This window comes from Peribacillus sp. NPDC097895, from assembly GCF_050277555.1.
Lineage (GTDB): Bacteria > Bacillota > Bacilli > Bacillales > DSM-1321 > Peribacillus.
On sequence record NZ_JBNNSH010000008.1, the window covers coordinates 1 to 57,671 of the forward strand.

Sequence of the window (57,671 nt, forward strand, 5' to 3'; positions counted from 1 at the left end):
GCTCGACTTGCATGTATTAGGCACGCCGCCAGCGTTCGTCCTGAGCCAGGATCAAACTCTCCGAAGAAATGTTTGACTTGCTCATTTGCTTTTTTGATAGTGTGTGCTCACTTAAAATTTAACGTTGGCGCTTTGTTTTGTTCAGTTTTCAAAGAGCAATTTCGTTGTCGTTTACTTCGTAAGCGACTTTTACATCTTATCATGTTATCAACTGTGTTGTCAACATGTTTTTTTTATTTTTTTTGTTTTGATGAAGCTGCGAAAGCTGATGTCCCGCAGCGACATGTATTAATATAACACCTATATTATTATTGGTCAACAATAAAAATGCTTTTTTTAAAAGTTTTTTTAAATACGATAAAACCGATGATAAACCTCGTGTCCTTTTGTCTCCACGTTGACCACATCAATTACCTTTTTCTCTATCAAATATTCCAGTAGAACACCTAGATCGACCGAATAAAACTTAAGTTCCGGATGCTCCATAAGCTCCGCGATCGTCCACGGATCTTCTTTCGTCCCCATTATTTCAACCAGATGCTGCGAACCGGCATTCGTCCTTGAATAAATAAGGAATTCACTTGCAAGGAAAAGAAGCTCCAATCTTTTTTCGAGAGTTTCCTCACTGCTGATCAACTCTTTATAAAGTTTGTAGATTTCAGGTTCCATATGCTTCACTTGGTTCCAGACCGTAACCTCCGGATAAAAACCTTGTTCTATTATTTCCAAACGGGCCAAATGATGCAGGGAATGAACGATATGGTTATATGCATCAAGATGATGCCCCTTTTCAAAAAAGCTTTTCCCATCCATGTACCTGCGAATTAACTTTGCGAACTCCATCCCCATCTTTAACTTCCTTCCATAGAAGGGGAATTCCCGGATTTCGGTTTTCAATCGGTCCAAATATTCATTTCGGTCAAAAAGGACCTTTCCATTATAAATCCAGTCGACCACTTTGCGATTGGTTCCTAATAGAAGCCATTCTTTTAACTGATCTTCCTTTACAATATGTAAGGCAGCTTTTTTATCCTGGTAAGTGTAATGTTTTAAAAACACAGCCTCTTCCGCTTCGTCTACAATCACAAAAAGGATGTAGTCAAATGTATCGGTAACTGGGCTTTTATCATCTCTTTTTTCTATTAACAAGATTCCAAGTGTAGATTTTAAACTTGCTCGCTCTTGATAAATCGGGCGAAGGATATCTTCCATCATAAATTCCTCCAAAACCTTTTTTTTTAAAACTTTCGACAAAACTCTTCAAAATCCTGCCTACTTCATTTACCCATGGCCAATTCAATTTAAAAGTAATTTGTATCCTTTATTTCTTTTTTGTTCCATCCTTAGTTTATGTTATAGTTAAAGTTAGATTTTAGGAGGGACAATCCATGGCTAAATATTCTAGCAAAATCAATAAAATACGTACATTTGCTTTGAGTTTGATATTCATTGGCTTTATCGTAATGTATCTAGGGCTTTTCTTCAAAACACATCCTATTGTCATGACGCTTTTCATGGGGCTTGGTCTCTTATTCATAATCGCCAGCACTGGGGTTTATTTTTGGATTGGGATGCTTTCTACAAAATCGATCCAGGTTGTCTGTCCTAACTGTGGCAAACCTACAAAAATATTAGGGCGTGTGGATATTTGCATGCATTGCGAAGAACCATTGACCCTTGACAAAAAGTTGGAAGGCGAAGAATTCAACGAAAAATATAACCGCAAAAGCTTGCATGACTAAAGGAATACGGAGCTAGATTACTGCCCCGCCACTTAGCTTTTAATTATATCATTTCTTCATAACATGAAAAAAAGTTCCAACCAAGTGGAGGAACTTTTTTTAATGCGTTTCTTTTTTCGCACAATCCGTGCAGTCGCCGTAGATTTCCATCCGATGGTGACTAACATTGAAACCGGTGACTTGTGCTGCGAAATGCTCGACTTCATCCAATGCAGGATAATCGAAATCCACGATCTTTCCACAGGTTTGGCAGATTACATGATAATGGTTCGTCGTCACAAAATCAAACCTTGCTGAAGAATCACCATACGTGAGTTCTTTTACCAAACCTACCTCACGAAAAACGCGCAGGTTGTTATAAACGGTCGCTACACTCATATTTGGAAACTTGCCTTCCAGCGCTTTATATATATCATCAGCGGTAGGGTGGGACATGGAACTTATCAAATATTCAAGTATCGCATGGCGTTGAGGAGTTATTCTTACACCGGTATCTTTAAGGGATTCCAACGCTTCTTTTAACTGAACTTCAGACACCGTCATCCACCTCTTTTTCTCATTAAGTATGAATTCTTACATTATAATCTTTATAAATAGTGTACCTTTTGCAAGTGGATTTTGTCAATAAATCAAGTGTTTTACCATTCTTTTTTAGTTTATTCAACAACCATTGAATCTTTCCCATTTTTGCATGGAGTTTAGTATCCCCTCGATAAGTCGATAACATTGATGAAGTCTTTTCCAGCTCCCAAGTATTCAAGCATGTTTTTTTCGAAAATAGCAAAGGTTCTCGGTAAATATTCACCGCTCTTACTCGAAAGATGCGGTGAGACTGTAACGTTCTCCATCCTCCAAAACGGATGCCCTTTTCCTAATGGTTCCGGATTAAATACATCCAAGATGGCATGAGCCAGTTCCTTTGTTTCCAAAGCTTCGATCAGGACTTCTTCGTTAACCAGATCACCCCGGCCAATATTCACGAAGACGGCGGAGTCTTTCATCGCTTTAAAGTGTTCTTTTTGCAAAAGATCCTTTGTCTCACCCGTACTAGGCAAAACGGATATGATGTAATCTGCTTCCGGCAAGGCCTCCAATAAATGGTCAAGGGTGTATAGGCGATCGACGGACTCCACTGGTTGTCCACTCCGATTCACCCCCATTGTCTTCATCCTAAATGCCTTACCCAGACGAGCCACTTCTCCGCCAATTGCACCGGCACCGAGAATGAGCATCTTTTTACCATTCAATTCCCCTACTTCAATTTTTCTATCCCACAGTTCTTCCCCTTCATTCTTCATAAGCAGTTTCATTTTCTTTTCATATTGTAAAAGCATCCCTATCGCATACTCGGCCATCGGTATTTTATGAATGCCTCTTGCGTTCGTCACCAAAATCCCGCGATCCTCTAACGCTTTGAAAGGCATTAATTCCATCCCTGCACTCATGACCATGATCCATTTCAAGTTCGTAGCTTTCCTGATGACTTCCTCCGTTAAATCCTCGCCGTATGTAATTAAAATTTCCGCTTCACTAAGTGGCTCATCTGTCCATTTTTCTTGATAAATGAAGTTCAAATCTGGAAAAGTGTCCTTCATCTTCGTTTGGATGCTTTCGTTCGGAATGATCGTTGAAAGTATTAACATATTCATCTCTCCCTATAATTAACATAAAAAAAACACGGGCTCTGTATGTCCCGCGCAACTTTCTCTGAGGAGGTATTCCCTTAATAAAGCATATTCAGGTGTCCTCTTTTTGAGTTGGACAAAAGCCTTAGCCTTATTAAAAAAGGCTTTATTTTAATAAATTTGGATTTAAGGCTTGTAGTTCCGGCAAAATGAAAATGCCATCCCTTCTGATCAGGACGTCATCAAAGTATATGTCACCGCCGCCATATTCGGGCCGCTGGATTAAGACCATGTCCCAATGTATCGATGAACGGTTTCCATTATCCGCTTCATTATAGGCAAGTCCTAGAGCCAAGTGTAGGCTTCCGCTTATTTTCTCATCGAACAATGTATCGTCCATAGGCTGCAATATGTATGGATTGATTCCAATCGCGAACTCCCCGATAAAACGGGACCCTTCATCAATATCGAGGATTTCTTGCATTTTAGAGTGTTGATCGGAAGTGGCTTTCATGATTTTTCCCTTTTGGAAGGTTAATTCTATGCCACTAAAGGTGATTCCTTCATAGGTTGTAGGTGTATTGAAAGTTATCCTTCCATTGACGCTCTCTTTTAGAGGTGCCGTAAACACTTCTCCGTCGGGTAAATTCTTCTTTCCCGCACATATGATTGCCGGTATACCTTTAATAGAAAAGGTCAAATCCGTCCCTGGTGATTTGATCCTGACTTTATCAGTGCGTTCCATCAATTGCTTTAATGGTTTCAGTGCCTCCTCCATTTTCCCGTAATCCATTGTGCATACGTTCAAAAGGAAGTCTTCGTACCTGCTAAAGCTCATTCCGGCTTTTTGCGCTGATGCGTTGGTAGGATAATTAAGTAACACCCACCGTCGGTTGTTTACATAAAAAAGAGTGGAAGAATTCATGGCCTCCCCTTGAAGACGGTGCCTCTCAACGGGGACTTCAGTCATTTCCGCATCATTTTCTTCACAGGTGATGATGATGACCGCATCGATATCGGTATACTTCTTCAAAGCCCATTCAGAAGAGGTGTCAAGTTGTTCCTTCACATTCCCTAGCAACAAATGCCGGCTTATCTCATCGTCTTCGAGTTCTATATATGGATAAGCACCGACTCTGTATGTTTCATCAATCAGCTCTTTCAACAATGGTTTCGTGTTGATATGGCCCCGTATGAGGATTCTCTCTTTTGGCTGTAATTGTATCGAATGATGAATCAGCATGGCAGCAAGCTTCGTTATTCGCTCATCCTTCATTGCCTGTCCCTTATTTTTCGAGGTCGCGAAGAGTTTCAAGAGCTTCTTCAACGTGGCCTTTGACTTTAACCTTACGCCATTCTTTGACGATCTTGCCTTCCTTATCAATCAGGAAAGTTGAACGTTCAATGCCCATATATTCCTTTCCGAAGTTCTTTTTCAATTGCCATACATCAAATGATTCAGCAGCTTCATGATTTTCATCAGCTAGCAGCAAAAAAGGCAATCCATGCTTTTCAATGAATTTTTCATGACGTGCTGCCGGGTCTGGACTGATCCCAATGATGACGGCGTTCAGTTCCTCAAACTGCTCATTATGATCCCGAAAATCACAAGCCTCCGTCGTGCAGCCTGGTGTCATATCTTTTGGGTAAAAATACAAAACTATGTTTTTGCCCTTAAAATCCGATAAGGAAACTAACTCACCATTGTTTGCAGTGAGTTGAAAATCAGGTGCTTTTTCGCCAATTTTTACAGTCATTTTGAACCCTCCATTTCTTTCATTATGGTAAGAGTACCCAATAATCGAAAGAAACACAACTTTCATTTATCCTTCCTATCTTTCTGATCCAAGTCGATCACCGTCCGAATCACGAACGCTGCCGGGAGCGTGTACCCGATGAAGGCCTGAATCGTAGCTATCATCCTTCCCATGCCTATTGGGGCTATGTCTCCATACCCCACTGAAAACATCGTCATCGCACTAAAATAAAAAGAAGTCTTCAGCTGTTCATAGAAAGTGCCGTCCAAACGATTGCCCATATCAAGAATCACCGAATGATTCTGAAGCTCGTATAATAAATAAATCAATGCAAATCCAACTAATATCGTCGCATATAAATTGCCAAGCCACAGCAGATCCTCTAAGGAAAACTTCTTTCCTCCCGACTCAACAAGAAATAACGTCCGAATGCTCATCACCATGCAAAAAATGATTCCTGCAATCAAGATGTAGAATGTCATTCCCCACGCCCCATTTCAAAACGCCACTTCCTTTATACATACTCCCTGTCCAAACAATATATTCTTTTTTAGGGACTGACTTCATAGTTAACACTCCCACATCCAATACGCTCTTGTCGGATTGAGAACTTTTTCCTTGTTGACCATCCAAGTCGGATATGTTAAGATTGTCTAAATTTTTATAATAGTTTTTATTTTATAAATTTTTAGTGCCTGCAGTCAGCTTATCGAGCAGGTTTTATGAAATTTCATATGTGGAAATAGGTTCCTAATTTTCATTAGGATTAAAAGGGAAGCCCGGTGTAATTCCGGAACGGTCCCGCCACTGTAATGGGAATGTTAGCGCCATCCATATGCCACTGATCTTAAGGATTGGGAAGGCTTGCGCTAATGATATTCCCTAAGTCAGGAGACCTGCCTGTTTCAACAACACTGTTTTAACCTACGGGAGATAGGGAGGTGTTAGGGACCTTATAATTGTAAGGGGCATTTTTCATGCCTCTTTATTTTAAGCATTTCTAACTTTCTCTTTTTGACGGTTAGGGGTGCTTTTTTTGTTGTTTTATCAAATTAAAGAATGCAGGAGGATGAGAATATTGAAAAGTAGTAGTTTAGGGTACCCGCGAATCGGTGAAGATCGTGAATGGAAACGCACATTGGAAGCTTACTGGTCCGGGAAAATCGATGAAACGGAGTTTACGGCACAACTAGAAGCCATCCGGTTGGGCAATTTGCAAAAACAGAAAGATCAAGGAATTGATATCATTCCTGTCAATGACTTCACTTTATATGATCAAATGCTAGATATGTCAGTCATGTTCGGTCTTGTTCCTGAACGTTATTCCGCTTATGAAGGCGGCGCCGTTCCCCTTTCCGTTTATTATTCCATGGCCCGCGGTAACAAGGATGAAGTCGCTTCAGAAATGACGAAATGGTTCAATACGAACTATCACTATATCGTCCCGGAATTAAAACGGTCACAGCTGAACTTAACAGAAAATAAACCACTTGCTGCATACCGGGAAGCCAAGGAAAAGCTAGGGATTGAAACGAAGCCCGTGTTAATCGGACCTTATACCTTCATCTCCCTTTCCAAAGGCTTCAACAAAGAAGATATTCCTGGCATCATCCTGAGTTTGCTTCCGCTATACACGCAAATTCTGCAAGAGTTGGAGCAAGAAGGCGTGAAATGGGTTCAAATCGATGAACCTTCCATTGTTTCATCAATTTCCAAAGATGATATGCAAACCGTTGCATACCTCTACGAAAAACTGAATGAAGCAGCACCAAGCCTGAACATCATGCTGCAAACATACTTTGATGCCGTGGAACACTACCAAGAGGTGATTGAATTACAAGTACAGGGGATCGGCCTTGATTTTGTACATGATAAAGGGAAGAATCTTAGTAATCTTGAAGAATTCGGCTTCCCGAAGAACAAAGTGCTTGGTGCAGGTGTGATTGATGGAAAGAACATTTGGCTTTCTGATTTATCCAAAAAGATCCATTTGATCGAGACGCTTAAGAAAAAAGTAGCCGAAGACCAGATCTGGCTTCAGCCCTCTTGTTCCCTGCTTCATGTCCCGGTGACCGTCCGCAATGAAACTCTGATTGCCAAAGAAGTGAAAGAGGCCCTTGCTTTTGCAGATGAGAAACTTGAAGAAATCACACTCTTGGTCAAAGGAAATAACCAAGGTTTAGATGCTATCGCCGAAAAAGTGGGCGCCAATAAATTAGCGGTTCAAACGTTAGCAAGTTCAAGTGCACGAAATCATAAAAGTGTACAATCCAATGTCGAAAAGGTTAAATCCAAGACCACAGGACGTCAGTTGCCATTTAAAGAGCGCTATCAAAAACAACAGGACTTTTTCAAATTGCCTTTTCTTCCTTCCACTACGATTGGCAGCTTTCCGCAGACATTTGAAGTTAAACAAGCACGCGGGAAATTTAAACGAGGAGAATGGACCGCTTCGCAATATGAAACATTCGTAAACGAAGAAATCGGCAGGTGGATCGATATCCAAGAAGAAATCGGTTTGGATGTTTTGGTTCACGGGGAATTCGAACGGACGGATATGGTTGAATACTTCGGCCATAAGTTAGGCGGATTCGTCTTTCTTGAAAAAGGGTGGGTACAATCTTACGGGTCTCGCTGCGTAAAGCCTCCAGTCATATACGGCGACGTCCATTTCATCGAGCCCATGACTGTCAGGGAAAGTGTATACGCACAATCACTGACGAAGAAAACGGTAAAGGGAATGCTTACAGGTCCTGTAACGATTTTGAACTGGTCATTTGTCCGTGATGATATTTCCAGGGAGAATGTTTGCTACCAGCTGGCGCTCGCTTTGGAAAAAGAAGTCATTGCATTGGAATCCGCTGGAATAAAAATGATTCAGGTTGATGAGCCTGCACTTAGAGAAGGCCTGCCATTGAAAAAAAGCGATCGCGATGAGTATTTAAACTGGGCTGTTAATTCGTTCTTGATATCCACTTCAAGCGTGGAGGATACAACCCAAATCCACACGCATATGTGCTATTGCGACTTTAACAGCTTCATGGATGTCATCTCCTCCCTCGATGCCGATGTCATTTCCATCGAAACATCCCGTAGCCATGGGGAGCTTGCTTCCGCATTCGAGGAAAAAACGTATGAAAAGGGTATTGGCCTGGGTGTGTATGATATTCACAGCCCGCGTGTGCCGGCAGTGGAAGAAATGGTCGATATGATTGAACGGGGCATCAAGGTATTGGATAAAGACCAGTTTTGGATCAATCCCGACTGCGGCCTGAAAACAAGGGGTATCCCGGAAACCGTCGCTTCCCTGACAAACATGGTCGAAGCAGCAAAAATCGTCCGTGAAAACCTTTTATCTAAAACAACAGGCAAATGATCGAGAAGAACACTGCCCACCCAACACAGCAGTCACGGACTTTTTTAACCGACCTTGTTTTTCCACCGGATACAAATCATCACAATACCATCTTTGGCGGGAAAGTAATGGCCTATGTTGATAAAATAGCCTGCATTTCAGCTATGCGCCATTGTCGAAAACCCGTTGTGACTGCTTCAAGCGACTCTTTTGATTTTTTGGCCCCCATCAAGACAGGGGATGCGATCAACCTTGAAGCATATGTCACCTGTGCTCATCGCACATCAATGGAGGTATTCGTCAAAGTGGAGCGTGAGAACCTATTAACAGGTGAAAAACAGCTTACGGCACGTGCCTTTTTAACGATGTTGGCCATCGATGAAGATGGTAAGCCGACAAACGTACCTCAGGTCATTCCCGAATCGGAAGAGGAAAAGCAGCAATTTGTTCAAGCACAAGCAAGATATATTGAAAGAAAGAAAAAACGGAACTAAACAAAAACCCCTTCAACATGAATACTGTTGAAGGGGTTTCTTTTAGTTCCCTGCCCCGCGGTATCTCTTCACTCCCTGATTCCATATGAAAACGGATATCATGAAAAAGACAACCCCGATTACAGGAGTGGCAAATGCATATGCATACCACTCTTCTTTTCTAAGGAAATAAGATGCAGGATACACACCAACAAACGCGAATGGCAGCACCCATGTAAGAACAAAACGAATGACCTTATTATAAATATCAACAGGATAGCGTCCGTAGTTCCCGATATTGTACATCATGGGCATGATGGAAGTTTTCGCATCAGACCAGAACCCAATGCTTGCTATTGCAACGAAAATGGCTGCATAAGCAAGGGCCCCTCCTATTGCAAAAATGATGAAAAGAATCGGATCATACCATGCAAGCTCCAGATCCAATTTAATCCCTGAATAGAATATTATAATCAAACCGGTCACAACACCAAATAACGCTTCAAGCTCGATTCTTTCTAATATGACTTGAAATAAGCTATGTATCGGTCTTGTTAAAATCCGGTCCATCTCCCCTTTGACGATATAGCGATCATTGAAATCCCAGATATTGAAAAAGGCTGAAAAAAGGGCGAATGGAATAAGGAAGAATCCATATATGAATATGATTTCTTCACGGCTCCAACCGCTTAAAAATTGTGTATGTCCAAAAACGACTAAGATAAATACCAGATTCACGACCTGATTCAGCAGGTCAGATAGGATTTCCATGAAGAAATCGGCTCGATACTGTAATCTTGTTTTCATATACTGACTCACATATTGAAAAAACATCGATACATAAAACATCCCATCAACCCCCTTGAACAATCAGCTGTTTTTTCGCGACTATCCATAAAAGCTGAATCGGTATAATGAGAATGATGACCCAAATTAACTGCTGTAATAGTGCCATGCCAATTTCGCCTGAACTGTACCCATTCGTAAAAATCATGCTTGGTACATAACTGATCCCCTGAAATGGCAAGTATTTCATCACTTCCTGCGCCCATATCGGGTAGAAACTGATGGGCAGCAACAGACCGGAAAATAAATCGATGATGACCCTTTTAGCCCGAATCAACCCAGCATTGTTATATAAGAAAAAAGTAGTGATTCCCGTCAATAAGTTAATTTGTGTATTGATGATGAAGCTGAACAGCAAGGAAATGGCGAATATCCCCCACGTTGCCGGCTCATGCGGCAATTCGATAGGAAAAATGAAAGCCACCAGCAGCATGCCTGGAATCGAGAAGAAGAAGAAACGGAATATCCCTTCCCCAAGTCCTTGCATCGTTTTCATGCCTAAATAGTTATAAGGCCTGATCATTTCAATGGCGACCTTGCCGTCCTTTATCTCAGTGGCAATTTCGCGGTCAATATTATTGAAATAAAAGGCACGTGCCATCCAAGCCACCGCGACATAGGTGGTCATCTGCATACTTGAAAGTCCTTCAATGGAGCTTTTTTCTCCATATATCGCATTCCATAAGAAATAATAAGCACCGATATTAATGCTATAAATTAAAATGCCTGTATAATAATCCGTTCGATACGCAAGCATCATCAAAAAACGCATGCGAATCATCGCTAAATACTTCCCCATGGCCCTCTCCCTTCTTGATAGACACGTTGTTTCTTAATGATAAGAGAGTCAGACAGTGCCTTCTTCGTAAATGTTTCGAACAATCTCTTCGATGGACGTTTCATGAATTTTGATGTCCTTTATTTTAAAATGAGATACGACAGCTGAAACAAGCTGTGAAATATGATCACTTTCTTCCTTCAACAGAGCAATGTACGTTTGGTTTTTCTCATCATAAACCCAGTTTGCGTCAAATGGGAGCGGTAAGGACCGCAATTCCTGTAAGGCAACTGGCTCGATAAATTGAAAATGGATCTGTTTTTCCTCAGCCCAGTTATCTTTCAAACTCTGCAATTCCCCATCATAAATGATTTGTCCTTCATCAAGCATGATTACACGCTCACACAATGCCTCGATGTCCCCTAAATCATGGGTGGTCAAAAGGATTGTCGTATTGTATTTCTCATTGATTTCTTTCAGGAACTCACGAATCTTCATCTTCACGAGTACATCAAGGCCTATTGTCGGCTCATCCAGGAACAGCAAAGGCGGATTGTGGATCAATGCTGCCGCAAGCTCGCAGCGCATTCGCTGCCCAAGCGAGAGTTTACGCACTGGCTTGTCAAGCAAAGGACCGATATCGAGCGTCTTGATGACATGTTCCATATGATCGTTATATTGTTCATCCGTTACTTTATAGACCTTTTTTAGCAATCTGAAGGATTCTTGAACGGCAATATCCCACCAAAGCTGTGACCGCTGACCAAATACGACCCCGATTGTCTGCGTGAACTTTTCCCTTTCTTTATGTGGGTTCATGCCATTTACCGTGATTTCACCTGCTGTTGGTTCCAAAATGCCCGTCAGCATTTTGATCGTGGTCGATTTTCCTGCTCCATTTTCCCCGATATAAGCTACCATCTCACCTTTTTTTACAGTAAAATTGATATCATTGACGGCAGGGACGATTTTATAATTTCTTGTTAGTAAATCCCGGAAGGCACCCTTTAACCCGGAACGGCTTGATGCCGACTTAAATTCCTTCCGCAGCTGTTTCACTTGAATTGCATCATTCATCCTGTTAAATCCTCCGTAATCTCTTGTCCTAATGCATTAGTTTATCCAACCTCAGCTTTTTAGACAATAAAAATGCCTGGATTTCATATACCATTTTCAGGGGAAATCCGGACGTGTACGAATACATATACAAAGGAGACTATTATGTTATGAATATTAAAAAATTATTACTATCCCAAATCGAAAAAGTCGTCATCAACCTTCAGTATGATTTCCTTTACGAAGATGAATATGGTGAATTATTATGCCAGGTCATCAAAAGGGATTCCACTGGATCGATAGAAAGCACCCCCATAAGTTTCCACCTTCATATTAATGAAGAAAAAGGCACCGGCCAACTTATCTATTACCAAACCGAGGGCGAAATGAACCGCCAAACCTTTGATATCGAAAACCCAGCCACCATCTTGGATATTCTAACCTTCATCACTAAAGTTTTGGGGGCGGACCCTATTTCCCAAACAAAATAAAAGATCAGGAATCCTGCGGTTTCTAAGGCCGCAACGTTTCATTAGGGACCTGATCACATTACCCAGGCTTTTGCCCCGGATTTCCGGACGAAAAAGTGCTATGATTAAGAAGAATAGGTTTGTATTTTTAGGAGGTTTTAAGATTGGATTTTAGTAATTCAGAGCTTTTACATAAAGAGGCACTGGAACATATCGTCGGTGGGGTTAACAGCCCATCCCGCTCTTACAAAGCAGTAGGCGGCGGTTCACCAGTTGCCATGGATCATGCCAAAGGCGCTTATTTCTGGGATGTTGATGGCAATAAATATATCGACTATTTAGCTGCATATGGACCGATCATAACAGGGCATGCACATCCACATATTACGGAGGCCATCGTAAAAGCGGCAGAAACGGGCGTTTTATACGGCACACCGACAAAACATGAAGTCAAATTTGCCAAAATGTTGAAAGAAGCAATACCGTCCCTGGATAAAGTTCGCTTCACCAATTCAGGAACTGAGTCTGTCATGTCCACCATCCGTGTGGCACGCGCTTACACTGGACGCGACAAGATCATCAAGTTTGCCGGCTGTTACCATGGTCACTCCGACCTTGTTCTCGTCGCTGCAGGTTCCGGCCCGTCCACACTAGGTACACCGGATTCTGCTGGCGTCCCAAAAAGTATTGCACAAGAAGTGATCACGGTACCTTTCAATGATATCGAACCGTTTAAAGAAGCATTGAATAAGTGGGGCAACGAAATTGCAGGCGTACTGGTTGAACCGATCGTCGGCAACTTTGGAATCGTCGAACCACACCCTGGCTTCTTGGAAGAAGTCATATCTTTATCTCACGAAGCCGGATCACTCGTCATTTTCGACGAAGTCATCACAGCTTTCCGCTTCATGTACGGAGGGGCACAGGACTTCTTGGGAATTCAACCCGATTTGACAGCCCTTGGAAAAATCATCGGCGGTGGACTTCCAATCGGTGCCTATGGCGGCAAAAAAGAGATCATGGAAACTGTCGCACCGCTTGGTCCAGCCTATCAAGCAGGTACGATGGCTGGAAATCCTGCTTCCATGCTTTCCGGCATAGCTTGCTTAGAGGTACTTAAAGAAGAGGGTCTGTACGATGAGCTTGATCGATTGGGAAAAATCCTTGAAAAAGGTATCCTGAAAGCGGCTAGCCAATATAATGTCCCAATCACTATCAACCGCCTTAAAGGGGCATTGACGATTTATTTCACCACAGAAACGATTGAAAACTATGAGCAGGCGGAAAATACCGATGGCGAAATGTTTGCGAAGTTCTTCAAACTCATGCTCAACCAGGGCATCAATTTGGCACCTTCGAAATACGAAGCCTGGTTCTTGACAATAGCTCACACGGATGATGATATCGCGTATACTCTAAAAGCGGTTGAACATGCATTCAAAAACCTGATATAAGAAATAAAAACAGAATAATTATGCAATATTTATACACCCCCCAGGATATACATCATTCTTGGGGGGTTCTTGATTGCCATGTAATATATCGTTATAATTAGACTTTGAAGCCTTTTCCCTCGAAAATCCCATCCACGCCAGCATCCAAACCATTGTATAAAAAATTGATTTCTGAATATTTAAATGATATGATATGGATACATTTATATACATTTAATCAATTTCTTTCAATCTATCAAAGAACTTGGACTTATTGTTCGGGTTTACTAATATTTCCGTCATTAAAATCAAATGCTACAGGAGGTGAAAGGCAGAAAATAAGGGTAACCTTATTCAAGCCACTCATATGACCCAACAATGGACACCTGCTACATTCAAAGAATTTTACAAGGAAGAACATGATGCCTGCGGAATCGTTTCCTGCATCGAGAAAAAGAAAATCCCTACAAACGAAAACATCTTTGCCTGTATCGACGCCCTGGTTAAAATGAACCATCGCTGTGGCTTCATCAACGGCGAGGGTGACGGCGCGGGCATCCACATTGATATTCCCCGGGCTCTTTGGAAAAAGAAGCTTGAAGCGGTAAATATCGATGCAAGCATCGTCGATCAGGGCTCCTTCATTGTCGGGCACTTATTTTTAAGCAAAAAAACAGACTCGAACGAGTTAAAAATCGAAGTCAAAGAAAAGTTGCTTCAACATGGGCTTTCCTTGGTTTTCGAAACGGATAAAGCTTACCGTTCTGAAGCATTGGGACCGATTGCCATTCAAGAAGACCCGGTGTTCTGGCAATTTGCCTGTTCTTCCGCCATCGAAAGCGACCAGGAGCTTTCGAACATTCTTTTTGAGCTGACTTCCGACATCGAAAAAAGTGATTTTATCCATGTTGCATCTTTAAGCCAGCATCATGCTGTCTACAAAGTGATGGGTGCGGGAGATACACTTCCTGCCTATTATCTTGATCTTGCAGACCCTTTAGCTGCATCCACCATGACACTGGGACATAATCGTTTTTCAACTAATACTCTATCAAGCTTCTTCCGGGTCCAGCCTTTCAGTGTACTTGGTCATAATGGGGAAATCAATACGATTGCCAAATTGCGTGATGAAGCGAAAATGATCGGAGTTCCCATCGCTAAAGACGGTAGCGACTCACAGGATTTAAACAAGACGATCGAAACATTCATCTGCCGTCATGGCTACTCTTTATTTGAAGCTGTCGACCTGATGTTCCCGCCAATCATTAATGAAATCAAGGAATATCCGGATCACTTACAAGACTTATATACGTATTTACGGGAAGCATGGGGGCATTTTGCACAAGGCCCAGCGGGGATCATCTCCCGTTTCGGCGATGAAGCCGTGTTCTCTGTCGACTCTTTAGGCCTGCGTCCTCTATGGAATATTGAAACGGAATCATCCTATATGTTCACTTCTGAACCAGGAATTATCCCTTCCAGTGAATATACCGGAGATCCAAAACCGATGGGCCCAGGGGAAAAAGTAGGTTTGAAATGGCACGGCGACCGTATTGAAATGTACACCTACAAGGACTACCAGGATAAAGTTTTCGAACTCTTCAATAAGCGTTTCATCCTTTCCAATGACCGCGTCCGCTTGCAGCCGCAAGTTTTTGAAAAGGTGGTCACCATGACTAACACCCAAGCCATTCATAATGGTCAGTATAAAGCCTTTGGCTGGGAAAGGGAGCACGTTCAATTGGTAGAACAGATGGCCGAAAAAGGTGCTGAGCCCATTCGTTCACTTGGTCATGATGCGCCACTGGCAGCACTTAATCCACAACGGACCAACATTGCAGATTTCATTAAGGAGAGTGTGGCCGTTGTAACGAACCCTGCAATCGACCGGGATCGGGAAACCGAGCATTTCTCAACAAGAACCATCATTGGCAGACGACCTTCCCTATTCGAAGCGAATAAGGCCGGAAAAGTTACGGAGCTGCTAACTCCCTTATTGATTGAAGGAATAACGGGCTATGAATGCTCATCCATCGTTTCGCAGCCAAGCTATGATCAATTCATTAAATATAACCAAGATCAAAAACTCGTACATTTCATTTCAAGCACCTTCAAAGAGGATGAAAGCATCACGGATGCCTTAACCAGGATTACGGATGAAGCGGTCCATGCAGTGGACGAAGGAAAAACGCTGCTCGTTCTTGATGATGCCCTTGCCCATCAAAACGGCAACCTTTGGCTTGACCCCCACCTTGTTACTTCAGCGGTCGATCAAGCATTGGTCGATACGGGCAAGCGTCGGGATTGTTCCATCCTTTTACGTTCCGCGTCGCTACGGTCACTGCATGATATCATCGTTTCTTATGGGCTTGGGGCCAACTTGATCAGCCCATATTATATGTTCCTTTCCTTATCTTCAGATGATCTTAAGGGGGTTACCAATCTATATAACTCCTTGACGAAAGGACTGGAAAAGGTTATCTCCACCATCGGCATCCATGAGCTGCGCGGTTATGGAAGACTTTTCTCAAGCATCGGGTTACATGAGGAAATCGCGAAATATTTAAATGTGGCTAACTTCTTTGGTTCAAATGATCTAGACTACAATTTTGATAGTATCAAGGCTGATGCAATTCAGCGTGCTGAGGATTATGGCAATGAAAAAGAACGGATGGGAAAAACGTTCCATTTGTTTCCAAGGATTTGGAAGTCGATCGGGGAAGTAGCTTCAACCGGTGACTACGACGCTTATCGCGAAAAGATCACCGAACAGGAAGAAACAAATCCTACGGCGATCCGCCATTTAACATCATTAAAAACTTCAGATACTTCCATCCCTTCTGAAGAAGTCAGTCTTTCAATCGGCGAACAGGAACTGCCGTTCGTCATAGCCTCCATGTCCTTTGGCTCACAAAATGAGATTGCTTTCCGGGCTTACGCAGAGGCTGCAGAGCGTCTAGGCATGATCAGCATGAATGGTGAAGGTGGAGAAATCAAGGATATGCTGGGCAAGTACCCGAAATCCCGTGGACAGCAAATCGCTTCCGGCCGTTTCGGTGTCAATGCAGAACTCTTGAACTCTTCAAATCTATTGGAAATTAAGATCGGGCAAGGGGCAAAACCTGGTGAGGGCGGTCACCTTCCCGGTTCCAAGGTCACAGCGAAAATCGCAGAAGCCCGGAATGCAACAATCGGTTCCGACTTGATCTCCCCTTCCAATAACCATGACATTTATTCAATTGAAGATTTGGCCCAAATGATTCATGAATTAAAAACGGCAAACGACAAGGCAAAAGTTGCCGTCAAAGTACCGGTCGTTCCAAATATTGGTACAATTGCGGTCGGCGTAGCCAAAGCAGGGGCAGATATCATTACGCTCTCTGGTTTTGATGGTGGAACAGGTGCGGCCAGGATTCATGCACTCGCACATGTCGGTCTTCCAGTTGAGATTGGTGTGAAAGCCGCCCATAATGCTCTGCTTGAGTCGGGTATTCGCCAAAACGTTGAAATTTGGGCTGACGGTGGGTTAAAAAGCTCAATGGATATATTGAAATTAATGCTGCTTGGGGCAAACCGTGTAGGCTTTGGAACCCTTTCGATGATTGCCGTCGGCTGTACAACGTGCCGCGGATGTCACCTTGATACCTGCCATGTCGGCATCGCCACTCAAATCGAATCGGAAGCACAAGCGAAAGAACACGGGCTGCGCCGTTTTGTTCCACGAAAATTTGATTTAGCCGTTCAAGGTTTAACGAATATGTTCAGTGCATTTGCCAAGGAACTAAAAATGCTGACAGGATCTCTTGGAGTGAAGAATCCCCAAGACATTGTCGGGCGCTCTGATTTGCTCCAGCAAGTTAAAGGTCAACAATCATTGGATTTAACCTATTTATTAAAAAATCTGGATATAACACCTTTCTCCCATAAAGAAACGGCGGCATATTTGAATGAGGGCTCCATGCAGATTGCCGTTGGCGCTGAATATCTGGATTCGCATGTAGATGAGCTGCAGCAATCCCGCAGCTATAGCTCGATCACGTCCGAGCAGCGCGTACTCGGCAGCAGGGTATCCTGTCACCGCGTCAGGGGCAGACTTGACGGGTCTTACAAAAAGCTTCCCCCCGTTCACCTCTCCTACGAGGATGGTTCTATCCCGGGTAATGGACTTGGGGCATACAATACGGAGGGTATTTCAATCAGCGTGAATGGCGGCGCCCAGGATGGAATTGGCAAAACATCGATTGGCGGTAATATCGCCATCTTTAAATCTCCCGGTAAAGACGGGAAGTTCTACAATGGATCCGTCGGTAAAGGCTTTGGATATGGTGCACAGCACGGTCTTCTCATTGCCCAAGGTGATGCCGATGCCAGGGCGGGAATCCGGCTTTCCGGAGCCGATATGATCATTGGAGGACTATTGAAACAACCCCTTCCCGAAAAGGAAACCGGGAATATAGCGGTAACTTCAAACATTAAAGGATTCGCTTTTGAATACATGACAAACGGAAGAGGTTTGGTTCTAGGAGATCCGGGTCCATGGATTTGCGCAGGGATGACCGGCGGTGTCGTTTATTTACGACAACAGCCTGAAGCTGGATTAACCAAAGAAGTTATTAAGAAACGGGTAGCGAAAGGGGCAAAGATCTCCATTGAGACCCTATCTGCAAAAGGCCTGCAGGACGTGGCCGAACTTCTTGGAAAATACACGGCCCTCTTGAAAGATCATGGCCAAATAGACGAAGCAACCTCTTTAGAGGCTCTTCTTCAAAATCCTGAAAAGCACTTCCTTCAGGTCGTTCCAGTTAAAGAGCAAGCTGATCCTGCTGTTTCCACGGAGTGATACAGAAAACATATTTCATTTAAAAACTGATGCTCTTCAATTCGAGCATCAGTTTTTTCCAATCTTATACCTCTTGGATAGTATTAGTCGAACGGAAAACCACAGCTTAAAACCATCATGAAATTGCCTATATATTCTTTATATATTAAACTTGAATGTACCTATTGTATCTCCAAGGAAAATCCTGTATATTACTTTTTGTTTACATCCTCACATTTTGGTGTAAAGTACTAACAAATAAGTTAGAATACAACTTTAAGAATAGTCTATATATAAATAGAGCCTTTTCTTATCCTGAACCATTAAATAACAAAGAAAGGATTAACCTATATATGAAGTTTGGTGCCCGCATTCTCAAAACAGGAATAGCAATTGTTTTAGCGCTTTATCTCTCGGAACTGCTTAACCTTCCTGCTCCTGTCCTTTCTGGGATTGCTGCAATTTTTGCAATACAGCCGACCATTTATCGTTCATATCAAACGGTGTTGGAGCAAATACAAGGAAATATCATTGGCGCGTTGGTTGCAGTCTCCTTCGTTTTGCTGTTCGGAAATGATATTTTTATAATCGGCCTTGCCGTAATGGTTGTCATAACCATCAATTTAAAATTAAAAATGGATAAAACGATTGTCCTTTCCATCGTGACCGTCATTGCCATCATGGAAAGCCAGGATGGAGAATTCCTTAATTTTGCCTTTGTACGTCTCTCATCCGTTTTACTTGGAATCATTTCTTCTTTTATCGTGAATCTAGTTTTCATTCCGCCTAAGTATGAAGCAAAACTCTACACACGCATTACAGATGTGACGGAAGATATCTTAAAATGGATCAGAATAAGTACAAGACATGCTACCGAACACACTTTATTGAAAAAAGACATCAGCCGTCTAAAGTCGGAGTTATACGATTTGGAGCATATCTATTCCATGTACAAAGAGGAACGGGAATATTTCAAGAAAAACAGTGGAGCTAAAGCAAGAAAGCTTGTCGTTTATCGGCAGATGATCATTACAACAAAAAAAGCGTTCGAAACCTTGAAGAGAATCCATAAATTCGAGAACGAAATTTATCAAATGCCTGAAGATTTCCAACGAAGTATCTTATATCAGCTTGATTCCTTGATCCGTAAGCATGAACAATTGATATTACTGCATATTGAAAAAATAAAATCGATCGAGGAAATTGAAGATTGGGATCAGGATTGTTTAAGTCGTAAAGAGCTGCTTGCCCTCTTTTTCGAACAGCAAAATCAAGTGGACGAAATGCATGATAATCTAGGACACCTCTCTGCCCGACTCGTACCAATGATTTCTTCGGTCATTGAGTATGACGAACAATTGGAACATCTTGAAAAGCTGATTGTCAGCTTCCAGTCCTTCCATAAGGATGACAATGAAATCTCCGTACAGTATGAAGAAGATTAAAAAAGACGGTTCCAGGGGGACCGTCTTTTTTCGTCTCTATTTAGAGGGTGCTCCTCTTTCAATCATCCAAAAGGTGTTGATCTGCTGCCTTTTCAATCATCTCCAATTTCTTCAAAAGATCCTGCAGCTCATCTTCTGAGAATGAACTGAAGCTCTGGCCCATCAATTGGTTATGCTCCGCAAGGACCCTCCCCAAAATCTCTTCCCCGGCCTCTTTCAATTCAAGGTTGATGACCCTGCGATCCTTTTCGGAGGGCTGCCGTTTCACATAATCCATTTCGACCAACTTATCTACAAATACGGTAATCGCACTTGGCTTTACGGTCAAGAAGTCAGCCAACTTGGTCGATTTAATTGAACCCTCTTTTTTTAATATCAATAAAATGAAAAACTGTGGCGACGTTAGACCATAAGGCTGAAGATTTTTCGCTACGATAGCCCTAAGTTTCTTCCTAATCCTAAAAATCTGCATTTCTATACTATTGGTTAGTTCCCATTTAAAATCCAGCCTTCTCACTCCTTATATAGGACAATCCTACCTCTTAAATTTAATTAAATGACATTCCATTGTCAAATTTACTTGCCATATATCCTTAAAACTTAAAAAAATTCAATTTTTTACTATTTATATGTATTTATTTCCCACTAATTTTCCGAATAAATTACATGACAAAAATTAATTAAACTGTTAAACTCTTTACTTATAATATTAATACTTACAAAAGTTAATATTTATTTAAATTAACAAATAAACATTGGATATAGGAGGCTGGTGTCTTTTAACAAAACAATGAAGATTTTAAAGGATTACAAGAATCAATCATCAATATTTTTTGGAGGCGAAACAAGTGAATAGAGGACGTTTAGTTTTAATTAATGTCATTGGTTTGGTTATTATATTGGCGGTAGTAGCCGGTGGGGGTTATTACTATTATGAAAGCTCGAATTTCATTAAAACGGATGAAGCAAAAGTGACAGGAGATCTATATACCATCGTTGCCCCTGCTGCCGGTAAATTATCAGATTGGGACTTACACGAAGGCGACAGTGTCAACAAGAATGATAAAGTGGCTAACGTAACTTCTTTAGATGGAAAAGAAGCTGTAAAAACAGCAGCACAAGGTACAATCGTTAAAACTCAAGTGCATGATGAACAACTTGTACAAGCGGGTCAAACTCTTGCCCAGACCATCAATATGGGTGATCTATCCATAACGGCTAATATTGAAGAAAATAAATTGAAGAATATTGAAAAAGGTGACAGCGTCGATATTATCATCGATGGAGATCCTGATACCGTTTTTGAAGGAACATTGGAACAAATCGGTTATGCTACAACGTCTGTCTTTTCAGTGATGGGCAATCAAAACAGCAGCGGAAACTATACAAAAGTCACGCAAAAAGTTCCCGTTAAAATTTCCATTAAAGCACCATCCGATAAAGTTCTGCCTGGAATGAACGCAGAAGTGAAAATTTCAACAAAATAAACCAGCTACACAGTTATACAGAAAGGAGGCTTTCCTTAAATGGCTTCTCAAACAATCTCAGTAAACGAAAACAAGGGAATGAAACAGTTTGCCCCCATGTTAATTATCTTAATGCTAGGTTTGTTCATGGTCATTTTGAATCAAACCTTGCTCAGTGTCGCCATGCCAAGGATGATGGCTGAATTTAATGTAGCTGCGACTACGATTCAATGGTTATCAACTGGTTTCATGCTCGTAAATGGAGCTTTGATTCCACTTTCCGCTTTTTTAATAGAACGGTTTGGCACGCGGATGTTATTCCTTACTGCCATGTTTCTATTCACGGTCGGGACCTTTATCTGCGGCATCTCACCAAATTTCCCGGTCATCCTTACAGGTCGATTGATTCAGGCTGCTGGCGGAGGGATTTTGCAGCCATTGGTCATGACGATCATTCTTTTTATCTTCCCACCTGAAATGCGCGGGAAAGGAATGGGGATCTTTGGGCTGGCCATCATGTTTGCTCCTGCCATCGGACCGACTTTATCAGGTTGGGTCATTCAGGAATATAGCTGGCGGGTCATGTTCTACGCAATGGTGCCATTAGGCTTGATTATCATGACACTTGCCTTTTTTAATATGCGGAATGTAGCGGAACCAAAGAAAATAAAATTGGATTTGATGGGCGCCTCTTTATCCTTGATAGGTGTTGCTTCACTACTATACGGTGTCAGTGAAGCAGGTTCCAAAGGCTGGACGGATATCATCGTTCTGGGAACCATCATCGTAGGGCTTATCCTCCTCACCCTATTTGTGGTTCAACAGCTAAAATCGGATACACCGATGCTCGACTTCCGTGTATTTAAATATGATATGTTCGTATTATCGAATATCATATCGGCCATTGTTACAGTTGCCATGTTTGCAGGGATTTTCTTATTACCTATTTATTTACAGACACTAAGAGGATTCACACCTGTTCAATCCGGTCTATTGATGTTACCTGGTGCCCTAGTGATGATGGTGATGTCACCCGTCTCTGGAGCCTTATTCGACAAAATCGGACCTCGTCCATTAGCATTGATTGGTTTAGCGATCACTGCCATTACAACCTTCGAATTCGCTAAATTGACTACAGAAACGACCTATTCTACTTTGGTCATCATCTATGCCATCCGTTCACTTGGAATGGCTTTACTGATGATGCCGATCATGACAGCTGGGATGAATCAACTTCCCAAGCATTTGAATACACATGGTACGGCGATGAGCAATACGCTTAAACAAGTAACCGGGGCAATCGGTACGAGCTTTGTGACGACCATTTATACAACCCGTGCTTCTTTCCATGGAACAGCTTTAGGAACGGAAATGAGTACGAGTGATCCCGGCTTTGTTCAGAACTTCCAATCAATCGTTCAATCCATCATGAGTTCAATGAATCAAACTAGTGAGCAGGCACAGGAAACTGCAATGTCACTGATTTCGTCCCAAATCCAGGGGCAAGCAAATGTAATGGGAATCAATGATGCATTCTTCTGGGCAACTGGTTTCGCAATTGTCGGTATCGTTCTCTCACTGTTTTTACGTGACGTTCGGAAAGACAAAGCCATCAAACAAGTTAAGCAAGAAAAGTTGGATGTACCTTTGCTCCCTTCACCTGTAAAAAAATCGGTTTAATTAAATGGGGGAATAAGAATGAAGATCTATGTTGTATACGATAGTGAAGGCAATCATACGAAGGCACTTGCCGAATCAATAGCACACGGAGCCGCTGCAGTTCCTGGCGCCGAGGTTCTCATTGACCATGTAAACGAGGCTGATGTTTATAAGCTTCAGGAAATGGATGCCATCATTTGGGGCTGTCCGGGCCATTTCGGCACGATCAGTTCGAGTTTGAAAACTTGGATAGATAAACTTGGATATCTATGGGCGGAAGGTGCACTGATCAATAAAGTGGGGGCTGTGTTCTGTACGACGGCCACCGTACATGGAGGGCTCGAGGCAACCATGTTGAACTTAATCACCCCTATGCTTCATCAAGGCATGATCATTGTCGGCTTACCCGGCACTGTCCCTGAAAACGCCTTGTATGGATCCTACTATGGTGTAGGAATAAGCTGCCCGCCCGGTGTGGATGACAACATCACCAAAAATGACTTGCAGCTTGGAGAAGCATTAGGAAAACGGGTAGCCCATGTCACCCGTTCATTCATAAACGAGCTCTAGGAGGCTTGATTCAATGGGCATCATTCTAATTATCATCGTTGCCGTTTTAGCGGTTACGGGCTTGATCACATTCAATGTCAAAGCCTTATCACCTGAAGATAAGCCGGTTGGCGAGGAAGAGAACTCATTTGAAGAGTCCGCTCCCTCTTCAAATGATGATTCTGTTACCGAAATCATCGTCCCGACAGACAATGATGAATTGAAAATGAAAGATCAGGATTATCGTTTGGCGCTTTCCAAGCTTCACAATCAAAAGCCAAACGATGAGCCAGCTGTAGAAAAAAAGCCTAACCTTCGTAAAATGAAAGACGAAGAATACCGTGGTTCATTGGAAGATTTCCAACAGAATCGCGATTGAAATCCAGCTCCCCTCTTTGGCATATTTGCCTTTGGGGGGTTTTTGTTTTTATATGTCATGAAAGGGATCATTGCCGCCTTTGCTTAACGATCACGAGACGGATTTACTTATTTTTTTTGTTGACAATGATTCAGAAAGACTTTAAGCTAAGGGAATGCAACACAAACAATTTTTTAAACTCAGCTTTTGTTGAGAGACGGAATTTTAAAAGGATTTCCTTTTTTCGTTCGTCACTTGCCTATTCGGCAGGTGGCGATTTTTATTTTTATAGGGGGGAAAAACATGCAACTTTTGAAGTATTCCTTAATGGTGTTAATTGGTTCGATCTCATATGGCACATTATCCACCATGATGAAGTTTGGATTTATGGATGGCCATTCTTCTGGTGAACTGGTCGGCAGTCAATACCTTATCGGGTGGCTGATTGTATCTGTGCTATTTCTTTTTTCGTTTAAATATAAAGTTCCATGGAAAAGTGCCGGATTACTTTTTATAACAGGCATGATGTCCACTTTCGTCGGAAAGGCTTATGCCGTTTCCGTATCAGAACTTCCCGCTTCGATAGCCGTTGTCTTTTTATTTCAATTTACCTGGATAGGCGTCCTTATCGAAAGTTTCTTAAATAAAAGACGCCCGGATAAAAATAAACTCATTGCCATTTTCGTTCTCTTCATCGGTACATTATTTGCAGGGGCGATTTTTGGTCAGCCTCTCTCTGCATTGAGCCTAAAAGGTGTACTGTTCGGATTATTATCTGCGCTGCTCTTTGCTCTTTATATGTTTTGCAACTCTCAATTCGCAGTTGGGGAATCTTCCATGAAACGGTTGTTTTACATTGCAACGGGTGCGATGCTGACTGCTGTGTTCACGACTAACCCCGTCACACTTGTTACGAACCTTGTCCAAACGAACCTCTGGTACTACGGTTTGTTGCTTGGGACGTTGGGTGTTCTTATTCCTTTCTTTTTCTTTGCCGTCAGTTTGCCGAAAGTGGGTGTCGGGCTTGGTACGATACTATGTGCAGCGGAATTGCCGTCAGCGATGGTCGTATCCGTCATCTTCTTGAATGAACAAGTTACGTCACTGCAATGGTTCGGGATGTGCTTGATCATCGTCGGCATCGCCTTGCCGGAGGGAATGAAGCATCTTTCGCAATTCCTTCCTGAAAAAGAAAAAGCATTTCATGAAAAAAGAATTTCATAACGGGATGCACTAGATCCTAATAGAATAAGAAAGACCATTCCCGTTAGCGGAATGGTCTTTTTTGTGTATATTTCAAAAGTAGGTTTTCCCTTAAGAATCCAATTGTTGCACTTGAAATAGGTTGTAGTAATGCCCTTGCTTTTTCATAAGTTCTTCGTGTGTTCCCATTTCTGTAATTTCCCCATTATCGATATGAACGATCCGATCGGCATGGGTGATGGTTGATAAGCGGTGAGCCACAATGATGGTGGTCCGGTTTTTCGCCAAAATATCAAGCGCCTCCTGGATATAATGTTCACTCTCTAAATCCAATGCGGATGTGGCTTCATCCAGCACGAGGATAGGCGGATTTTTCAAAAACACCCTCGCAATGGCAACCCGTTGCTTTTGCCCTCCGGAAAGTTTCACTCCCCGTTCTCCGACTTTCGTTTCATATCCCTCTTTTAAACCCATAATGAAGTCATGGGCATTCGCCGCTTTTGCCGCTTCAAATACTTCCTCATCACTTGCATCAGGCCTTCCCATCAGGATGTTGGCCTTAACCGATTCACTAAATAAGATATTATCCTGAAGGACCATCCCGATTTTATCCCTTAGGCTGCGGACTTGATATTTACGGATATCCGTCCCATCCAATAATACCCTTCCCTCCGTCACATCATAGAAACGGGAGATTAAACTGACGATCGAGGATTTCCCTCCGCCGCTCATTCCAACAAGTGCAATGGTATCTCCCGGCAAAACATCCAGATTAATATGCTTTAAAACAGGTGCCTCTTTCTCATCATAAGCAAACGAAACATCCTGAAATGTAATCCGGCCGTCTACATGCTTCAGCTCTTTCGCCCCAGGCTCGTCATCGATATCATACTTCTCATCCACAAATTCAAAAACCCTGTCCATGGACGCCAATGTCTGTGTCATTGTGGTCGATGAGTTAACTAATCGTCTGAGGGGGTTATATAGCCGGTCTATGAAACCGACGAAAGCAACCATCGTGCCCAGCGACAATTGTTCATAAATAACCTGATAACCTGCAAATCCGATCACGAGCAGCGGGGCAATATCCGTAATCGTATTGACGACAGCAAATGACTTGGCATTCCAACTCGTATGCTTCAGGGCCTTATCCAGGAAATTCTTGTTCTGCTTCGCAAACAATTCCTGTTCCCGGTCTTCTATCGCAAAGCTTTTGATGACCGACATCCCTGAAACCCGTTCATGAAGGTGACTCTGTACGTCCGCCAACGCCTGGGAACGGACCCTTGTATAGGTTCTGAGCTTGCCAAAGAAATGCTTGATCGAAAATGCATAAAATGGAAGCATGATGATGGAAACAATGGTTAACTTCACGTCCATCGTAAACATGATGGCTATCACTATGATAATCGTTGCGATATCCAGCCAAAGGTTCATCAAACCCGTGATGACAAAGTTCTTCGTTTGTTCCACATCCGTGATCATCCTTGAGATGACCTCGCCCACTCTTGTGTTGGAATAATATTTAAAGCTCAGTTTCTGTATATGAGTAAATAAATCATTTCGGATATCATATAAGATCTTCGTTCCTGTCCATTGTGCGAAATACTGGCGGTAATACTCAATAGGCGGTCTGACCGCAACAAAAATGAACAGCATGATGCCCATTACCCAAAAAAGGCGTTCGGACTTCACAGCTTTGGACAGGTCACCATTCCCGATAATGTCATCCACGATATATTTACTAAGCAATGGAAGCAAAAGCGGTATAGCGAACTTTAACATTCCAATTAAAACCGTCCCGATTATCTGCCATTTATACGGCTTGACGAATTGCAAATATCTCCTAACGCTCTCCACGGAATTCCTCCATTTCTCCTGCAATAAATCACAATGCTAAAAAAAGACCAGTAATGTTCAATTGGAATCCTTAGATGCACTTTTCAATTATATTTTCCTTTTCGAAGAATAACTATCAAAACAATTTGATTAATTTCTTTCAAATAGGAGCGTAGGGGCTCCTTGAAAAGGATTCATTATGCAATATAAAAAGCCTGCTAATTAAGCAGCAGGCCTTTCCTATCATCGATAGGTTAAAAAGCGTTCATACCAACTATCAATAAACTCTGCGGAGAATGGTCCTTTTCGCTGGCGTATCATATAAATTAAATAGTCTACGTTCTGTTTCAATATTGAATCGATGGCATCCGGGTAATTCATTTCTTTCCGATGCCTTTCATATTCATCCTCATCCAGCAAATTAAACGTCATATCTGGGAATACTTTAATGTCCAGGTCATAATCAATGTATTTTAATGCTCCGGAATCATATGTGAACGGAGAACTGATATTGCAATAATAATAAACCCCGTCCTCTCTTAACATACCGATAACATTAAACCAATACTTTGAATGAAAATAGCAAATCGCCGGCTCTCTTGTTATCCAGGTCCTTCCATCTGATTCCGTCACCATAGTACGGTCATTTGCCGCTATCATCAGATTTTGGGTCCCTTTTAAAACGGTTGTCTCTTCCCAGATACGATGGATATGTCCATTATGTTTATAGCTATGGATTTGGATTTTTCCTCCTTCGGCAGGAACAATCCCCATTTATCTCTCCCTACTTTCTATAGACACCCTGACAGCGTACTGTGCCCTATTCCGTTTGCAGTTATTGTGTGTATTTAAAAATATATACTTTTTTCCATTTACCCTATATTCCTATATTATAGCGATTTATTCATGAATTTAAAACAAAAGTGGCTAATCTCCCAGTGAAAATGTGTAAATAAGTCGAAAAAGTCTGACCCATCCACCCATTTTATCTTAGAAATTAGCCAATTATTTATTGTATTGCAGCCTGTTCTTGCTGAAAATAACGGATCACTTCTTCCGTTTGCCTCTCGAACATGTCATGGATACTTTTCAATTCCTGCTTCATGAGTTGAATCTCTTCCTGAATGGTGACTGCTTCACTCTCTTCTTGCAGGGTAAGGAGTTGCTTCTCTATATCCTGGCATCTCTCGATTTCGGATTGTAAAAGTAAAAGCTTATCCATCGTTTTCAACTGGTTGTTTATTAGCCGGTTAAATTCCTCCATGAATGCACCTTCCTAATCTGTATTTTTTCTATAGTATGTATATTCTATTTTAATCCGTTATCTCCTTTGACATAAAATGTAAACACGATGAAACATTTGTCGAATTCAAAGGAAGCAAAAAAACGAAAGGCATCCTTCAAAAGAAGGACGCCTTTCGTTTTTTTAATGGCAATTAGCCTTGGCTTTTATTGCTTTGAGATTTTTGATTTTGTTGTTTCACTTGTTGAACGTTAGTTTCAGAAGCAAACTCAGTGCCGTATTGGCCTTGACCCTTCTGTTGCTGAGATTGAGCGTTTTGCTGCTTCACTTGTTGAACATTAGTTTCAGAAGCAAACTCAGTGCCGTATTGGCCTTGGCCTTGTTGAGATTGCGCGTTTTGTTGTCTCACTTGTTGAACGTCAGTACCTGCTTGTGATTTATTATTGTTTTTAGCCATTGAAATCACCTCCACGATAATAAGATAACCATTATCCCGAAGTGTTATCCAACTAAAAACATTTAAATTTTTCCAGTTATGTTAAACAAGTAATGAGATGCCTCCATCAACTATAACGGTTTGTCCACGAATCATACTTGCCCCATCGGAAATTAAAAACAAGATGGTATTCACCATATCTTCCACTTCGACCATCCGCCCTGCAGGAGTCTGTTCTGCCGCCTCAGCAAGCATTTCATCTCGATTCGGGAAAGACTTTAGGGCATCCGTATCGATCACACCGCCTGAAACGGCATTGACACAAATGTTTTTGGCAGCCAGTTCGACCGCTAAATATCTTGTCAGAGCCTCAAGAGCAGCTTTGGAAACACCCACAGCTGTATAATTTTTCAAATAGCGAATGGATCCAAGTGAACTGATGCTGACAATTTTCCCTCCGCCGTTCCTCTCCATTAGTTTTGCCGCTTCCTGTGCACAGAAAAGGAGCGCTTTCGTATTGATATCCATTGTCCAGTTCCAATGGGATTCTTCAAGCTCCATCAATGGACGCTGTACTCCTGATGCCGCATTATTGATGAAGATATCCAAACGTCCATAAAAGGCATCGATTTCCTCGAACATGGTTTTCACTTTCGCGACGTCACCGACATTCGCCTTCACTACAAGAGCTTTGCGCCCCAATGCTTCAATTTCGGCTGCCACTTCTAATGCTTTCGACTTGCTCCGGGCATAATTAATAACGAGGTCGTAACCTTCCTCTGCAAGTCTTATTGCCGTGCTTCTTCCTAAACCTTTACTGCTACCTGTAACGAGCGCCACTTTTTGTTCCATTCGTTTATTCATCCTTTCTGAGTAAACACCGAGTTTTAAAAATCATTTTTTAAAGGAGTGTTACTGTTATGTATGTTGGACGTGATATGACAGAGTTGTCGATGATGAAAAAATCGGATTGGGAAAATAGTGAACTTGCCTATTTTCATCACTCCCTTCAACAAATGGTACCTTATTTAAACCAAGAAGGACAGAGTATCCATAGCGAAATCGTCAAAGAAATTGAAAATAGAGGCGGACTTAATAGACAGGAAGCCAATTATACTCATGGTACGAAAACCATTTACGATTGATTTCATTATTGAATTTCAACAAAAATGAATAGGATATCCTCGCAGACTGTAGGCAAACTCGATAAAAATGGAGTTTGCCTACAGTTTTTTTGAGGGTTGTAAAATTCAAATGTTGGATTTTCACTCCAGGCACTCGCTTTTTGCGCCTGTGGGACTCCCTTGGACGAGTATTCCCGCAGGCGTCTCGTTCACCCGTTCCAGTCATTTTTGTTTTAAAATCACAATTTTTTTGTACGATAAAATTACGATTCCACAAATCAGGGCTGTCCAAAGGAATGTCAACGAATAAACGGAAGGTGACATCACCTTACCGAATGCAGTTTCATTCTGTAATGCCCCTGCTTGTTCCCACGCATTTACAACGTCTGGTTTATATATGGTTGTTTTTACAGCTCCAACCAGCATCGTACTGCCCATATATAATGCGTGAATGATGATAGAACCGATGAATGCTTGAATGACCACCTTCATTTCCTCACCTCCAATAACCTTATATTACCATAAATTAAAACGAGTTTTAATTTATGTAAACATAGAAAGCCTTTATTCAATATGTGCTTTTTCTTTATAGGCTTTCATCATCTTTTGGTGGGAAACCGGAAATGCGAACTCCTCCATCTCTTCTTCACTAACCCACTTGAGCTGGTGTTCTCTTAACGTCTCTTCACTAATCGTATCATTGACCATTCCCGTATACGTGTCCACTTTCCAAACAAGATGTGAGAAAACATGTTCAATTCTCACAAGAGATTCCGTGACTTCCGGTTTGACACCATACATTTCCTGAAAACGACTCTCGAAGAATTCCCGCTTATGCAATAGGGGTGAATGGTTCTCGAAGTTCGGATATTCCCAAAGGTTAGCCAGCAATCCTTCAGATGCCCGTTTGTGAATTAAAACTTCACCCTTTTCATTCGTTAAAATGGCAGCCACAATGGGTACATCCCGCGTTTTTTTCTTTTGGATTTTAACAGGAAGTTCTGATTGAACCCCTGCTTCGAATGCAAGACAATGCCTTTGAACGGGACATAACAGGCAGGCTGGCTTACCAGGTGTGCAGATTAATGCCCCCAGTTCCATCAGGGCTTGATTAAAGGCAGACGTATGCTCATGATCGATCAGCTTTCTGACAGCAGCTTCAAATGTTTTTCTTGTCTTTGGCTTTGCAATGTCTTCATATATCATCAATATCCTGGATAACACACGCATGACGTTTCCATCGACAGCTGGCTCCGGCTTGCCATAGGCGATGCTTAGGATAGCACCAGCCGTATAAGGACCAACCCCTTTCAATTTGGAGATTTCCTCGGGATCATCCGGCACGATTCCATTATAAGATGCCTTCACTTCTTGAACGGCACTATGAAGATTCCTTACACGCGAATAATACCCAAGACCTTCCCAGGCTTTTAAGATTTTCTCTTCATCGGCATTAGCAAAATCCTCAAGGGTGGGGAACCATTCCACAAACCGGTTGAAATAAGGAATCACCGTATCCACTCTCGTTTGCTGAAGCATGATTTCAGAAACCCAAACACGGTACGGGTCCTTATTTTCCCTCCATGGCAATTGTCTTTGTTCTTTTTGAAACCAGGAAACTAAATCTTGTTGAAATTCATCAATTTTTATTTTTTCTATTGTCGGGATCATTATTTCTTTCAAATCAGTTCCTCCAAAAATGTTACACTCTTATTAAAAATGGGAATACCTATAATAAGGCATTCTTTTTTAAATAATATGTTCATATCCATTTTTATTGTAATGGGTCACAAAAATAAATCAAATTATATTCATTTGATGGTTAATATATAAATACGGTATGATTAAAGAAGACCATTTTTTTAAATTGTGGCAGGGAGGTTAGATTTTTGGATACAGGTACTCACTTTGTCATGGGAATTGCTCTTGGAGGTCTTGCCACATTAGATCCTGTCATTGCGCAGAGCCCGGTCACTGCAAGTGCAGTCTTAGCAGGTACAATATTGGGATCACAAGCTCCAGACATTGACACCGTTCTAAAATTAAGGAATAACGCTGTATATATACGAAACCACCGTGGAATCACGCATTCCATTCCCGCTGTTTTACTTTGGCCCTTGATTATCAGCGGAGCTCTTTTCGCCATCATACCTGAAGCAAATTACCTTCATCTTTGGCTTTGGACCTTTCTAGCTGTATTCCTCCATGTATTCGTGGATATATTCAATGCTTATGGGACACAAGCCCTTAGGCCTATTTCGTCAAAATGGGTAGCTTTAGGGGTCATCAATACATTTGACCCGTTCATTTTTGGAATACATGTTGCCGGACTGATATTATGGGGCTATGGATTTCCACCAGGCTATTTATTCCTCTCGATTTACGGAATACTCGTCATCTATTATATCTCTCGATTCAGGGAACAGGCTTTTATTAAACGAGCCGTTAAGCAGCAAATCCCGGGAGCAAGGAAAATCCTTTTATCACCGACCATGCGCTTTCACCGCTGGAAAATTGCTGTGATTACCGAAAAGAATTATTATGTGGCACGAGCCGATAATGGGCGTGTGACCGTTCTTGATACGTTTGATCGAGTGCCATTGCCTGAAAGTGAAATTCTCGAAGTCGCCAAGAAGGATATCAACTTGGCAGCCTTTCTGTCCTTTTCTCCGGTTTACCGCTTTGAAATCGAACAAATAAAAGAATATTATGAAGTACGTTTCATCGATTTAAGATACCGCAGCAATGGGTACTACCCGTTCGTGGCAGTCGTTCATTTAGACAGCGATTTGAATATCTTGAATTCATATACAGGATGGATCTTTAGCGAAGCGAAACTGCAGAAGAAATTGAATATCATTTTGTAGTCGCATACATTCGCATACATCGAAAAAAGGCTGATTCCAGGGAAACCCCTCTGGAACCAGCTTTTTTAATGCAATCGATTCTGCTGATTTAATAAATGTTGATATTTAGGATTTTTTGCAATGAATTCGTGGAATTGTTCACCATAATTATCAATCCAGGTCCTTACTACACGTGATGTCATTTCTTCCCCGGCATACTCATGTCCAGCTTTTGCATAGGTCGCTTCGAAATCTTCCCATAATAATTCCACCCAAGTCAAAGCTTGCTCATACGTGATGTGCTCATTTTTCTCAAGCAGTATCTTGGTTAATCTTTCATGGTAATCATTCATTAGAACCACCTCATTGCCAATATTTTTACAGACTGAACTATACTGTCCCATACCCATACTAGTGATAAGCGGAAACGCTTCTTTCTTTAATCTGATGCTTGGAGGAGAAAAACTTGCGAAATAAACAAAAAGGATTCCCCAACCAAAACAACAATAAATTTCAAGGCGAGCCTCGTGCAAAGGCAAGATATGCTTCAAAGCGTGCAGATGGCAGTATTAATACACACCCTCAAGAACGAATGAAAGCATCAAACGAGCGATCGAATTAACTTCACGAGGAACCGGGGCTTTCCCCGGTTCCTTTTTATTTCAACATCGAAATGGGCAGTGCCTCTTCCTTTCCGCTTCCGCCTAAGCGGTAACCCCAGGCAAATACGCCATTCATATAATCAATTTTGAAATAGACACCGGGATCTCCATCTATTTGATAAATTTCACCTTTTTTGAAGTCATCCGGATTTAACAAATAGGCCTTGGCCATCGTCACTTTTCGTTCCAATACAGAAAATTCATTAACCATTCCCAATTGCTCAGCTTTTCTCGCCTTTTCCGTCAACGCTGCAATTTCCTGTTGTAATTCATAGGCAGATAACTTGCTGTATCTTATGTCGCTCATATATGGCTCCTTAAATGAAGAATTAATTTACTTCTATATTAAACAAAATTTTGTGATTTGGCTATCGATGTACTTAATCACTGTCGGAATTGGAAAGATAACGTTCAATTAATTCTATTGGAAAACCTTTTCGGTATAATGCTTGCTTCATCTTATGTTCATATTCGAAGCCTTCATGGTTTTTGTAGCGTCGTTGCATTTTTTCAGCATGATGGCATAGCGAATCCCATTGTTCATCTTCATCCTTTTCAACTGTCACATCTTCAAGTGCTTCAAGGATGACATCTCTTGGGAAACCTTTTCGTAACAAAGTTTGTTCAACCTTCTGCCTTAATGCTCGTTCAGAAATGTTTTTTTCCTTTTTGACAGATTTTCCAGCAAGTTTTCTTGCATGCTCAATCTGAATATCGTAAGGATATTCCTTAAGTGCCTCGACAACCAATTTTTCTTGTATCCCCTTTTCCTTCAGCTCGAGCTTGAGGGTAGTGGGGCCTTTATTGCCTCCGTTCACATGGGTACGTACGTAAGCCTTGGCGAATTCAAGGTCATCTAAATAATTAAAGCTGTATAGCTTATGTATCGCTTCCTTTATGATCGGCTCTTCCGTGTCCTTCTTTCTTAAATAAAGGCGAATTTCCGATTCTGAACGCATCCGGTATGATAAATGATTAAGTGCATTTGTAAATGCTTTTTGGATTTCATCATGGAATTGTATTTCAGCTAAAAGCAGGTCATCAAGTGCCGTACCCTTTTTCAAATGAAATTTCAATAGCACTTCTTCGTCCACACTGAAAGCATATTTTTCATCAACGAAAATGTTATAACGATCTTTACGTTTTTTTTGGGTTGTTATTTTTGTTATGTTTGGCATAAAAACCACCCCCCCCCTACTTTACCCCTTTACGTGTACCATTTCTATATATAGCATGTCTAAAAATGAAAAAAGCACAGGGGCATGTTAAAGTGAAGGAAAGATAGGGAAAGGAAGTGGTTTTCATGAAAATAGCCATTGCTGGTGGAAGCGGTTTTGTCGGCACAGCCCTTATTGATGAATTATCAAAAGAAAATCATGATATATATATTTTGACACGTCATCCCGAAAAATTTAACAAACAGGCAAATTTGACATATATCGGCTGGTTGATCGACAACGCTAAGCCGGAACGGCATTTGGAGGGAATCGATGTTTTTATAAATCTTGCTGGTGAATCATTAAGCAGCGGGCGTTGGACTCCTGAACGAAAACGGCGGATTGTCGAAAGCAGGGTCGAAGCTTCAAAAGAAATGAACCGGATCCTTTCCGCACTGCCCGATAAGGTGTCTGTCATCATCAATGCAAGTGCAATCGGATTTTACGGTATTTCAGACCATGAAACCTTTACTGAAACCTCTGAATCCATCGGTGATGATTTCTTGAGCCGTACCGTTAAGCTATGGGAAAAAGAAGCGTCTAAATCCAGCCCATACAGTAAACGGGTCGTCCTTACAAGATTTGGTGTGATTCTGGGAGAAAAAGAAGGCGCATTGCCAATGATGGCCCTTCCTTATAAACTTTTCGGCGGAGGAAAGATGGGCAAAGGGAATCAGTGGCTTTCCTGGATTCATATTCACGACGTGGTCCGTGCAATCGTCTTTTGCATGAACGATTCAAGAATCGAAGGTCCAGTTAATTTTACGGCACCCACCCCCGTTCCGATGAATACATTCGGTAAAACGATTGGGGCTGTTTTGCACCGGCCCCATTGGTTTTCTGTACCTCCCTTCATCCTCAAGACCATGATGGGGGAAATGAGTATACTTGTACTTGAAGGACAAAATGTCCTGCCCATTAAACTTAAAGAGGAAGGATTCACGTTTACTTTCCCAACCCTTAAAGATGCTTTACAAAATATCTTAAAAGGAGATTATCACGTATGAAAGTATCCTTTTAGGAAAAAATAGGGATATTAAGTGAAATGGAGATGATCTAATTGTCCAAAAAACACGAAAAAGAAAAAAGTAACTTAACGAGCACCCAAGCGATTCTTTATGCTCGGGAATTTAAAAATGCAGATCGAGCTGGAGGATTTAGCGAGAAGAAATCCCGACGGTAAGTTTGGAGTTTTTTCCCGTACATTTTGATCAACCATTCAACACAAAATAAGCTAGAGATGATAAGTGTAATCATCTCTAGCTTATTTATTTTTATTCTAGGGGGCGCTAAAATGGGTCGAAATAACATACACCATAATCGTGATAAAAATAAACAAAAACTTCCACAAATTCCTAAAAACCTGAAAAGTGACGGGCTTGACGTTGAATATTCTTCCGAACTGGCTGACAAGGAAGACATCGAGGCACAAGCCCGGGCAAATGCGGCTGACCGCCGTGCTCATAATCGCCGCTAATAAATAAACAAAGGGGCTGTAAAACAGCCCCAATTATATTCTTATTCACAACTTTTATCCACATCCCTGTGTATATTGTGGATATATTCTGAAAATACTGACAAGGTGTAGGTACAATTACTCGCCTTATTAACATGAAAATAATGTTATTTCTGGATAACCCTGTGGATTATGTGGATAAAGGGAGTGTACCGCTGATTACGCTACAGTTATGTTGTGGATAACTATTCACTTTCCCTGTTTGTTTCGATAGGATTATTATTCCCAATTACTAAAGCATCAATTCTGGTATCTCTTTTCACTGATTTTTGGTGAATTGAATGATTGCCTTTACTTACCTTCACCCATCAATAGAATGAGCTCTCGGTAATGTTGTATGCGAATTACACAACCCGTTCTTCAAATATGAAGTCAAACTTATACCCCCGCCATTAAAGGAAGTTCCGCAAACTTTTGTCATCAGCCATTCCTTCCAACTGTTTACGAAGCAAGAATTTTTGAATCTTCCCACTTGCGTTCCGAGGCAACTCATCACAGAAGAAATATTTTCTTGGACGTTTATAGTTAGCCAGTGTATTACTGTTCTTACACCAGGTTTCTAAATCGCTTTCCCTCAATGATTTATCTTTAGCTACGATGAATGCTGTTACCAGTTCCCCCCATTTATCATTAGGCTGACCAAGCACTGCACAGTCTAGAATGCCTTGATGCTCAAAAAGAGTGTCTTCGACTTCACGCGGATACACATTTTCCCCTCCAGAGATAATCATGTCGTCCACTCGATCCTTGACCCACAGATATCCATCTTCATCTAGAAAACCGATATCTCCAGAATGGTACCAGCCTTTGTAAAGCGCTTTTTCCGTCTCTGCATCTTTTTGAAAGTAACCTTTCATGATACATGGACCTTTCACAAGAATTTCCCCTGTTTCACCAGGCTCCAGCTTATCCTCGGGATCCGATGGTCCCTCGTCATTGGGACGGGCAATGATGATGTCATGATCGGAGCATGCTTTGCCGGCAGACCCCGCTTTTCTAATTTGATCATCTTCCAATAGGAGAGTGATGGCTGGACCCATTTCCGTCATTCCGTATGCTTGGATGAACTGAATGCCCAGTTTCTCCTGACATGCACGTACAAGTGTTGGCGCCATTGGTGCCGCTCCATAAAGCCCTAGTTTTAAACTTTGGAATTTATACTCATCCAGGTTTTCTTGAATGAGCATGTTCCACATCGTAGGTGCAGCAAATAACTTGGTGATTCCCTCGGATTCAATTAGTTCCATTACCTTTTTGGGTTTAAACTGATGCAGTATGACATTCGTGGCACCAACCTGTACGCGAGGTAAAAAGGAACAGTGCAATTCTGCACAATGAAACATGGGTGCAGTAATCAAACCGATATCGGAGCGTTCATACTTCATAGCCTCAATTAATATCTCAGATTGTTTGACCATATCTTTATGAAGGTGAATGACACCTTTTGGACGTCCGGTTGTCCCGCTCGTATACATGATGGCATATACATCATCCTCGTGAACGTCCACCTCAGCGGGCTGTGATGAGACACTGGCCATTTTTTGGCGGTAGCCTTTGGCATATCCAGGCACATGATCATCAATATACCAGAAAGCCATTTCCGGGAATCGCTTTTCAACATCGGCAACGGTCGATTCCAACTCCTGTTCGAATAAAACGACCTTTGGAGCTGCTTCACTTAAGATGAAAGCAAGCTCTTCTGCCATTAAGCGGAAGTTGATTGGATTGAAGATTGCGCCTATTTTTGCACAGGCAAAAAATGCTGTGGCAAGCTCTTCATTGTTGTAAAGGTACGTAGAGACCCTGTCCCCTTTTCGCACTCCTTCCGCTTGAAGGGCCGCCGCCAATCTATTCACCTGGTCATTCCACTGAATATACGTATAGCGGATATTTCTTCTCACGTCGTAGATAGCTTCTTTAATGGGGAATTTCTGAACCGTCTGATCAAAGATATTTTTAATCGTTACTGACATATCATTATCCTCCTCAAGTAAACCCACCATCAACGGAATGAGTTCACGTCATCCTGCCGATGGTAAGGTCTTTATCCTTTTTCAGCTTTTACTTTCGTGCGAATTACAAATGTTCATAACCAGACAATCCTTTTCAGTCCAATCTTTCAATGATGGTGGCATTCGCCATGCCATGGCCCTCACACATTGTTTGCAGCCCATAGCGGCCGCCAGTTCTTTCTAACTCATGAATCATTGACACCATTATTCGGGCACCACTGCTTCCAAGAGGATGCCCTAAGGCAATCGCCCCGCCATTTGGATTAAGCTTCTTAGGATCTGCCCCCGTTTCTTTTAGCCAGGCAATCGGTACAGGAGCGAAAGCCTCATTCACTTCAAAGATATCAATATCATCAATGGAAAGACCTGCTTTTTCCAAAGCTTTTTGAGTGGCGGGAATCGGGCCCGTCAGCATCAAGGTGGGATCTGACCCAACAACAACCCGTGTATGCACTTTAAATCGCGGTTTCAATCCAAGTTCTTCCGCTTTACTGCGCTCCATCAATAATAAGGCAGCGGCACCATCACTAATCTGGCTTGAGTTCCCGGCATGAATTAAACCGTCTTCTTGAAAAACCGTTTTCAACCCTGCGAGTACTTCAAGCGTAGTTCCAGCCCTTGGCCCTTGATCTTCTTTAACTTCAATATGATTCCCTTCTTTGTCAGTACCCGTTACTGGGATCATTTCACGGTTGAAATGGCCTTCTTTTTGAGCACGAATTGCTTTAGCATGACTTTCGACGGAAAACTGATCACATTCCTCACGTGTGATTCCCCACTTGTCCGCGATTCTTTCTGCTGATAAACCTTGGTTGATCACCTCATAGTTGTCTAAATACTTCTGACTTGTTACAGCTCCTTGATAATTTGACCCCATAGGGACCCGGGACATGTTTTCCACTCCCCCTGCCACGACCACATCCATGTCCCCTGACAAAATGGCTTGGGAAGCGAAATGTACAGCCTGCTGACTTGACCCGCATTGACGGTCAATCGTCGTTCCCGGCACTTCAATCGGATAACCGGCAATCAGTGCAGCAACGCGCGCTATATCACCGGCCTGTTCCCCAGACTGTGAAACACACCCTAAAATGACATCATCGACAAGAGCAGGATCAATGCCCGCCGTTTCGATCAGCTTTTTTAATACTTCCCCGGCTAGATCATCTGGGCGAATGTCTTTCAAGACACCGTTCCTTCTTCCGACTGGAGTGCGAATGCCTTCAACGATAACCACTTCGCGCATATATTCTCTCCCCTTATCATCCTGTTATTATTAAAGCCCAAGGTTCTTTGCGATGATTTTCTTCATGATTTCATTTGTTCCCGCATAGATGCTTGCCACTGGTATATCCCGATACCTTCTGGCAATCTTGTATTCTTCCATATATCCATAGCCGCCGTGCAGCTGCATGCATTCAATGGATATTTTTCTCGCAGTCTCCGTCAAACGCCATTTTGCCATCGACACGTCTGTGACGACCTGTTCACCCGCCATATGCTTGGAGATCAATTGATCTAGGAACACACGCCCCATTTTGATTTCAGTTGCCATTTCGGCAATTTTGAATTGTGTATTTTGAAATTGACTCACGGATTTTCCGAACGCTTCCCTGCTTTTCACATATTCAATCGTATCGGCAAGCATATCCTCAGATGCCGTTTGGGCACAAATCGCTACGACAAGGCGTTCCTGCTGCAATTTCTCCATTAAATATGTAAAACCCTTGCCTTCTTCACCAAGCAGATTTTCCTTTGGAACACGGCAATCCTCAAAAATGAGTTCTGCTGTATCCTGACTGTGTAAACCAAGCTTCTTCAGTTTTCTTCCCCTGGAAAATCCCGGTGTATCCCTTTCAACCACGACTAAGCTTACGCCTTTATGCTTCGGGACCGCACTTGGGTCCGTTTTGCAAGCCACGATAACAAGATCCGCGTGTATTCCATTTGTAATGAATGTCTTTTGGCCATTTAATATGTAGTGATCGCCATCCAAAATCGCAGTCGTTTTAATGTTGGCCAAATCCGAACCTGTTCCAGGCTCGGTCATGGCGATGGCTGTAATGCTCTCCCCTGTCGTACATTTTGGAAGCCAGCGCAGTTTCTGCAACTCATTTCCGTAAGCGGCAATATACGGAACAGTAATGTCACTGTGAAGCCCGAAACCTATGAAACCAGAACCCACTCTTTCTAATTCTTCATTAATTATGACCGCAAAGCCCCAATCTACCCCAGAACCCCCATACTCTTCTCCAAGGTCTGGACATAAAAAGCCCTGTTCCCCCATATTCACCCAAAATGAACGGGGAATGATCCGTTCTTCCTCCCATCGTTCATAGTGTGGAACCGCTTCTTTCTCTAAAAACTTTCGGAATGACTTACGGAATATCTCATGTTCTTCGCTAAGATATGGATGTTTCATCTGTTTTATCTCCTCTGCATGCTTTGTCATATCGCCTCCCCATTGATGGGACGCCTTTTATTCTTGAACTTTATCGATCTCATAATCTTTCCCTAATGGAATTGACTCTTATCTTGGTGACATCCGAATGGCGCCATCCAGCCTGATCGTTTCCCCGTTAAGCATTGGATTCGTAATGATGCTTTCCGTCAGTTTAGCGTATTCTTCGGGATACCCGAGCCTTGATGGAAATGGCACGGTTTTACCTAATGACAGCCTCGCTTCTTCAGGCAATGAATCGAACATCGGAGTGTGGAATAAACCCGGTGCAATCGATACGACACGTATCCCTTTGGTGGCAAGCTCCCTCGCAATCGGCAGGGTCATCCCGACAATTCCTCCCTTGGAGGCACTATATGCGGCCTGTCCTATTTGTCCTTCAAAGGCCGCTACCGAAGCTGTATTGATCATGACCCCACGCTCTCCCTCTTGGTTCGGATCGTTCTCGACCATTTTTTCAGCTGCAAGACGAATCACGTTGAATGTACCGACCAAATTGATCATCACAACTTTTGAGAACGCTTTCAATTCATGTGTACCTTTTCTCCCTATGACCTTCTCTGCAATCGCAACACCCGCACAGTTGATGACCGTATTGATGCTCCCGAATCTTTCAATCCCTTTTTCCAACCCTTCCCTTACACTATCTTCACTTGTTACATCCGTTTTGATAAACAGAACTGAATCTCCCAATTCATGGGCCATTTTAGCCCCATTTTCTTCCGAGAGGTCAAATATGACAGCTTTTCCACCTTTATTAATGATATTTCTTACCGTCGCCGCTCCGAGACCTGAAGCCCCACCTGTCACTACTGCTATGGTTTCTTTAATATCCAAATCCTCACCTCATTTGTTTCTTCTATTATATATATTCATATATATTCATCCTTCACTATCATCAAAACCAATTTTCAATATTAATTTCTCTGCTTTCTATTTTATCGTTCACCTTCAAGTCATGAAGCGCATCGGTAAAACCTTTGATCATCTGTTCAAAATCCTGCTTCAATCCATCCAGTTCTTTAATGCGCTCATTAATTTCGTTTAATTTCTGTCCTGCTGTATCAATCGTTTTTTCCAATTGCTTAATGCCTGTCCTATCCTTATCGAATAACAGAACGATTTCCTTTATTTCCACTAAAGAAAACCCATACTTCTTACCTCGCATGATGATTTTGAGTTGCGCGTATTCTTTCTTTCCATAAACTCTATTTCCTGATTCAGTACGCTTTGGCCTAAGCATCCCCAGCTCCTCATAATAACGGAGAGTCCTGGTTGTCAATTCGAATTCTTTTGCTAACTCAGAAATGGTATACATATTAAAACCACACTTTGCAAAGGGATTAATTACCTATATCTTAACATTGACGTGAACGTAAACTTCAATAATTATTCACAAAATTTCTAATATATGAAACTATATGAAAGATTCAAACTGATATACTGAGGGTATAATCTTTAAAAGAAGGGAAGGATAAAATCATGTTCTGTTCAAAAATATTAGTTGCTTATGATGAATCTGAATTGGCACTTAAATCTTTAGAAAAAGCGATGGAATTGGCAAAGCAGGATCCAGCTATTGAAATCCATGTACTTCACGCTGTTACACTTCCGATCAAACCGAATATATATGGCAATGCTTTTCAGGAGATTGAAGAATCCATGCTCAATTATGGAAATGAAGTGATAAAAAAAGCGGAAGCACTATTGTCCGAAATCCCGAATGCATCCCAAACATTTGTCGTAGAGGGTTCGGCCATCACGACTTTATTGGATCATGTAAAATCCCAGAATTGCGACCTGATCATTATGGGCAGTCGCGGATTGAGTGGTTTCAAGGAATTCCTTGGGAGCGTGAGCCACTACATCGTCCAACATTCTCCTGTACCTGTCTTATTAGTTAAATAGAATGAACGTCAAGTCATATTATCGCCTGCCAATTTAAAGAAGCTGTGTTCCCCTGTGGAGTCAGCTTCTTTAAGCTCATCTAAAACATAAGGTACATTCAATCAAAACTTCTCATGTTTTACAAACGCTTCTGTTTACAGGTAAAATGAAAGTAATTTTAATGAGGATAACAGGTGAAGCGATGGATATTAAGCATTTGCAATACTTTATAGAGGTAACCAATTTTAATAGCTTTACTCGGGCAGCCGATCATTTATTCATTACTCAGCCGACCATCAGCAAGATGATTAAAAATTTGGAAACCGAACTAGGTGTTGAACTTTTTGATCGTTCACGTAAGCAGCTGATCCTAACCGATGCAGGCAGGGTTGTCTTAGAGCAGGCAAAATTGATAGATAAGGCCTTTCACAATTTAGAAACGGAAATGGACAATTTATTAGGTTTGCAAAAGGGACATATACGCATCGGATTGCCGCCAATCATCGACGCTTCTTTCTTCCCCCGAATTCTTAGTCATTTTCATGAGGACTATCCCAATATAACCTTTCAATTAGTAGAGGATGGTTCAAAAAAGATTGAGGAATCCGTCCAAAATGACCTAATTGATATAGGCGTAATAGTCCTGCCTACCAATACTACAATTTTTCATCATTTTGCCTTTTTAGAAGAAGATATCAACTTGATTGTGCATCCCTCCCATCCGCATGCTTGTCTGGAAGAAATCGAGTTGTCCGCCCTGGAAAAAGAGTCTTTCATCTTATTCAATAAAGATTACGTTCTAAGAGACCTGATCATTTCATCCTGTAATGAAGCTGGTTTTTCTCCACATATCATTACGGAAAGCTCACGCTGGGATTTTATTGAGGAGATGGTTTATTGTAAACTTGGCGTTGCTCTTTTACCTGAAAGTTTATGCCGTAGCAATAAACGAGTGCGGTCCATCAAGGTTAAAAACCCCTCCATTAGTTGGAATTTAGGACTCATTTGGAGTAAGGACCATTACCTTTCATGCGCTGCAAAGGAATGGCTGAAATATACGAAGGAAGCGTTGACGAATAAAGAGTGATTCCTTCTGTTGGTGTAAGCACTATCATAGATATAGGTTATGGACATGATAACATCTATCCATTTTACAATACCAAACGGCGGGGTTAGACTTGGTATGAGCAAAAAGGACGGTAAATGCTGATGGATCCTTATTTTTTAGAAAGGAAATATTTATGATCACTTTATCTAGTGTTGATGATTTACAGGCAACCGAAGCAGCTATGGAGCAAATTAAATATTCATACCCCGAACTATTTAATAAATTACTCCATGTCGTTGCCTTAACACGAGCTTTTCAATTTAAATATCAATTTATGGGCACATTAATCATGGATGAAAACCCTAACGAATACACCCCTGAATTCGTTATGCCCTCCGTTATCCACTTATATAGAGAGGAAGTTCAAAAGTTAAAGGATGATCCGAATATCCCGGTCTTACTTCATGCCTTCTCCCAAAATAAAAATATTGGATATGCAAAAATCAGTATGCTTGTGCTCGGTAAAAGCCCTGAATCGCTTTTAGGCGCTTCACATATTAAATGAAGCCCTGATATGTTCCTAAAAAAAAACCTCCATTGACGGAAGGTTTTTTTCTTTCATGCAAAATTAAAGTACTTTGCTCAAAAAGGCTTTGGTTCTTTCTTGCTGTGGATTATCAAAAATCTCACTGGGGATATTCTCTTCAATAATATAACCTTCGTCCATGAAAATCACCCGATCCCCAACTTCCTTTGCGAACCCCATCTCATGGGTCACCACGACCATGGTCATACCTTCCTTAGCCAACTGCTTCATAACCTCAAGCACTTCACCGACCATTTCCGGATCTAGAGCGGAAGTTGGCTCGTCGAACAACATGATTTTAGGTTCCATCGCTAATGCCCTGGCAATTGCCACGCGTTGCTTTTGTCCCCCAGATAGTGAATCCGGATATGCTTTCGCTTTCTCGGCAAGCCCCACTTTCTTAAGCAGTTCCATGCCTTTTTGGGATGCCTGTTCTTTAGAAACCTTTCTCACTTTTATAGGCGCAAGCATAATATTCTCAAGAACAGTCTTATGTGGAAATAAGTTGAAATGCTGAAATACCATGCCAACTTCCGTTCGGACTTTATTGATATTGACCTTCTTGTCTGTCGTATCAAGTCCTTCTATGTAAATATGACCACCCGTTATGGTTTCTAGTTGATTGATACACCTGAGGAAGGTAGATTTACCCGACCCAGAAGGACCAATTACCACGACTACTTCCTGAGGGGAAACGATTGCATTGATATTTTTCAATACTTCGTTATTCCCGAATGACTTCTTTAGATTCTCGACCTTGATCATTCTGTTTTCAACCTTCTTTCGAGTCTATTTAATACGAAACTTAAAATGAGTGTCAGGAATAAATAGATGAAGGCACACGCCAAATATGGCTCCCACACTTTAAAGTACTGACTCCCCATCGCTTTTCCCCAATACATTAATTCCGGGGCAGCAATGACACACAATAAGGAGGAATCTTTTAATAATACGATGAATTCATTTCCTAGCGGCGGGATCATTCGTTTGAAAGCTTGAGGTAATACAACATGAATCATTGTTTGAGCATGGGTCATTCCCAAAGATCGGGATCCTTCCGTTTGCCCTTTATCGATGGATTGAATGCCCGCACGGAATATTTCCGCAATATATGCCGCTGCATTTAAAGATAACGCTATGACCCCTGCGGCTACTGCATTCGTTTCACCGGTAAAAAAGGGCACCACGCCAAAATGAATTAAAAAGATTTGAACTAAAAGCGGAGTTCCGCGAAAAACCGTGACATAACAGTAAAATGGGAATGCAAGCACTTTGTTTCTTATTATTTTCCCTAAGCCTATCAATAACCCCAAAAAGGTTCCGATGAGGATGGAGGAAACCGATAGCCCTATAGTAAGCAATGTTCCTTTTAATAAGAAAGGAGCATATTCAAAAATAATATCCCAGCGAAAACTCATTCCGTTCCCCTCCTAAAGGCCAAAAAAACTGCGTAACTTCACTCGTAAAGTCACGCAATCTTTTACTATCCACTTGTTTTATTTTATTGTTGTGCTTTCAATGTTTCGATATCCGGATCAGTACCAAACCATTCTTTATAAATTTCTGCATATTTCCCATTTTCATAAATGGCATTCACGGCTTTATCGAATTCCGCTTTCAATTTACTGCCTTTTGGGAACATTAGACCATAGAACTCCTCATTGAAACTTTTGCTATCTTCGACGACTTTCAGTTTTTGATCGGGGTTATTTTTCACATATTCCTCAACAACCGTATTATCGGCTACGACTGCTGCTGCTCCCCCTTGTAATAATTCCTGAATGGCCAGGTTATTATTTTCGAATTTTTTGATGTCTTTGTGATTCTTTCCTATAAGCTTCTCTACCGCTTCCTGTCCAGTTGTGCCAGTCTGAACGGCAATGACCTTTCCTTTCAATTCATTTCCTGATTTTATATCACTTTTCTCAGGAACGAGAATCTTGTTGGTGGATAAGAAATATGGAACCGAAAAATCATACGTTTGTCTTCTTTCATCATTCACCGTAATGGCAGATATTGCGACATCCGCTCGTTTAGATTCGATTTCCACAAAAATCGGATCCCATCCAACGCTTTCCAATTTAACATCATAACCGGCTTCTTTTGCAACAGCATTGATGAAATCAACATCGAATCCTACAATCTTATCGCCTTCAAGAAATTCAAATGGAGCATAATTGGCGTCCGTCACGATCCTGAGTGTTTTTCCATCAGATCCTTCTTCTTTACTTTCTTTACTAGTTGTCGAGACTTCTTTATCCTTCCCGCACCCTGTCATGACGAGTAACAAAGAAGCTATCATGACAAACATTAAAAAAGAAACCTTTTTCAAAATAATCCCCTCTTCTCTCTAGTAAACTCTTATTTTAAAAAAACAGATAAATCTAATTTTAGAGAACATTCAGTATTTTCACTTAAAAGTATTATACGTTTATTTGTTTTTTTATGCAATAAAAAGTCGACAAATAACTTTAGTAAAATAAAATTTTAATCAATTAACTTGGTAAATCAAAAACGCAATTATGCTCTAATAAGTAAATCTATAGAATTTTACCTCTTGATGGGATTAATCGATATTATATTAAAAACAGATGGTGGCAACGTTCCAAAGGTTTAATGGAACAAAAAATAAGCAGCGGCCCCGCTAAAGGGGCCGCTGCTAAACTAATCTTTATGTGACTTCCTTATTCCCCTCTTCAATATCTAACATATCCAACAGGAAGATGAAGATCGGTATACCGATGATCAAGCCCCATATCCCAAGGAAATGCTCGGAAAACAGTAAAATGATGAAGGTGAAAAATGTTGGAAGATTTGTTTTTGCCGACATGAATTTCGGATTTAAAATATAGCTTTCAAGTGCATGGATCACAACAATCATGATTAATACAGCAATCACTTTGGGCATGCCGCCGATGCTATAGGCAATCATGCTAAGTGGAATGAGGGATATGATGACTCCTGCAACCGGAATCAAACCCAGGAAGAAAATCATGATCCCTAGACCGAGCAACTGAGGGAAGCCAAGGATCCATAAGAAAGTTACCGATAGGACGGCATTCGTAATGGCTATCAAGAACTGGACCTCAATCACCTTTCCGAATGAATTGATGAATTTGACGCCAAAGTGGCTTAAGTTTATAAAGAAAGATTTAAATTTGGCCCGCTTGAATTTAGAAGTGAAGCGAACGATTTTATCTTTTTCCAATAAGAAAAATAGACTAAGCAACATGGAAATGAATATTTGAAAAGCCAGTTTACCGAAATCGGATATATAAAGATAGAGTGTATTCATCTGTGTTTGAAGATCGAGCGGAGATTTCAACTCGTTCATTATATTAATGGCATATTGAATGACCCTGCTATCTGGTGGATGTTGAAAGAAGAAAACGATCTGTGTGACTAATTCCGTGAATTGTAGCGTAATGACCGGTAGATATTTATAAAGAACGATGGCTAAACAAGAAATGACGACTGCATATAAAAAGCTTATAACAACCTTAGAATTGATATGCATCACTTTATTCAGCCGAATCATGATAATTTGCTCCAGCCTTCCCATCAGGAAAGTGAAAACAAATGTGAACAACACGATATTAACCATACTGCCGATGCTAATTAAAAAGAGGACTAACACAATTAATGTAATTAACCTTGAAAAACCTTCGCTTTGCAAATACTCTTTTACCACTTACCTATCTCCTAACTACCATTCTGCCGTGATAATTCCTTCTACCTTTCATTTTACACGTAATTGAGGGATTCTACTACAATTACCTTCCATTGACAACAAAATTATTTGAATAATCATTAAGCACTATGATGCGGACGTTAGTTAATACCTTCTTAGCATCCACGTTCATTCATATATGAAAAAAACATCTGCCTATTGGCAGATGCTAATCTTCATCCTTCACATCGATATCTTCTGGAATGGGTTCGTTATAATAATCCGCTAATTGCTTTTTATATTTCTCCATTTGCTCAAGATGAGTATTAAACTGCTCTTTAAAAATCAAATGCTGCTCACCGTCATGAACGGTGCGAATTTTATTCTGAACGATCAAACTTTCTATATAAGATTCCGGCATCGATAAATATTCCGCAGTCTCTTTTACTGTCAAGTACATGCCTTCACCCCTTTTCCTCAACTATACTAGATTAGAAGCATTATTTGAAGTGCTTGACCTTTGCGACTTATTCACCTTTCCCTGCAAAGCAGCTTAATTGGTAACTGCCTGAGCTGATAATAGATGACTTTACCTTTATAAAAACAAAGAGCGTTGTTCCAAAAGTAAACGTTTGGAACACGCCGATCAATCTATCTATGATACAAATTTTATTCCCATGTTTCTAGTAAAGCATTCGCATCAGCATTTAGATTTGCCTTCACATCATCGTCAATATATTTATCATTTGCCTTTTTGTTTAAAAGTTTAAGGAAGTCTTTCATTTCCTTGACTGCTTGCTTGTCGTGGCCTTTATCCAGTTGATTTTTGGCTTGGTCTAGATGCTTGCTTAATTGGCCTGCTAATCGACGATCGATTGCACCATCACCTGCTTTCATACCAACCAGTTTTTCAATGGATTCAATACTCGTCGTAACCACTATCTTCAAAGGGTTCGATGTAACGGTATAACCATTCAAGCTAACCTTTACATAGACGATTGCCTTTCCTGGATCATGAGCAGTGATTACTCCATTCTTTATCGAAATTACTTTCTTGTTGCTGCTTACATACTTGATAGTTGCTCCGCTTAAATCTGCTGCTTTCCCATTACTATATTTTCCGCTGATATTTAAGTCTGTCGTCTCGGTTCGGAGCAGTTTCGATCGCTTGGTCTTTAAGGCAACGGAATCTAGTCCTACAACCTTTATTGTATAGGTATCATTTATTTCAGGATTACTTACCAGTGCGGCTTTTACAACTACAGTCCCCTTTTCTTTTGCAGTTACTAGGCCTGTTTTCGATACACCAGCGACTTCTTCTCCCCTTTCGATCGACCATGTTACTGACTTATCAGTCGCATTATCTGGTAGTACTTTTGCTGCTAATTGAAGTGTTCCACCCTTTGTACGAATTTTCGTATTTCCATCTTTGGCCGTGATTTCCAGGGAAGTACCATTCGATGGTTTTTGAACAGTTACAACACTTGATACTTCATGACCATCGATAGTTGCTTTAATAGTAACGGTTCCTACTGCTTTTCCAGTTACCATACCTTTCGAATTTACAACTGCAACATCTGTATTGTCGGAGTTCCAATTGATTTTATTTGTATAATTTGCTGGTTTTACAATTGCATTGAATTGAAACGTTTCTCCTACATTCACGATTGCATTTGAGTCCATGGTTAATTTCGTAGCAGGTACGGTTGGCGCAATTGGATTTGGAATATCTGCCTTATACAAAGTTAAATGGTCCAAATTCACATCACCAATACTACCATTATCAATTCGATAACTAATTACGTTTTTACCTTTTTTTAAGCCCAAACGTTCAGAGGCAGTAAACCATTCATCCCAGCTGATTGCCGTTTTATCCGGTGTAATTGTTTTTACATGCATACCATTTACATATACATTGATTTTTGCTCTTGCAGGCAATTGTGTCTGAGGTCTATCTGTTGATTCTCCATCCACTTGTACACCATAGGCATATCTCACGCCTACGATATAATCACCGGCTTTTTCTGCATTTACAACAAAACTTGCTTCAGCACCTGGTTTTTTTGGCAAGTTAATATAACCAGTTCCTTGATAATTTGCATGGCTATTGTCTATTTTAATATCACCATAGTGAATGGCATCTTCCCCATGATACATATCACCTTGCCCTAAATCACCTGAAGGCAATTCCTGCCATTCATAGGGAGAAACAGGTTGGCCAAAATTAGGTGTACCATCTTCATTCCACCCAAATTTCTTAATGTTTACTTGGCGCCACCCATTAATCCCAGTATCTTGATATACTCGTGAATGATAAATCATCCAATCTTCCAAACCATCTGCCGATTTTACAAATCCTGCTCTGGCAGGACCAGATACATCACTGGTAGATACAAAAACATCATTTGTACGCGTCCAAGAATCCTGGTTTAAGATATCCCCATCTGTATTCGTAAAATAAGATAAACGATAATCATTTCCTGCAAAGTTACCTTCTGACATTGTGATAAATACTTTTCCATCTTTTTGTAATACACGAGGACCTTCCCCGCCGCCTCCTGGTAAGAAAGAGCGATCTGCTGTAATCGTATAAGGGTTATCCATTGGAGCAATTGCCGGTCCGATTGGCTCTCCGGAACCCAAGGTACCCCATACAGCATATAGTTGTCCATTATAGTCAAATACCGTTAAGTCGTTTGCTTGTTTATAATCGCCATTTTCACCTAGATATAAGGCACCTTTATCCACATATTCCCCCTGTGGATCATCGGTAACCGATTCCAAAACCGTTCCCATATGTTTGTAATCATATTCTTTTAAGTCAGCACAGTAATAAATATACCATTTGCCATCAAAGAAGAAGATCTCTGGAGCAAAAATACGAGTTTGTGTTCCTTGGGAATCAAATACCATTACCTTTTCCCCCTGGTCTGTCAGGGTACGCGATTTGGATACATAAACTTTATTGTTAGAATCTAAGTTACTAGAAGATACAAAGTAATAATATCCATCTTTATAAGTAACAAACGGGTCCTGCCCTTGATATAATGGGTTGCTGAATTTGTCAGAAACAGTAGAACTAGTGACACCCATTTCTTTCATGAAATCGGAACGAGCCACCGATCCATTCTCGGCTCCCTCTATTAATAGCTTTGCCTTATCACGATCACTAACCTCTTGATCATCAATGGTGTTAAGCAATTCTTCCACAGTTTTTTTTGTTGCTCGCAATTTTGATAAAGCGCTTTCTTTTACTTTATCCGAAAAGTTTTCCAACAAATAATCTATCTTTTGAATTTCTGCTGTCAATTCACCTTTTTTCATTGTAATAAGTTTCTCTATCGGCAGGAAAAGTGCAGATTCTGGAACGACTTCTTTAACCTGACTTGCACTTTCCCATTTCATACGAAGCCAAGAACCGCCCCATCCTTGTAAATATTCAACTTTAATATCATAGTGTTTTCCTGCTTCCAAAGAAATTGGAGTACTTACTTGTTCTCTTTCCCACTCTTGCTTCCAAAAATCTATAATCAATTCACCGTTAATCCAGAGTCTGAATCCATCATCGCCCTCCATGGAGAAGGTATAGTCTTCTGTAAATTCCGGTACTATTGTACCTGTAAAACGAGCAGTATTAAAATCGGGTGTTCCTGAAAATTCATTAAAAATGTCGATAAAAGAATCACCATTTAAATTTGCAACGGCTCTTTCACCCCGCTTATCATCGAACTTAAATACACTAATATCATTTCGATTATCAGGGTTTTTTTCAACTTTAAAGAATTCACCCAGCAATCCGTGACCATCTGTAGTTGGATCTGCAGCCCGAACGTTCATGGGTAGGTTAATGGTGCTTGCAAAAAGGATGATTGCCAAGAGTATTCCTAACACCCTGTTCATAATGATTCCTCCTATATGCCAATTCAGTTTTTTTGTCCCCAATTAGGGAAGTGGATACTTGGTTTCACGCTTTTCTTGTCATCTATTGACAGGGATGCACTGAAGATACTTTAATTTCTTGGCGCCGCATTTCCCCATGGCAAACCTGTATATCTTGTTGTCTCCGTTCAATAGAGATGATCATGATGACCCTGGTGAAATAGTTGCAATTGAAAAAACTAGGCAAACATGTGCTTTAACAATGAACCCCTTAGAATTTTTTCGTCCAATTTACTACCCTCCCATAATTTTAATGACCATAGAATAACGAAATGCACCATTTACAAACTCACTACCTGTCATTTACCCATTCTAAAAACCTGTTTAAGTATCTGACTTTCTTCATCATACAGATTTTCATAAAAAATGTATTTATAATAAAACATGTCTTTTTGTAATTTTCAGTTTTATTTTAATGTATTGTCTTTTTCAGCAACTTTTCCCCAAGAGCACCTTACAAATTCTAACCTAATATAAGGCATCTTTTTTAGGGGACTTACTGTTTCCTATGCGATTCTTAAAGGATAAGGAGACAGGACAATCATTTTACAAATACTTTATATGCCCCTCATTGCAAAAGAAGATTTTAGGCTGCATTTCAAGAATGAGCATGTACTGCCTACACACCATATGGCTGATAAATCACAGGAATATCTTACAATCCCTCCCAATAACATGTAAGATAATGTTAAAGTAAACTATCCATAGATTAAGAGGAGTGGACAAAATGACCTTCTTTTATGTCATTCTTGCAGCAATTTTTGCTATCTTTCTGGTCACTTTAGTGAAACGGCAAAGTGAGCCGGCTAAATTAGAACGCTATCAAAATGAATTCCGCAAATTCCATGCGGAAACTTTAGATTTGCAAGCAACGGAAATCGTTTCAGAAGAATTGATCGAAAAGCTTAACAAAGCACTGGATTTCGATTATATGGAAAAGGTCAATACTGAATTCCGGCTGAAGCATCCCAGGGAATCGCAGGTAAGGATCAATCAAGTATGGCGTGAATTGAAACGCTACTTGATTATGGCTGCCGTGTTTGGAAAAGTTGAAATGTTTAATTCAGTCATTGATGAACTTTGGCATATCATGCTGAATTATGGACAGGAATATGATGAGTTTTGCCAGGCTTTCATCGGTAGGACCATTCAGCACCATCCTCATTCAGTACCTGCTTTCAAACCCGAAGAGCGCACTCTTTTTGACTTTTACTATGTACAGCTATTTACGGTGGACTCCCATTCCCTTCAAAAATGGGGCAAGTTTTTCAAACATGATAAAGGGCAAACGCTTCTCCGCGATTTTGAAACGTTGGAGCTGGAGCAGTTAAAAGAGAAATATATGCGGAAACCGACAAGTATACAAGCGGAACGGACCTTTGAATCTTTCACTTCCCAATTTAAAGAAAATCGCCCCATGACAGAATTGAATTGGCGGAAAACGTACGACCAGACGGACTACGCAGCTCCTGCCTATTTCACTTATGCAAGCACCGATGATTTTGACAGCGAATTTAAGGATATTTTCGGAAATGAATCGAACACAGTTTCCTCTGGATCCGGCCATGCCGGTCATGGTGATCATAGCAGTTCCCATGACAGCAGTTCTGATTCCTCATCTAGCTGCTCTTCATGCAGTTCTTGCTCGTCTTGAGCTTTTCGCTTGGAAAAACATTTGAATAAATGCGAAAAAACCACTCAGTATGTTTTCAGAGTGGTTTTTTGTGATTTTGATGATGTCCTCATAATGAATTTCTACTAATTCTTCACAAACTTAATCCTAGATGTTTTGAAAGACTTCAAAACCAGCTCCATGAAAGTAAGAGTGATTCTACTATGAGTTTGGTTTTTTCAGAAAATAATTCAAAATTGAAAAGATATTACCCAAAATTGGAACAATGTCCTCTATTAATTTTTATAGAATTTAATTTATAGCTTTTAGATTATTAATTAAAAGGAGAAGAAAAAATGAAAAAACGTTTTTTAGCAATTTTAGTAATGATTTTAATGTTTTCCACTATTGCTCCAACATTTAGTTTTGCTGTTGGGAATAAGACAACAGTTAATATTGAAGAAGATGTAGATATGACTGATGAATATTCAACTAATACAGCAGATTCAATGTATAACAATTCATATGAATTTGCTACAGAAGAAACATCCTCAGGTGAGGTAGGAATTCAACCTGCCGGATTTAAAGGATGGGCAATACAGATTGGGATTGATGCACTTAAAGTAGCAGTAAAACAAGGTGGAAGTATCTTGTCTTATGCGCTAAAGTTCTTAGATAAAGATGCTGCTAAATATGTGAAAAGTAATTCATCTAAAATGACAAAAGCATTAGATAAACTTGGTAATTGGATTGATGAAGCTGAGGGTGTTACTCAATCAACAATTAAATCACGATTAAATACTTATTTAAAAAATGCTGGGGTACCTTCTAAATATTCTTTACAAATTGCCGATGCTTTTGCTCGGGCAATCACTTGGTTTATAATGTGATTATCATATTTTGTATAAAATTTTAAAAATTATATTTAATTTATCTTTTATAAGGAGTTACAACTGATATGGGTGATAATGAGATCCGAAAATTCAGGCCGGTTTTTGTATATGCAAATTTGGAAAGTAAAAAAAAATTAGTGCAAGGTTTAACTGAAGATCGAGTGAAATTAATTCAAGAACTAGAAAAATACAGAAATGTCCTTTCACCATTTTTAATTAATGTTTTGCAAACTAATCTAGATCAGTGGGAAATAGAAATTCATGATTGGCAAGAGGAAATAAAAAAAATAGAAGAAGAGAAAGAGAGCTTTTAAGTGCTCTAAGTTTGTAGACAAAAGGGGTTCCATCTAAATTTCAAAACAAGATTGGAACGGATGTGCGAGACTCCTTCGGGAAAAGCGCGTCCACGTGAGCCCCGCAGGAGCCATGGACGGACGAGGGCGGACCGCCCGCGAAAAGCGAGTCCATGGAGTGGGACGCAACAAAAAAAACTGTATACAAGCTCGATTATTAACGAGTTTGCCTACAGTCTGAAACGCTTGGATACCCAAGCGTTTTTATTTTGCGCAATTTTCCTTCTTCATTAATTCCAGTGATTGAACCAATCCTTGATTCTTTGTTTATTTTTCTCAAGAACTTCCTTCGATGTCCGGTTATCTTTTTGTTTTTTCCATTCAAAGAAAGAGGCAATTCCGATAAGCAGCCCTCCGCCGATGATTAAATACAACCACCATGGCATCTCGCTCCACATCGAATTGGTGTTACTATAAACATTGAACAAAATGGTGCCAGTTCCAGCGATGAAATAGGATTTATATTTCATCATGAATCCAAAGAGCATGGCCGCCAACGACACCGTGCCGATAATGAGCGCATCATATAAGGTATTGCTTGCCATTGCATCAATGATCAAGTCCAAAAACAAGAGAAAGACGATGCCAATCTCAATATATTGCGTGATTTTGCCTTTAACATAGACTTTCCTCAGCAGAATGGTGCTGACGATGAACAGCGGGAGAATATCTGCCTCTTCCTCAAGGACAACAGGTATCGTGATTTGATTGATGATGACCCAATACGGATATAGACTTAACAATATCGCTGCAGCCAAATGAATTTTTCTTTCTATCATTCCTGCTGTCATGCTTCTCATCAGGATGAAGTATGTTGGTATTAGAATGGCTGCGATAATTTCCAGAATGAAATGTGCAGGCTCCACCGTCAAAACATTCTTATTCATGGCCAGTAAAAATAGCAGACCATATATCCTGTATGCATCGACCGTTATACTTTGATCTTCCTTTTTGAATAGGCCATCGAAATAACGACGGCTTAAAAGCAGCATCACTAACATGCAAATGAAAAGAACCATCAACCCCATTACAACCGATAGGTTCCCGGCATAGACCACGATGCTTAAGAAAGGATACAAACTGACTAGAGCAGCAATATTAGCATAGATTTTCCTTGCTTGCCGCTCCTTTGTTAAGGCTCTCAGTAATATGAAATAAGCCGTTAACAAGAGCGATACGAAAACCTGGAGTAACTGATGCTTGGTATCATTAAAAATCTCCACATTCATGTCGATCAAAAAGAATAAACCATAGATTCTAAACGGATCGAAGCTGATCCCTTCTTCGTTTTTCTTGAACGACCCGTTGGAATAAACCGTGCTTAGCAACAACATTCCTGCCATACAGACAAAAAGAACAACCAAACTCGTGATGATCGGAAGCGTATGGGCATAGTCTTTGATATTCATAAACGGGAAAAGGGCGATGATAGCCGCTATTCCTGAGTAAATGTTTCTTTCTTTCTCCTGAATCGTGAAGCGTCTCATCAGGATGAAGTAGCTCGGTAACAGTAGGGAAACTAAAATCCCCAATATCCCAAAACCCCTATCCCTCATAAACACTTCCAGATTCATGGTACATAGATATAACAGGCCGTATATCCGATAATAATCAATGAATCTCATTGTTCCCTCTTGTTTGACCAAACCCTTGAAATAGCGACGGCTAGCGAACACCATCATTGCCGTGCATACAAACAATACGATAAGCGCCATAACCAGAGGTAATGTATTTACATACATATTGTAGAAAATGAACGCCAAGCTTAAAGAAATCACAGCGTAGTTCCGCCAATTCCTTTTCATGAGCAGATACCAAGCAAACAAGAACTGTACTGTCAGCAGCCCTACCCAGACCGCTTCCCGGTTTAGCGGAAAATCCCGGATTGCCGTTTCCAATATGGATATAATAATCGCCAAATGAATGAATGGAATAAGGTAATACTCCATGATGCCTTTCCAATTCTTATTGGATGCAGCCCACACAAATGTGATGATTCCTGCTGTTATCATCATGCAGATTGATGTGATGAATACCATTTGCTCCATTTTTGCCAAAAATAAATGGACCTGTAGGAAAAGCACTGAAAACCCTAGATAGGAAAATACGTATTTTTCCCACTTCACACGTGAACTAATAGCACTGAACATATAAATCATCAGCTGTGCAACATATAGAAACGGCGAACTTTTCGTTTGGACAATGAGCAAATACCCAATAGGGATCGCCAGCAAATTGGCTAGATGGCTGGCGTAAAGGAAGTACAGTTTCCCATTTTTTGAATATTTCCCTAGCACTTCTCCTAAAAGGAAAAAGATAAACGGGCCGAACAACACGAACGCAATTTTCATCACCGTTGAACCAAAATCAAAAACATCGTAGAGTGAAGCATATAGGCCAGCACTTGTAATCACAACAGGCACCCAAAAAATGTTCTTCCGATGCACATGGACGGCCCAACCGTTTATTGCAGTAACTAGGGCCATCCCCCCGCTTGCCCCCAATGGATTCAGCGAATCGAACGGAATCCATATAAAGGAAAGGAGAGAAAGAATCTGTCCACTATAACAAAAAACAGGAAAGAATATATGAAATCCCTTTTTTACGGTGTAAGCCGCAATGATGGAAATCAGTGAAACCGCCATTAAATAGAGACTGACCGGGATATTTGAACGGACCCAGCCGGCACTCTCCATCAAATATGGATAGAATGCAACCAAAGCCAAGACAAAAGTGATGGGAAATCCATAAACGGCGTTTTCCTTCATATGCTTTGTATCGTCTTTTAAATATGTGATAAAGAAAAGCCCAGAAATCATGGCGAGGGCAACGCTAACTGCAAGCCAATCCATTTCGCTGAATTTACTTATTAGTATTACGAGCATGATCATTGGGGAGATAAGTAAGATACTACTCTTGAACAAGCTGTACCTTGGATGACGATTATATAAATATAATCCAAGATATTGAATGACCTGAATAATAAAAATCAGATTCAAAACGGTAGAGAAAGAGAATGATAAGGCAAAGAAAAGATAGACGAACGCTAAATTGAAAACAACAACCGCCGGGTAGGTGAAGCTTTGATTTCTCGATTGAAGGGAAGTATAAACAAGCTGTGCGGAAACGATCATGAGCGCAATGAATAGTTGCGCATAGTTTTCCTGATATACCATCGCGTTTATATATAAGAAGACAATTCCACTCTCAATCAAACTGGTAAACATGAAGTTCTTGGAAAGCTTAGTCATTTTCACTTTAGCCAGATATTTCGATAGAGCCGTAAAAATGAT

At 40.9% G+C, this 57,671-nt stretch carries 56 protein-coding genes, 1 rRNA gene and 1 riboswitch (1 of these 58 running past the window's edge); of the genes, 24 read left to right on the forward strand and 33 right to left on the reverse strand.

The window, feature by feature from the left end:
• Both ACQKMH_RS24610 and ACQKMH_RS24615 read right to left on the reverse strand, forming a co-directional pair.
• Positions 1–67, reverse strand: a 16S ribosomal RNA gene (locus ACQKMH_RS24610); the annotation flags it as partial.
• Between the two features lie 281 nt (positions 68–348).
• Positions 349–1,212, reverse strand: a complete 864-nt coding sequence (locus ACQKMH_RS24615; RefSeq protein WP_427590136.1) for a nucleotidyltransferase-like protein — start codon at positions 1,210–1,212, stop codon at positions 349–351.
• A gap of 176 nt (positions 1,213–1,388) precedes the next feature.
• Between ACQKMH_RS24615 and ACQKMH_RS24620 the strand changes: the two genes are divergently transcribed.
• A complete protein-coding gene (locus tag ACQKMH_RS24620) occupies positions 1,389–1,742 on the forward strand; it encodes a YgzB family protein (protein ID WP_427589970.1) in 354 nt (117 codons plus the stop codon).
• Positions 1,743–1,841: 99 nt separating this feature from the next.
• On the opposite strand, the gene perR is transcribed toward ACQKMH_RS24620, so the two are convergent.
• From perR to ACQKMH_RS24645, 5 genes are all read right to left on the reverse strand, one after another.
• The gene (gene perR, locus ACQKMH_RS24625) at positions 1,842–2,285 is read right to left on the reverse strand and encodes a peroxide-responsive transcriptional repressor PerR (RefSeq protein ID WP_230159245.1); all 444 of its coding nucleotides are present in this window, start codon (positions 2,283–2,285) and stop codon (positions 1,842–1,844) included.
• A gap of 155 nt (positions 2,286–2,440) precedes the next feature.
• Positions 2,441–3,385 (reverse strand): D-2-hydroxyacid dehydrogenase, encoded by a 945-nt coding sequence (locus tag ACQKMH_RS24630; RefSeq protein ID WP_427589971.1) that lies wholly within the window; start codon positions 3,383–3,385, stop codon positions 2,441–2,443.
• A gap of 148 nt (positions 3,386–3,533) precedes the next feature.
• Complete coding sequence (locus ACQKMH_RS24635) at positions 3,534–4,643, reverse strand: aminopeptidase (protein ID WP_427589972.1); 1,110 nt, start codon at positions 4,641–4,643, stop codon at positions 3,534–3,536.
• 10 nt (positions 4,644–4,653) lie between these two features.
• On the reverse strand, positions 4,654–5,124 hold the full coding sequence (gene bcp / locus ACQKMH_RS24640; RefSeq protein WP_427589973.1) for a thioredoxin-dependent thiol peroxidase: 471 nt from the start codon (positions 5,122–5,124) through the stop codon (positions 4,654–4,656).
• A 62-nt stretch (positions 5,125–5,186) separates the two neighbouring features.
• Positions 5,187–5,606, reverse strand: coding sequence for a potassium channel family protein (locus ACQKMH_RS24645; protein ID WP_230159249.1), 420 nt, complete (start codon positions 5,604–5,606; stop codon positions 5,187–5,189).
• Between the two features lie 245 nt (positions 5,607–5,851).
• A riboswitch (cobalamin riboswitch) is annotated at positions 5,852–6,042 on the forward strand.
• A 151-nt stretch (positions 6,043–6,193) separates the two neighbouring features.
• Between ACQKMH_RS24645 and metE the strand changes: the two genes are divergently transcribed.
• Together metE and ACQKMH_RS24655 are read left to right on the forward strand one after the other, a co-directional pair.
• Positions 6,194–8,500, forward strand: coding sequence for a 5-methyltetrahydropteroyltriglutamate--homocysteine S-methyltransferase (gene metE / locus ACQKMH_RS24650; RefSeq protein ID WP_427589975.1), 2,307 nt, complete (start codon positions 6,194–6,196; stop codon positions 8,498–8,500).
• A complete protein-coding gene (locus tag ACQKMH_RS24655) occupies positions 8,497–8,973 on the forward strand; it encodes an acyl-CoA thioesterase (protein ID WP_427589976.1) in 477 nt (158 codons plus the stop codon). The genes metE and ACQKMH_RS24655 overlap by 4 nt, the downstream gene beginning before the upstream one ends.
• A 42-nt stretch (positions 8,974–9,015) precedes the next feature.
• Here the strand turns inward: ACQKMH_RS24655 and ACQKMH_RS24660 are convergent, their stop codons facing one another.
• From ACQKMH_RS24660 to ACQKMH_RS24670, 3 genes are read right to left on the reverse strand one after another with little or no spacing between them, the layout of a single operon-like run.
• A complete protein-coding gene (locus tag ACQKMH_RS24660) occupies positions 9,016–9,801 on the reverse strand; it encodes an ABC transporter permease (RefSeq protein ID WP_427589978.1) in 786 nt (261 codons plus the stop codon).
• A gap of 4 nt (positions 9,802–9,805) precedes the next feature.
• Positions 9,806–10,597, reverse strand: coding sequence for an ABC transporter permease (locus ACQKMH_RS24665; protein WP_427589980.1), 792 nt, complete (start codon positions 10,595–10,597; stop codon positions 9,806–9,808).
• Positions 10,598–10,645: 48 nt separating this feature from the next.
• Entirely contained in the window at positions 10,646–11,653 is a 1,008-nt protein-coding gene (locus tag ACQKMH_RS24670; RefSeq protein WP_427589982.1) for an ABC transporter ATP-binding protein, read from the reverse strand.
• A 149-nt stretch (positions 11,654–11,802) separates the two neighbouring features.
• Between ACQKMH_RS24670 and ACQKMH_RS24675 the strand changes: the two genes are divergently transcribed.
• The 4 genes from ACQKMH_RS24675 (at position 11,803) to ACQKMH_RS24690 (ending at position 19,799) form a co-directional block, all read left to right on the forward strand.
• Entirely contained in the window at positions 11,803–12,123 is a 321-nt protein-coding gene (locus ACQKMH_RS24675) for a hypothetical protein (RefSeq protein WP_427589983.1), read from the forward strand.
• 143 nt (positions 12,124–12,266) lie between these two features.
• On the forward strand, positions 12,267–13,556 hold the full coding sequence (locus ACQKMH_RS24680) for a glutamate-1-semialdehyde 2,1-aminomutase (protein ID WP_427589985.1): 1,290 nt from the start codon (positions 12,267–12,269) through the stop codon (positions 13,554–13,556).
• A 346-nt stretch (positions 13,557–13,902) separates the two neighbouring features.
• Positions 13,903–18,375: a glutamate synthase-related protein gene (locus ACQKMH_RS24685; RefSeq protein WP_427589986.1), complete on the forward strand. Its 4,473-nt coding sequence runs from the start codon at positions 13,903–13,905 to the stop codon at positions 18,373–18,375.
• A 332-nt stretch (positions 18,376–18,707) separates the two neighbouring features.
• A complete protein-coding gene (locus ACQKMH_RS24690; protein ID WP_427589987.1) occupies positions 18,708–19,799 on the forward strand; it encodes an FUSC family protein in 1,092 nt (363 codons plus the stop codon).
• Positions 19,800–19,857: 58 nt separating this feature from the next.
• On the opposite strand, the gene ACQKMH_RS24695 is transcribed toward ACQKMH_RS24690, so the two are convergent.
• Positions 19,858–20,316 (reverse strand): MarR family winged helix-turn-helix transcriptional regulator, encoded by a 459-nt coding sequence (locus ACQKMH_RS24695; RefSeq protein WP_427589988.1) that lies wholly within the window; start codon positions 20,314–20,316, stop codon positions 19,858–19,860.
• A 331-nt stretch (positions 20,317–20,647) separates the two neighbouring features.
• Between ACQKMH_RS24695 and ACQKMH_RS24700 the strand changes: the two genes are divergently transcribed.
• The 5 genes from ACQKMH_RS24700 (at position 20,648) to ACQKMH_RS24720 (ending at position 25,055) form a co-directional block, all read left to right on the forward strand.
• Positions 20,648–21,286: an HlyD family efflux transporter periplasmic adaptor subunit gene (locus ACQKMH_RS24700; RefSeq protein ID WP_230159260.1), complete on the forward strand. Its 639-nt coding sequence runs from the start codon at positions 20,648–20,650 to the stop codon at positions 21,284–21,286.
• A gap of 39 nt (positions 21,287–21,325) precedes the next feature.
• A complete protein-coding gene (locus tag ACQKMH_RS24705; protein WP_427589989.1) occupies positions 21,326–22,945 on the forward strand; it encodes a DHA2 family efflux MFS transporter permease subunit in 1,620 nt (539 codons plus the stop codon).
• Between the two features lie 18 nt (positions 22,946–22,963).
• Positions 22,964–23,494 (forward strand): NAD(P)H-dependent oxidoreductase, encoded by a 531-nt coding sequence (locus ACQKMH_RS24710; protein WP_214787499.1) that lies wholly within the window; start codon positions 22,964–22,966, stop codon positions 23,492–23,494.
• Positions 23,495–23,507: 13 nt separating this feature from the next.
• Complete coding sequence (locus ACQKMH_RS24715; RefSeq protein ID WP_427589990.1) at positions 23,508–23,852, forward strand: hypothetical protein; 345 nt, start codon at positions 23,508–23,510, stop codon at positions 23,850–23,852.
• 282 nt (positions 23,853–24,134) lie between these two features.
• A complete protein-coding gene (locus ACQKMH_RS24720) occupies positions 24,135–25,055 on the forward strand; it encodes an EamA family transporter (protein ID WP_427589991.1) in 921 nt (306 codons plus the stop codon).
• A gap of 90 nt (positions 25,056–25,145) precedes the next feature.
• Here the strand turns inward: ACQKMH_RS24720 and ACQKMH_RS24725 are convergent, their stop codons facing one another.
• The 5 genes from ACQKMH_RS24725 to fabL form a co-directional block, all read right to left on the reverse strand.
• A complete protein-coding gene (locus ACQKMH_RS24725) occupies positions 25,146–26,894 on the reverse strand; it encodes an ABC transporter ATP-binding protein (protein WP_427589992.1) in 1,749 nt (582 codons plus the stop codon).
• Between the two features lie 222 nt (positions 26,895–27,116).
• Positions 27,117–27,647: a nucleoside tri-diphosphate phosphatase gene (ntdP, locus tag ACQKMH_RS24730; RefSeq protein ID WP_061142487.1), complete on the reverse strand. Its 531-nt coding sequence runs from the start codon at positions 27,645–27,647 to the stop codon at positions 27,117–27,119.
• 235 nt (positions 27,648–27,882) lie between these two features.
• Positions 27,883–28,137 carry a YgaB family protein gene (locus tag ACQKMH_RS24735; RefSeq protein ID WP_427589993.1) on the reverse strand — a complete coding sequence of 85 codons (255 nt, stop codon included), beginning with the start codon at positions 28,135–28,137 and terminating at the stop codon, positions 27,883–27,885.
• Between the two features lie 172 nt (positions 28,138–28,309).
• Positions 28,310–28,573 (reverse strand): gamma-type small acid-soluble spore protein, encoded by a 264-nt coding sequence (locus tag ACQKMH_RS24740; RefSeq protein ID WP_427589994.1) that lies wholly within the window; start codon positions 28,571–28,573, stop codon positions 28,310–28,312.
• Positions 28,574–28,654: 81 nt separating this feature from the next.
• A complete protein-coding gene (fabL, locus tag ACQKMH_RS24745; protein ID WP_427589995.1) occupies positions 28,655–29,404 on the reverse strand; it encodes an enoyl-[acyl-carrier-protein] reductase FabL in 750 nt (249 codons plus the stop codon).
• Positions 29,405–29,472: 68 nt separating this feature from the next.
• Between fabL and ACQKMH_RS24750 the strand changes: the two genes are divergently transcribed.
• Positions 29,473–29,697 (forward strand): hypothetical protein, encoded by a 225-nt coding sequence (locus ACQKMH_RS24750; protein ID WP_289323755.1) that lies wholly within the window; start codon positions 29,473–29,475, stop codon positions 29,695–29,697.
• A gap of 201 nt (positions 29,698–29,898) precedes the next feature.
• Here ACQKMH_RS24750 and ACQKMH_RS24755 read toward each other — a convergent pair whose 3' ends face one another.
• Positions 29,899–30,168 carry a hypothetical protein gene (locus ACQKMH_RS24755; RefSeq protein WP_427589996.1) on the reverse strand — a complete coding sequence of 90 codons (270 nt, stop codon included), beginning with the start codon at positions 30,166–30,168 and terminating at the stop codon, positions 29,899–29,901.
• 72 nt (positions 30,169–30,240) lie between these two features.
• Entirely contained in the window at positions 30,241–31,347 is a 1,107-nt protein-coding gene (mutY, locus tag ACQKMH_RS24760; RefSeq protein ID WP_427590137.1) for an A/G-specific adenine glycosylase, read from the reverse strand.
• Positions 31,348–31,565: 218 nt separating this feature from the next.
• On the opposite strand from mutY, the gene ACQKMH_RS24765 reads away from it, so the two are divergent.
• Complete coding sequence (locus ACQKMH_RS24765; RefSeq protein ID WP_427589997.1) at positions 31,566–32,543, forward strand: metal-dependent hydrolase; 978 nt, start codon at positions 31,566–31,568, stop codon at positions 32,541–32,543.
• Positions 32,544–32,608: 65 nt separating this feature from the next.
• Here ACQKMH_RS24765 and ACQKMH_RS24770 read toward each other — a convergent pair whose 3' ends face one another.
• Positions 32,609–32,875 (reverse strand): YfhJ family protein, encoded by a 267-nt coding sequence (locus tag ACQKMH_RS24770; RefSeq protein WP_230159274.1) that lies wholly within the window; start codon positions 32,873–32,875, stop codon positions 32,609–32,611.
• A gap of 113 nt (positions 32,876–32,988) precedes the next feature.
• Between ACQKMH_RS24770 and ACQKMH_RS24775 the strand changes: the two genes are divergently transcribed.
• Positions 32,989–33,144 (forward strand): small, acid-soluble spore protein K, encoded by a 156-nt coding sequence (locus tag ACQKMH_RS24775; protein ID WP_034305387.1) that lies wholly within the window; start codon positions 32,989–32,991, stop codon positions 33,142–33,144.
• A 35-nt stretch (positions 33,145–33,179) separates the two neighbouring features.
• On the opposite strand, the gene ACQKMH_RS24780 is transcribed toward ACQKMH_RS24775, so the two are convergent.
• On the reverse strand, positions 33,180–33,491 hold the full coding sequence (locus ACQKMH_RS24780) for a YfhH family protein (protein WP_207439844.1): 312 nt from the start codon (positions 33,489–33,491) through the stop codon (positions 33,180–33,182).
• Positions 33,492–33,564: 73 nt separating this feature from the next.
• Entirely contained in the window at positions 33,565–34,362 is a 798-nt protein-coding gene (gene recX / locus ACQKMH_RS24785; protein ID WP_427589998.1) for a recombination regulator RecX, read from the reverse strand.
• A gap of 125 nt (positions 34,363–34,487) precedes the next feature.
• On the opposite strand from recX, the gene ACQKMH_RS24790 reads away from it, so the two are divergent.
• From ACQKMH_RS24790 to ACQKMH_RS24800, 3 genes are all read left to right on the forward strand, one after another.
• Positions 34,488–35,408: a TIGR01777 family oxidoreductase gene (locus ACQKMH_RS24790; protein WP_427589999.1), complete on the forward strand. Its 921-nt coding sequence runs from the start codon at positions 34,488–34,490 to the stop codon at positions 35,406–35,408.
• 53 nt (positions 35,409–35,461) lie between these two features.
• Positions 35,462–35,584, forward strand: coding sequence for a YfhE family protein (locus ACQKMH_RS24795; RefSeq protein ID WP_427590000.1), 123 nt, complete (start codon positions 35,462–35,464; stop codon positions 35,582–35,584).
• A 111-nt stretch (positions 35,585–35,695) separates the two neighbouring features.
• Entirely contained in the window at positions 35,696–35,878 is a 183-nt protein-coding gene (locus ACQKMH_RS24800; protein ID WP_427590001.1) for a YfhD family protein, read from the forward strand.
• 431 nt (positions 35,879–36,309) lie between these two features.
• Here the strand turns inward: ACQKMH_RS24800 and ACQKMH_RS24805 are convergent, their stop codons facing one another.
• The 5 genes from ACQKMH_RS24805 to ACQKMH_RS24825 form a co-directional block, all read right to left on the reverse strand.
• A complete protein-coding gene (locus ACQKMH_RS24805) occupies positions 36,310–37,890 on the reverse strand; it encodes a fatty acid--CoA ligase (RefSeq protein ID WP_427590002.1) in 1,581 nt (526 codons plus the stop codon).
• Between the two features lie 133 nt (positions 37,891–38,023).
• A complete protein-coding gene (locus tag ACQKMH_RS24810; RefSeq protein ID WP_427590003.1) occupies positions 38,024–39,175 on the reverse strand; it encodes a thiolase family protein in 1,152 nt (383 codons plus the stop codon).
• 30 nt (positions 39,176–39,205) lie between these two features.
• Positions 39,206–40,351: an acyl-CoA dehydrogenase family protein gene (locus tag ACQKMH_RS24815; protein ID WP_427590138.1), complete on the reverse strand. Its 1,146-nt coding sequence runs from the start codon at positions 40,349–40,351 to the stop codon at positions 39,206–39,208.
• 108 nt (positions 40,352–40,459) lie between these two features.
• Positions 40,460–41,227, reverse strand: a complete 768-nt coding sequence (locus ACQKMH_RS24820) for a 3-hydroxyacyl-CoA dehydrogenase (protein ID WP_427590004.1) — start codon at positions 41,225–41,227, stop codon at positions 40,460–40,462.
• Between the two features lie 61 nt (positions 41,228–41,288).
• Positions 41,289–41,708, reverse strand: a complete 420-nt coding sequence (locus ACQKMH_RS24825; protein WP_427590005.1) for a MerR family transcriptional regulator — start codon at positions 41,706–41,708, stop codon at positions 41,289–41,291.
• A 164-nt stretch (positions 41,709–41,872) separates the two neighbouring features.
• Here ACQKMH_RS24825 and ACQKMH_RS24830 point away from each other — a divergent pair, with 164 nt between their 5' ends.
• The 3 genes from ACQKMH_RS24830 (at position 41,873) to ACQKMH_RS24840 (ending at position 43,890) form a co-directional block, all read left to right on the forward strand.
• Positions 41,873–42,298, forward strand: a complete 426-nt coding sequence (locus tag ACQKMH_RS24830; RefSeq protein WP_427590006.1) for a universal stress protein — start codon at positions 41,873–41,875, stop codon at positions 42,296–42,298.
• 181 nt (positions 42,299–42,479) lie between these two features.
• The gene (cidR, locus tag ACQKMH_RS24835) at positions 42,480–43,364 is read left to right on the forward strand and encodes a cidABC operon transcriptional activator CidR (RefSeq protein WP_427590007.1); all 885 of its coding nucleotides are present in this window, start codon (positions 42,480–42,482) and stop codon (positions 43,362–43,364) included.
• Between the two features lie 154 nt (positions 43,365–43,518).
• Positions 43,519–43,890 (forward strand): hypothetical protein, encoded by a 372-nt coding sequence (locus ACQKMH_RS24840; RefSeq protein ID WP_427590008.1) that lies wholly within the window; start codon positions 43,519–43,521, stop codon positions 43,888–43,890.
• Positions 43,891–43,953: 63 nt separating this feature from the next.
• On the opposite strand, the gene ACQKMH_RS24845 is transcribed toward ACQKMH_RS24840, so the two are convergent.
• From ACQKMH_RS24845 to ACQKMH_RS24870, 6 genes are all read right to left on the reverse strand, one after another.
• Complete coding sequence (locus ACQKMH_RS24845) at positions 43,954–44,676, reverse strand: amino acid ABC transporter ATP-binding protein (RefSeq protein ID WP_427590009.1); 723 nt, start codon at positions 44,674–44,676, stop codon at positions 43,954–43,956.
• On the reverse strand, positions 44,673–45,329 hold the full coding sequence (locus tag ACQKMH_RS24850; RefSeq protein ID WP_230159287.1) for an amino acid ABC transporter permease: 657 nt from the start codon (positions 45,327–45,329) through the stop codon (positions 44,673–44,675). Before ACQKMH_RS24850 ends, ACQKMH_RS24845 begins: the two co-directional genes overlap by 4 nt.
• A gap of 83 nt (positions 45,330–45,412) precedes the next feature.
• Entirely contained in the window at positions 45,413–46,243 is an 831-nt protein-coding gene (locus ACQKMH_RS24855) for a basic amino acid ABC transporter substrate-binding protein (RefSeq protein ID WP_427590010.1), read from the reverse strand.
• Between the two features lie 339 nt (positions 46,244–46,582).
• Positions 46,583–47,602, reverse strand: coding sequence for an AI-2E family transporter (locus tag ACQKMH_RS24860; protein WP_427590011.1), 1,020 nt, complete (start codon positions 47,600–47,602; stop codon positions 46,583–46,585).
• Between the two features lie 208 nt (positions 47,603–47,810).
• Positions 47,811–48,041, reverse strand: a complete 231-nt coding sequence (locus tag ACQKMH_RS24865) for an excisionase family DNA-binding protein (protein WP_427590012.1) — start codon at positions 48,039–48,041, stop codon at positions 47,811–47,813.
• Positions 48,042–48,250: 209 nt separating this feature from the next.
• Positions 48,251–51,481 carry a family 43 glycosylhydrolase gene (locus ACQKMH_RS24870; RefSeq protein ID WP_427590013.1) on the reverse strand — a complete coding sequence of 1,077 codons (3,231 nt, stop codon included), beginning with the start codon at positions 51,479–51,481 and terminating at the stop codon, positions 48,251–48,253.
• Positions 51,482–52,247: 766 nt separating this feature from the next.
• Here ACQKMH_RS24870 and ACQKMH_RS24875 point away from each other — a divergent pair.
• From ACQKMH_RS24875 to ACQKMH_RS24885, 3 genes are all read left to right on the forward strand, one after another.
• On the forward strand, positions 52,248–53,174 hold the full coding sequence (locus ACQKMH_RS24875) for a hypothetical protein (protein WP_427590014.1): 927 nt from the start codon (positions 52,248–52,250) through the stop codon (positions 53,172–53,174).
• Between the two features lie 314 nt (positions 53,175–53,488).
• Complete coding sequence (locus tag ACQKMH_RS24880) at positions 53,489–54,022, forward strand: hypothetical protein (RefSeq protein ID WP_427590015.1); 534 nt, start codon at positions 53,489–53,491, stop codon at positions 54,020–54,022.
• Positions 54,023–54,090: 68 nt separating this feature from the next.
• Complete coding sequence (locus ACQKMH_RS24885; RefSeq protein ID WP_427590016.1) at positions 54,091–54,339, forward strand: hypothetical protein; 249 nt, start codon at positions 54,091–54,093, stop codon at positions 54,337–54,339.
• Positions 54,340–54,608: 269 nt separating this feature from the next.
• Here the strand turns inward: ACQKMH_RS24885 and ACQKMH_RS24890 are convergent, their stop codons facing one another.
• A protein-coding gene (locus ACQKMH_RS24890) for a hypothetical protein (RefSeq protein WP_427590017.1) crosses the window boundary here: on the reverse strand, positions 54,609–57,671 show its 3' portion. The gene runs 1,272 nt beyond the window's last position; 3,063 of the gene's 4,335 nt are visible here — the last part of the coding sequence; its start codon lies beyond the right edge, outside the window; the stop codon is at positions 54,609–54,611.

Excerpts from the sequence above, each read along its gene's own strand:
- ACQKMH_RS24620 (WP_427589970.1), top strand. The coding sequence starts at position 1,389 with ATGGCTAAATATTCTAGCAAAATCAATAAAATACGTACATTTGCTTTG.
- metE (WP_427589975.1), top strand. The coding sequence starts at position 6,194 with ATGAGAATATTGAAAAGTAGTAGTTTAGGGTACCCGCGAATCGGTGAA.
- ACQKMH_RS24825 (WP_427590005.1), bottom strand. The coding sequence starts at position 41,708 with ATGTATACCATTTCTGAGTTAGCAAAAGAATTCGAATTGACAACCAGG.
- ACQKMH_RS24735 (WP_427589993.1), bottom strand. The coding sequence starts at position 28,137 with ATGGAGGAATTTAACCGGCTAATAAACAACCAGTTGAAAACGATGGAT.
- fabL (WP_427589995.1), bottom strand. The coding sequence starts at position 29,404 with ATGGAACAAAAAGTGGCGCTCGTTACAGGTAGCAGTAAAGGTTTAGGA.
- ACQKMH_RS24670 (WP_427589982.1), bottom strand. The coding sequence starts at position 11,653 with ATGAATGATGCAATTCAAGTGAAACAGCTGCGGAAGGAATTTAAGTCG.
- ACQKMH_RS24715 (WP_427589990.1), top strand. The coding sequence starts at position 23,508 with ATGGGCATCATTCTAATTATCATCGTTGCCGTTTTAGCGGTTACGGGC.
- perR (WP_230159245.1), bottom strand. The coding sequence starts at position 2,285 with ATGACGGTGTCTGAAGTTCAGTTAAAAGAAGCGTTGGAATCCCTTAAA.
- ACQKMH_RS24800 (WP_427590001.1), top strand. The coding sequence starts at position 35,696 with ATGGGTCGAAATAACATACACCATAATCGTGATAAAAATAAACAAAAA.
- ACQKMH_RS24635 (WP_427589972.1), bottom strand. The coding sequence starts at position 4,643 with ATGAAGGATGAGCGAATAACGAAGCTTGCTGCCATGCTGATTCATCAT.
- ACQKMH_RS24810 (WP_427590003.1), bottom strand. The coding sequence starts at position 39,175 with ATGCGCGAAGTGGTTATCGTTGAAGGCATTCGCACTCCAGTCGGAAGA.
- ACQKMH_RS24830 (WP_427590006.1), top strand. The coding sequence starts at position 41,873 with ATGTTCTGTTCAAAAATATTAGTTGCTTATGATGAATCTGAATTGGCA.
- ACQKMH_RS24705 (WP_427589989.1), top strand. The coding sequence starts at position 21,326 with ATGGCTTCTCAAACAATCTCAGTAAACGAAAACAAGGGAATGAAACAG.
- ACQKMH_RS24615 (WP_427590136.1), bottom strand. The coding sequence starts at position 1,212 with ATGGAAGATATCCTTCGCCCGATTTATCAAGAGCGAGCAAGTTTAAAA.
- bcp (WP_427589973.1), bottom strand. The coding sequence starts at position 5,124 with ATGACTGTAAAAATTGGCGAAAAAGCACCTGATTTTCAACTCACTGCA.
- ACQKMH_RS24885 (WP_427590016.1), top strand. The coding sequence starts at position 54,091 with ATGGGTGATAATGAGATCCGAAAATTCAGGCCGGTTTTTGTATATGCA.
- ACQKMH_RS24740 (WP_427589994.1), bottom strand. The coding sequence starts at position 28,573 with ATGGCTAAAAACAATAATAAATCACAAGCAGGTACTGACGTTCAACAA.
- ACQKMH_RS24780 (WP_207439844.1), bottom strand. The coding sequence starts at position 33,491 with ATGAGCGACATAAGATACAGCAAGTTATCTGCCTATGAATTACAACAG.
- ACQKMH_RS24840 (WP_427590008.1), top strand. The coding sequence starts at position 43,519 with ATGATCACTTTATCTAGTGTTGATGATTTACAGGCAACCGAAGCAGCT.
- ACQKMH_RS24805 (WP_427590002.1), bottom strand. The coding sequence starts at position 37,890 with ATGTCAGTAACGATTAAAAATATCTTTGATCAGACGGTTCAGAAATTC.
- ACQKMH_RS24865 (WP_427590012.1), bottom strand. The coding sequence starts at position 48,041 with ATGTACTTGACAGTAAAAGAGACTGCGGAATATTTATCGATGCCGGAA.
- ACQKMH_RS24880 (WP_427590015.1), top strand. The coding sequence starts at position 53,489 with ATGAAAAAACGTTTTTTAGCAATTTTAGTAATGATTTTAATGTTTTCC.
- ACQKMH_RS24755 (WP_427589996.1), bottom strand. The coding sequence starts at position 30,168 with ATGAAGGTGGTCATTCAAGCATTCATCGGTTCTATCATCATTCACGCA.
- ACQKMH_RS24665 (WP_427589980.1), bottom strand. The coding sequence starts at position 10,597 with ATGGGGAAGTATTTAGCGATGATTCGCATGCGTTTTTTGATGATGCTT.
- ACQKMH_RS24710 (WP_214787499.1), top strand. The coding sequence starts at position 22,964 with ATGAAGATCTATGTTGTATACGATAGTGAAGGCAATCATACGAAGGCA.
- ACQKMH_RS24690 (WP_427589987.1), top strand. The coding sequence starts at position 18,708 with ATGAAGTTTGGTGCCCGCATTCTCAAAACAGGAATAGCAATTGTTTTA.
- ACQKMH_RS24875 (WP_427590014.1), top strand. The coding sequence starts at position 52,248 with ATGACCTTCTTTTATGTCATTCTTGCAGCAATTTTTGCTATCTTTCTG.
- ACQKMH_RS24845 (WP_427590009.1), bottom strand. The coding sequence starts at position 44,676 with ATGATCAAGGTCGAGAATCTAAAGAAGTCATTCGGGAATAACGAAGTA.
- ACQKMH_RS24675 (WP_427589983.1), top strand. The coding sequence starts at position 11,803 with ATGAATATTAAAAAATTATTACTATCCCAAATCGAAAAAGTCGTCATC.
- ACQKMH_RS24750 (WP_289323755.1), top strand. The coding sequence starts at position 29,473 with ATGTATGTTGGACGTGATATGACAGAGTTGTCGATGATGAAAAAATCG.
- ACQKMH_RS24815 (WP_427590138.1), bottom strand. The coding sequence starts at position 40,351 with ATGAAACATCCATATCTTAGCGAAGAACATGAGATATTCCGTAAGTCA.
- ACQKMH_RS24655 (WP_427589976.1), top strand. The coding sequence starts at position 8,497 with ATGATCGAGAAGAACACTGCCCACCCAACACAGCAGTCACGGACTTTT.
- mutY (WP_427590137.1), bottom strand. The coding sequence starts at position 31,347 with ATGATCCCGACAATAGAAAAAATAAAAATTGATGAATTTCAACAAGAT.
- ACQKMH_RS24685 (WP_427589986.1), top strand. The coding sequence starts at position 13,903 with ATGACCCAACAATGGACACCTGCTACATTCAAAGAATTTTACAAGGAA.
- ACQKMH_RS24870 (WP_427590013.1), bottom strand. The coding sequence starts at position 51,481 with ATGAACAGGGTGTTAGGAATACTCTTGGCAATCATCCTTTTTGCAAGC.
- ACQKMH_RS24850 (WP_230159287.1), bottom strand. The coding sequence starts at position 45,329 with ATGAGTTTTCGCTGGGATATTATTTTTGAATATGCTCCTTTCTTATTA.
- ntdP (WP_061142487.1), bottom strand. The coding sequence starts at position 27,647 with ATGGGGATTGTTCCTGCCGAAGGAGGAAAAATCCAAATCCATAGCTAT.
- cidR (WP_427590007.1), top strand. The coding sequence starts at position 42,480 with ATGGATATTAAGCATTTGCAATACTTTATAGAGGTAACCAATTTTAAT.
- recX (WP_427589998.1), bottom strand. The coding sequence starts at position 34,362 with ATGCCAAACATAACAAAAATAACAACCCAAAAAAAACGTAAAGATCGT.
- ACQKMH_RS24660 (WP_427589978.1), bottom strand. The coding sequence starts at position 9,801 with ATGTTTTATGTATCGATGTTTTTTCAATATGTGAGTCAGTATATGAAA.
- ACQKMH_RS24720 (WP_427589991.1), top strand. The coding sequence starts at position 24,135 with ATGCAACTTTTGAAGTATTCCTTAATGGTGTTAATTGGTTCGATCTCA.
- ACQKMH_RS24770 (WP_230159274.1), bottom strand. The coding sequence starts at position 32,875 with ATGAATGATTACCATGAAAGATTAACCAAGATACTGCTTGAGAAAAAT.
- ACQKMH_RS24630 (WP_427589971.1), bottom strand. The coding sequence starts at position 3,385 with ATGTTAATACTTTCAACGATCATTCCGAACGAAAGCATCCAAACGAAG.
- ACQKMH_RS24790 (WP_427589999.1), top strand. The coding sequence starts at position 34,488 with ATGAAAATAGCCATTGCTGGTGGAAGCGGTTTTGTCGGCACAGCCCTT.
- ACQKMH_RS24645 (WP_230159249.1), bottom strand. The coding sequence starts at position 5,606 with ATGACATTCTACATCTTGATTGCAGGAATCATTTTTTGCATGGTGATG.